41 protein-coding genes and 1 pseudogene (1 of these 42 cut by a window edge) are annotated in these 45,761 nt (G+C 34.9%); 14 read left to right on the plus strand and 28 right to left on the minus strand.

From position 1 onward, the window contains the following. Both BKP37_RS12325 and BKP37_RS12330 read right to left on the minus strand, forming a co-directional pair. A protein-coding gene (locus BKP37_RS12325; RefSeq protein WP_071309885.1) for an alanyl-tRNA editing protein crosses the window boundary here: on the minus strand, positions 1-917 show its 5' portion. The gene continues 253 nt to the left of window position 1, outside the view; only the first 917 of its 1,170 coding nucleotides appear in the window; its start codon is at positions 915-917; the stop codon falls past the left edge of the window. Positions 918-1,335: 418 nt separating this feature from the next. Beyond that, positions 1,336-1,680, minus strand: coding sequence for an Asp23/Gls24 family envelope stress response protein (locus BKP37_RS12330; protein WP_071309886.1), 345 nt, complete (start codon positions 1,678-1,680; stop codon positions 1,336-1,338). A 141-nt stretch (positions 1,681-1,821) separates the two neighbouring features. On the opposite strand from BKP37_RS12330, the gene ytvI reads away from it, so the two are divergent. Further along, positions 1,822-2,880, plus strand: a complete 1,059-nt coding sequence (gene ytvI, locus BKP37_RS12335; protein ID WP_071309887.1) for a sporulation integral membrane protein YtvI — start codon at positions 1,822-1,824, stop codon at positions 2,878-2,880. Positions 2,881-3,144: 264 nt separating this feature from the next. On the opposite strand, the gene BKP37_RS12340 is transcribed toward ytvI, so the two are convergent. The 3 genes from BKP37_RS12340 to pyc all read right to left on the minus strand — a co-directional run bounded on the left by BKP37_RS12340 (position 3,145) and on the right by pyc (position 9,131). Beyond that, complete coding sequence (locus BKP37_RS12340) at positions 3,145-3,597, minus strand: DUF420 domain-containing protein (protein ID WP_071309888.1); 453 nt, start codon at positions 3,595-3,597, stop codon at positions 3,145-3,147. A gap of 501 nt (positions 3,598-4,098) precedes the next feature. Then, positions 4,099-5,031 carry a heme o synthase gene (gene cyoE, locus BKP37_RS12345; protein WP_071309889.1) on the minus strand — a complete coding sequence of 311 codons (933 nt, stop codon included), beginning with the start codon at positions 5,029-5,031 and terminating at the stop codon, positions 4,099-4,101. Positions 5,032-5,678: 647 nt separating this feature from the next. Then, positions 5,679-9,131, minus strand: coding sequence for a pyruvate carboxylase (gene pyc, locus BKP37_RS12350; protein ID WP_071309890.1), 3,453 nt, complete (start codon positions 9,129-9,131; stop codon positions 5,679-5,681). Positions 9,132-9,481: 350 nt separating this feature from the next. Here pyc and BKP37_RS19700 point away from each other — a divergent pair, with 350 nt between their 5' ends. Beyond that, positions 9,482-9,661, plus strand: a complete 180-nt coding sequence (locus tag BKP37_RS19700; protein ID WP_139193117.1) for a hypothetical protein — start codon at positions 9,482-9,484, stop codon at positions 9,659-9,661. 88 nt (positions 9,662-9,749) lie between these two features. Here BKP37_RS19700 and BKP37_RS12360 read toward each other — a convergent pair whose 3' ends face one another. The 3 genes from BKP37_RS12360 to BKP37_RS12370 form a co-directional block, all read right to left on the minus strand. Next, entirely contained in the window at positions 9,750-10,034 is a 285-nt protein-coding gene (locus tag BKP37_RS12360) for an Fpa/YlaN family protein (protein ID WP_071309892.1), read from the minus strand. 393 nt (positions 10,035-10,427) lie between these two features. Then, the gene (gene glsA, locus BKP37_RS12365; protein WP_071309893.1) at positions 10,428-11,360 is read right to left on the minus strand and encodes a glutaminase A; all 933 of its coding nucleotides are present in this window, start codon (positions 11,358-11,360) and stop codon (positions 10,428-10,430) included. A 163-nt stretch (positions 11,361-11,523) separates the two neighbouring features. Continuing rightward, positions 11,524-12,852, minus strand: coding sequence for a PhoH family protein (locus BKP37_RS12370; protein ID WP_071309894.1), 1,329 nt, complete (start codon positions 12,850-12,852; stop codon positions 11,524-11,526). Between the two features lie 384 nt (positions 12,853-13,236). On the opposite strand from BKP37_RS12370, the gene BKP37_RS12375 reads away from it, so the two are divergent. Continuing rightward, positions 13,237-13,884: a YhcN/YlaJ family sporulation lipoprotein gene (locus BKP37_RS12375; protein ID WP_071309895.1), complete on the plus strand. Its 648-nt coding sequence runs from the start codon at positions 13,237-13,239 to the stop codon at positions 13,882-13,884. Positions 13,885-13,954: 70 nt separating this feature from the next. Here BKP37_RS12375 and BKP37_RS12380 read toward each other — a convergent pair whose 3' ends face one another. After that, the gene (locus tag BKP37_RS12380) at positions 13,955-14,410 is read right to left on the minus strand and encodes a pyridoxamine 5'-phosphate oxidase family protein (protein WP_071309896.1); all 456 of its coding nucleotides are present in this window, start codon (positions 14,408-14,410) and stop codon (positions 13,955-13,957) included. A gap of 305 nt (positions 14,411-14,715) precedes the next feature. Between BKP37_RS12380 and BKP37_RS12385 the strand changes: the two genes are divergently transcribed. Further along, the gene (locus tag BKP37_RS12385) at positions 14,716-14,916 is read left to right on the plus strand and encodes a YlaI family protein (RefSeq protein ID WP_071309897.1); all 201 of its coding nucleotides are present in this window, start codon (positions 14,716-14,718) and stop codon (positions 14,914-14,916) included. A gap of 130 nt (positions 14,917-15,046) precedes the next feature. On the opposite strand, the gene typA is transcribed toward BKP37_RS12385, so the two are convergent. Continuing rightward, a complete protein-coding gene (gene typA / locus BKP37_RS12390; protein ID WP_071309898.1) occupies positions 15,047-16,891 on the minus strand; it encodes a translational GTPase TypA in 1,845 nt (614 codons plus the stop codon). 470 nt (positions 16,892-17,361) lie between these two features. On the opposite strand from typA, the gene BKP37_RS12395 reads away from it, so the two are divergent. After that, complete coding sequence (locus BKP37_RS12395; RefSeq protein WP_071309899.1) at positions 17,362-17,547, plus strand: DUF5325 family protein; 186 nt, start codon at positions 17,362-17,364, stop codon at positions 17,545-17,547. 505 nt (positions 17,548-18,052) lie between these two features. On the opposite strand, the gene BKP37_RS12400 is transcribed toward BKP37_RS12395, so the two are convergent. Both BKP37_RS12400 and BKP37_RS12405 read right to left on the minus strand, forming a co-directional pair. Further along, complete coding sequence (locus BKP37_RS12400) at positions 18,053-18,847, minus strand: inositol monophosphatase family protein (protein WP_071309900.1); 795 nt, start codon at positions 18,845-18,847, stop codon at positions 18,053-18,055. A gap of 252 nt (positions 18,848-19,099) precedes the next feature. Then, a complete protein-coding gene (locus tag BKP37_RS12405) occupies positions 19,100-19,288 on the minus strand; it encodes a hypothetical protein (protein ID WP_071309901.1) in 189 nt (62 codons plus the stop codon). Between the two features lie 482 nt (positions 19,289-19,770). On the opposite strand from BKP37_RS12405, the gene BKP37_RS12410 reads away from it, so the two are divergent. Next, a complete protein-coding gene (locus tag BKP37_RS12410; RefSeq protein ID WP_071309902.1) occupies positions 19,771-20,403 on the plus strand; it encodes a YktB family protein in 633 nt (210 codons plus the stop codon). Positions 20,404-20,575: 172 nt separating this feature from the next. Here BKP37_RS12410 and BKP37_RS12415 read toward each other — a convergent pair whose 3' ends face one another. Beyond that, positions 20,576-20,863 (minus strand): UPF0223 family protein, encoded by a 288-nt coding sequence (locus BKP37_RS12415; protein ID WP_342707792.1) that lies wholly within the window; start codon positions 20,861-20,863, stop codon positions 20,576-20,578. A 277-nt stretch (positions 20,864-21,140) separates the two neighbouring features. Between BKP37_RS12415 and BKP37_RS12420 the strand changes: the two genes are divergently transcribed. Next, entirely contained in the window at positions 21,141-22,619 is a 1,479-nt protein-coding gene (locus BKP37_RS12420; RefSeq protein WP_071309904.1) for an aminotransferase class I/II-fold pyridoxal phosphate-dependent enzyme, read from the plus strand. A 269-nt stretch (positions 22,620-22,888) separates the two neighbouring features. On the opposite strand, the gene BKP37_RS12425 is transcribed toward BKP37_RS12420, so the two are convergent. The 4 genes from BKP37_RS12425 to BKP37_RS12440 all read right to left on the minus strand — a co-directional run bounded on the left by BKP37_RS12425 (position 22,889) and on the right by BKP37_RS12440 (position 26,209). Further along, on the minus strand, positions 22,889-23,185 hold the full coding sequence (locus BKP37_RS12425; RefSeq protein WP_071309905.1) for a DUF3055 domain-containing protein: 297 nt from the start codon (positions 23,183-23,185) through the stop codon (positions 22,889-22,891). A gap of 199 nt (positions 23,186-23,384) precedes the next feature. Then, positions 23,385-23,849, minus strand: a complete 465-nt coding sequence (locus BKP37_RS12430; protein ID WP_071309906.1) for a hypothetical protein — start codon at positions 23,847-23,849, stop codon at positions 23,385-23,387. A gap of 291 nt (positions 23,850-24,140) precedes the next feature. Beyond that, complete coding sequence (locus tag BKP37_RS12435) at positions 24,141-25,217, minus strand: M23 family metallopeptidase (RefSeq protein ID WP_071309907.1); 1,077 nt, start codon at positions 25,215-25,217, stop codon at positions 24,141-24,143. Between the two features lie 143 nt (positions 25,218-25,360). Then, positions 25,361-26,209, minus strand: coding sequence for a polysaccharide deacetylase family protein (locus tag BKP37_RS12440; protein ID WP_071309908.1), 849 nt, complete (start codon positions 26,207-26,209; stop codon positions 25,361-25,363). A 174-nt stretch (positions 26,210-26,383) separates the two neighbouring features. Here BKP37_RS12440 and BKP37_RS12445 point away from each other — a divergent pair, with 174 nt between their 5' ends. From BKP37_RS12445 to BKP37_RS12455, 3 genes are all read left to right on the plus strand, one after another. Further along, positions 26,384-27,442 (plus strand): FUSC family protein, encoded by a 1,059-nt coding sequence (locus tag BKP37_RS12445; RefSeq protein ID WP_071309909.1) that lies wholly within the window; start codon positions 26,384-26,386, stop codon positions 27,440-27,442. A gap of 46 nt (positions 27,443-27,488) precedes the next feature. After that, complete coding sequence (locus BKP37_RS12450) at positions 27,489-28,991, plus strand: glycine betaine uptake BCCT transporter (RefSeq protein WP_071309950.1); 1,503 nt, start codon at positions 27,489-27,491, stop codon at positions 28,989-28,991. A gap of 269 nt (positions 28,992-29,260) precedes the next feature. Next, entirely contained in the window at positions 29,261-29,659 is a 399-nt protein-coding gene (locus tag BKP37_RS12455) for a thioredoxin domain-containing protein (protein ID WP_139193118.1), read from the plus strand. Positions 29,660-29,710: 51 nt separating this feature from the next. On the opposite strand, the gene lpdA is transcribed toward BKP37_RS12455, so the two are convergent. The 5 genes from lpdA to BKP37_RS12480 all read right to left on the minus strand — a co-directional run bounded on the left by lpdA (position 29,711) and on the right by BKP37_RS12480 (position 35,798). After that, entirely contained in the window at positions 29,711-31,120 is a 1,410-nt protein-coding gene (gene lpdA, locus BKP37_RS12460) for a dihydrolipoyl dehydrogenase (protein ID WP_071309911.1), read from the minus strand. Positions 31,121-31,123: 3 nt separating this feature from the next. After that, entirely contained in the window at positions 31,124-32,425 is a 1,302-nt protein-coding gene (locus BKP37_RS12465; RefSeq protein WP_071309912.1) for a dihydrolipoamide acetyltransferase family protein, read from the minus strand. Between the two features lie 147 nt (positions 32,426-32,572). Beyond that, positions 32,573-33,550, minus strand: coding sequence for an alpha-ketoacid dehydrogenase subunit beta (locus tag BKP37_RS12470; protein ID WP_071309913.1), 978 nt, complete (start codon positions 33,548-33,550; stop codon positions 32,573-32,575). A 2-nt stretch (positions 33,551-33,552) separates the two neighbouring features. Further along, positions 33,553-34,638, minus strand: a complete 1,086-nt coding sequence (pdhA, locus tag BKP37_RS12475; RefSeq protein ID WP_071309914.1) for a pyruvate dehydrogenase (acetyl-transferring) E1 component subunit alpha — start codon at positions 34,636-34,638, stop codon at positions 33,553-33,555. Between the two features lie 506 nt (positions 34,639-35,144). Then, complete coding sequence (locus BKP37_RS12480) at positions 35,145-35,798, minus strand: YkyA family protein (protein WP_071309915.1); 654 nt, start codon at positions 35,796-35,798, stop codon at positions 35,145-35,147. Positions 35,799-36,054: 256 nt separating this feature from the next. On the opposite strand from BKP37_RS12480, the gene def reads away from it, so the two are divergent. The 3 genes from def (at position 36,055) to rnjA (ending at position 39,109) form a co-directional block, all read left to right on the plus strand. Then, on the plus strand, positions 36,055-36,606 hold the full coding sequence (gene def, locus BKP37_RS12485; protein ID WP_211271451.1) for a peptide deformylase: 552 nt from the start codon (positions 36,055-36,057) through the stop codon (positions 36,604-36,606). Between the two features lie 622 nt (positions 36,607-37,228). Continuing rightward, positions 37,229-37,438: a DNA-dependent RNA polymerase subunit epsilon gene (locus tag BKP37_RS12490; protein ID WP_071309916.1), complete on the plus strand. Its 210-nt coding sequence runs from the start codon at positions 37,229-37,231 to the stop codon at positions 37,436-37,438. Between the two features lie 3 nt (positions 37,439-37,441). Continuing rightward, complete coding sequence (gene rnjA / locus BKP37_RS12495) at positions 37,442-39,109, plus strand: ribonuclease J1 (protein WP_071309917.1); 1,668 nt, start codon at positions 37,442-37,444, stop codon at positions 39,107-39,109. A gap of 91 nt (positions 39,110-39,200) precedes the next feature. Here rnjA and BKP37_RS12500 read toward each other — a convergent pair. The 3 genes and pseudogenes from BKP37_RS12500 to BKP37_RS12510 form a co-directional block, all read right to left on the minus strand. Further along, positions 39,201-39,836: pseudogene (locus tag BKP37_RS12500) on the minus strand (potassium channel family protein). A 579-nt stretch (positions 39,837-40,415) separates the two neighbouring features. Further along, positions 40,416-40,865: a redoxin domain-containing protein gene (locus BKP37_RS12505; RefSeq protein ID WP_071309918.1), complete on the minus strand. Its 450-nt coding sequence runs from the start codon at positions 40,863-40,865 to the stop codon at positions 40,416-40,418. Positions 40,866-40,969: 104 nt separating this feature from the next. Next, on the minus strand, positions 40,970-41,515 hold the full coding sequence (locus BKP37_RS12510; RefSeq protein WP_071309919.1) for a peroxiredoxin: 546 nt from the start codon (positions 41,513-41,515) through the stop codon (positions 40,970-40,972). 318 nt (positions 41,516-41,833) lie between these two features. Here BKP37_RS12510 and BKP37_RS12515 point away from each other — a divergent pair, with 318 nt between their 5' ends. After that, positions 41,834-42,670 (plus strand): mechanosensitive ion channel family protein, encoded by an 837-nt coding sequence (locus tag BKP37_RS12515; protein WP_071309920.1) that lies wholly within the window; start codon positions 41,834-41,836, stop codon positions 42,668-42,670. Between the two features lie 161 nt (positions 42,671-42,831). On the opposite strand, the gene BKP37_RS12520 is transcribed toward BKP37_RS12515, so the two are convergent. The 3 genes from BKP37_RS12520 to dapD form a co-directional block, all read right to left on the minus strand. Continuing rightward, positions 42,832-43,074 carry a YkuS family protein gene (locus BKP37_RS12520; protein ID WP_071309921.1) on the minus strand — a complete coding sequence of 81 codons (243 nt, stop codon included), beginning with the start codon at positions 43,072-43,074 and terminating at the stop codon, positions 42,832-42,834. A 91-nt stretch (positions 43,075-43,165) separates the two neighbouring features. Continuing rightward, entirely contained in the window at positions 43,166-44,284 is a 1,119-nt protein-coding gene (locus BKP37_RS12525) for an N-acetyldiaminopimelate deacetylase (protein WP_071309922.1), read from the minus strand. 122 nt (positions 44,285-44,406) lie between these two features. Continuing rightward, entirely contained in the window at positions 44,407-45,129 is a 723-nt protein-coding gene (gene dapD / locus BKP37_RS12530) for a 2,3,4,5-tetrahydropyridine-2,6-dicarboxylate N-acetyltransferase (RefSeq protein WP_071309923.1), read from the minus strand. Positions 45,130-45,761: the final 632 nt, after the last annotated feature.

Raw genomic sequence — 45,761 nt, forward strand, 5'->3', positions numbered from 1 at the left:
TGAATTGGTTTTTCTTCCCACGATACTTCAATAACGTTTGCCTTTGCCTTGTCCATCAATATCTTCGCCTCTTGATGCAAGTCTCTTTCATATAGCTTTTGATAATTTTTCTTTAGCAATTGGTGCTTTTGATAAAATTCAAGAAACCTATCTTTTACTGTTAAAGGAGACACATTTAACTTTTTACTAACTTCATAAACTGATTTTGTCACTTCTTGAAAATATTTAGTAGCCCTTAAGCCACAAATAAAAGTTACACGGATACGTTGTTTGTATTTTTCCCAACCAAGGATTTTTATCATATTAATTTCACCTAACATACTCACATGAGTACCGCAGCATGTTGACGAATCTATTCCTTCGATTTCAATAAAACGGACGAACTCGGGTCTTTCTTTAAGTTTGATTAGACGATCATCATCGACTTCATCATACGGCAGTATATAATTTTCAACGGAACGGTTTTCACTTATGTAATGAGCTATCTTATTTTCAACCGTATCAATTTGTTCATTACTCAATTCTGTTGTTGCTAAATCAATCGTACAAACATCTTTCCCTAAATGAAAGGATACCGTTTTAATTTGATATAGCTCAAGCCATACTGCCGATAAAAGGTGTTGACCAGTATGTTGCTGCATATGATCAAACCTTCGCTTATAATCAATCGTTAATTTCACCCTTGTTTTCTCAAAGTACTCATTTACCTTATGATATAATCCATTATCAAAGTATTGGACTTCTAATACAGGAATACTATTAATAAAACCTACATCATAAGGTTGTCCACCACTTTCAGGGTAAAAAATCGTTTGATCAAGCTTCACCCAGTACTCACCATTGATAATTTTAGTATTTTGAACTAAAGCCGTACTTTCCTTCAAATAAGGATCAACTTCATAAATTCTTTTTGTCATCAAATTCATCCTCTTATAAAATTTCATCGTAACGTTAAAAATAAAATACATTGAAATTAAGCTTATCAATTTCATACTATCACATTTATTGGAAATTAGCTTGTTTATATTCAAAGTTAACTGAACGAATTTCATTAATACCAAAAATGAGCCACATAAAGCAGTTTTCCTTCATCGCCCCCTAAACTTTTTAATTTTCGCGTTTTGAGGCGGTGGACTTACTTCCCCCTAAGCGTGGGATAAATATGCTATCTTACTGGCGGAAATGTAGAATTATGAAATTCAAACTAAATAAATTGTTTCGTGTATGTTTATCGACATATACTAAAGACCTTCCTTTTGTTTGGATTAGACTAGCTTCCATAAACCAAAGCATTTATAAAAAAAAATAAAGCGAATGAGTAAATGTCCAAACGCTTCATTCATCTATAATGATCCCATCAACAAGTACATTTACTTCTGATACTGTAAACCCAGTAAATAACTCGACATGATTTTTTACCACGCTTTGCAGTTCATAAATTGTATCCGGTATATTTTTTCCTAACCTAATACTTACCTTTAATTGCACAGAAACCTCTTCTTTGGTCGTTTTAATATTAATATTACTCGGGTTTCCTATAATTGTATCAAGCACCTTACTTTTAATCGTAGTTGAACTACACTCAACTCCATCAATTTCCGAAAAAGCAATACTAGTTATATATTTAATTACATCATCAAAAATATACAAGTCTCCTTTATCGAGATGTTTTTGTAACATCATAATTCACTCCTTTTCGTTTTGGAGTCAAAAATAATACATTTCAATTACATTCTTGTTCATTGATACATATTTCATTGTAATTCTAACCAAATACATACTATAATAGTTATATGTTGTCCACAATGAGAGGAGTTTGAAATGTCTGCAATATTTTCCAAAAAGAACCTTATAATCATTACTACAATAATAATAATTATCATATTAGGGTATTTTATATTACCTGTATCAATGCCTATAATAGCTGCACTAATTACTGCGATGCTTCTCACTCCTATTGTTCGTGTAATACAAAAAGGAACGAAAGTGAAAAGAAACTTAGCAGTTTTTATAGTCTTTATGATATTTCTATGCTTTATAGGCTTGATTGGTTACTTTATAACTACAAAAGCCATAACACAAGCGGATTATTTTGTCAAAAATTTACCTTCATATATTACGGAAATTAATTATGCTTGGATGGATATGCAAAGCAATTTAAATGATAAGTTTGAAGACCTACCTACTGAACTTGTTCGCGAAATTGATAGCTATGTTCAAGATACTCTAAGTGGTTTAAGAAGCACTGTAAGTAGCCGAAACTTCTTTAGCGATATAACATCAATTCTAACGAAGATACCTAGTTACTTAGTAACCTTTCTTGTTTATCTAATAGCTCTCTATCTATTTTTATTAGAACTTCCAAAGATAAAGGAGAAAATATTCACACATTTATCTGAAAAAACAAAAGATAAAGTTCAGTTTATGTCATCTAGACTTTCCTTTGTTATTTTCGGCTTTATCAAAGCCCAATTTTTGGTTAGTATTATTATTTTTATCGTTTCTCTAATTGGACTTTTATTAATTGTTCCTGAAGTAGCCTTATTAATGGCTTTTATCATATGGATCATTGATTTCATTCCAATTATTGGTTCTATAGCAATTTTAGCACCATGGGCAATTTACCATTTAATTGCAGGTAATATGGCAATAGCAACGAAGTTACTTGTATTAGCTGCGATTTTATTAATTATTAGAAGAACGGTAGAACCTAAAGTTATGGGACAACAAATTGGTCTATCTCCATTAGCAACATTAATTGCTATGTATATTGGATTAATGCTTTTAGGAGTAATTGGTTTTATCGTCGGTCCTCTAGTGGTAATCCTCTTTACTTCAGCGAAAGAAGCCGGAATAATAAAAGCTAACTTTAAAATTTAATTTTAATTTTAGAAAGAGCGCAAGGCTCCTGGAGCTAGACACCGTTCCAACTTTAAATTTCTATACTTCCTTATCTTTAAAAGATAAACTGGTGGCCTTATTAGGCCACCAGTTTTACATTACATATGATATTAAGAGAACTCGTTCTAGCTTCGCTAGAACATCGGAAATTCAGATGGAGTCTCAACTCCACCTAAATGGAAGTTCCCTCCTACGCTACCCTTAGAGGTCGGTGCTATGACCCTTTAGTACAAATCAGTTTGATTAAAAACCCCAAATAGCTCGAAATACATTTGTTACTTCTCCTGGTGGATAAATAACGTAAAGCAGTAAATAAACGATAATTCCTGTTGATGCACCACAAAACCAAATGATGGATGTAATCGGCCCTAATTTTCGGTGTATCTTCATATTGTTTTTGTACCCTGATACTAGAGTAATAATTCCTAACACTGCAGCTGACGTTGCCAAAATAATATGGAAAATTAAGAAAAGAGTATAGTAGACCTTTACCTCCTCTGGTCCACCAAAAGCTGTACTTCCAACAAATATCGTTTTTGATACATAAGTAACAAAAAATATCGTTGCGAATAATGCACCAAGAAACATCATTTTCTTATGTAATTCTTTGTTTCCATTTGCCACCACAAACCATCCAACTGCTACAAAAATTGCACTAATTGCAATAAAAATTGCATTTATTAAAGCTATATTCATGCATAGCTCTCCTTTCTGATATTATTCCTCAAAAAAGCGCAAGCGCCTTGGTCAAGAGCGAAAGGCACTGGAAGGCCTCTGACAGAAGCCGCTCTTTGGCTTCTTACATTTACGTGCTTCTGCGTCTTCTAGCATAGCTTCGTAGCCAGCTTCCTCGAAGCAAAGCTGCATGAAGCTAATCGACGAAGGATCTCAAGCAGTAATTGAAGTCAGTTGCTTGACTGAAGTGACCGAGCTCGTAGGCTGCTTGCGCTAGACAGTTTTCTAGATCCAAAATTTTATGCTTTCCTATTTTAAAAATCCCACTAACAAATAAAGCTGAACTTCAATCAACAGGAGGCCTTCAGCCCCTACTGTTTGTGCGTTTTAGCTTTATCCGAATTTTTAAAGATTGCAGATTATCTTCTACCTAAAACAGTTCGATTTAAGAGGTTTACTAACCATTACACTCCAAATTGGGAAATAACCCCTAAGAGTATTTAGCAATTATTATTATAGAATTTAAACAATGTGAAGAACAACCATTAATACAAAAATAATTGTTAAGTAATTCAATGAATATACAAACATTAATTTAGCCCATTTCATATCATCTTTCATAAAAAAGCCTCTTATACCAAGTACAAGCCACCCAGCCCCTAAAATGCCTGTAATAACAGTATAAACTGGTCCAAACATAGGTGAAACCATTAATGAAACTGGAATAAGAATAGCAACATATAAAACCATCTGCCGTTTAGTGACTTGAAATCCCGATACAACAGGAAGCATAGGAATACCAGCTTTTCTGTACTCCTCACACCGTTTCATTGCTAACGCTAAAAAATGAGGTGGTTGCCAAATAAACATAATTAAAAACAATATCCAAGCAATCGGATGTAAACTTGGATCAATAACTGCCCATCCTATTAGTGGCGGTACTGCTCCTGAAATACTACCAACAATAGTATTTAGTGATGTTGTTCTTTTTGTCCACATTGTGTAAATGACAACGTAAAAAACTAGACCAACTAAACCAAAAACCGCAGCCACTGATGTTGTTAATAATAATAAAACCATACCTAATGCCGATAATGCAAGGCCAAAGATCAATACTTGATTATCTGAAATTTTCCCTGTGACTGTCGGCCGCCCGCTCGTTCGTTCCATTAAATGGTCTATATCTCTATCAATATAGTTATTTAAACTACATCCGCCCGCCATCACTAAGGCAGACCCTAATAACCCCAAAATGACAAGATGTATATTTGAAATTAAAGAAATATCGTTATAATATGCAGCTAAATACAGTCCGGCAAAAGCTGTTATCATATTTGACATGACGATACCCATTTTTGTTAAAGCAAGAAAATCTCTCCATGTGCCATTGCCACTGCTGTTAGTTGTCGTTGAATGTTTTAGTACATTATTGCTTTCAAGAATAGTTTTGTTCAAATTATTCACCCCACATCTATTAATCTAGTTAATTTATATACATTAAGTTTTTCAGCATATTATTTATTATGCAAGAAGTAACTAACATATCATATCATTAGTGTAAATAAATTTATCAAACATATTATATACAAATATGCAGTGATTTTCATCACTTTTGTTTTTAACCACATTAAGATTATAACATTAGTATAGTGTTAATGAAATTATATTCTCTTGTGATTTTTTGGTAGCTTTATTTATCTGAGTAATTTCATAATTACCAATAGTGAGAATAATAAATTATAAAATTCTTCAATCTAACTATTAATAGCCTATTACGAAACAAACAAGAAAAGCGCAAGGCGCCTTGGTCACGAGCGAAAGGCACTGGAAGGCCTTTTCGGAAGCCGCTTTTTGGCTTCCGAAAAGAACTGAAGTGACCGAGCTCGTAGGCTGCTTGCGCTAGACAGTTTCCAAGTTAGAAACTTATAAATTCTGACCAGAGGTTTGCCTCGAGCTTCCTTCAGATTCCACGTCACCATGGACACCTTTGCTTTTGGCTATGCGCTTACCACTACAAGGTCGCACTCGGAACTTTCACCCGTTAGAGTTCGCCCATGCTGGGCGAACAAAAAATGCAAAGGCAATTGCCCTTGCATTCTTTATTAATTATTACTTAGGTCGATCAATAAATCTCCGGTTTGAATTGCTTCACCGTTATGAACATAGACGCGTTTCACAAAGCCATCGAACGGTGCCTGTACGGTTGTCTCCATCTTCATTGCTTCTGTAATCATTAAATGATCACCTTTTTTTACTTTGTCTCCATTTTCAACTAATGTTTTAACTACTGTACCAGGCATAGTTGCCCCAATATGATTCGGGTTAGTTTTGTCAGCTTTCGTTTTTGCTACTATAGTAGTCTCGACATTTTGATCTTTAATAACTACTTCACGAGGTTGACCATTTAATTCAAAATAAATGACACGCGTACCGTCCTTTTGAGCTTCACCAATTGATACAAGTTTTACGATAAGAGTTTTCCCTTTTTCAATTTCTACCTCAACCTCTTCACCTAAACGAAGCCCATATAAGAACGTTGGTGTATCGAGAACAGAAACATCACCAAATGATTCGCAAAACCTTTGTTGCTCTAGATAAATTTTTGGATAAAGAGCATACGAAATAATATCAAAATCGGTAACTTGACGATTTAATTTTTCAAATAACTCTTTCTTTAGTGCTTCAAAATCAACAGGTGGAAGTAATTCTCCTGGTCTGTCAGTAATGGCTACTTGGCCTTTAAGAATAATTTTTTGTAATTTCTCTGGAAAACCTTTGTAAGGTTGACCTAAATACCCTTGGAAAAATTCAACAACTGAGTCAGGGAAGTCTAAAGATGCACCACGTTCCATTATTTCTTTTTCCGTTAAATTATTTTGAACCATAAACAGTGCCATGTCTCCAACAATTTTGGACGAAGGGGTTACCTTTACAACGTCACCGAACATATCATTTACAGTTCGATACATTTTTTTCACTTCACCCCATCTATCTTTTAAACCAACTGCTTTTGCTTGTTGTTGTAGGTTACTATATTGACCACCTGGCATTTCATGCTCATATACCTCAGAATGAGGGGCCATCATACCACTTTCAAAACCTTGATAGAATTTGCGAGTATCCTCCCAGAATATCCCTAATTTTTCAAGTGACTTAATGTCAATATTTGGTTTTCTTTCACTTCCTTCTAGAGCATAATATAAAGAATTTGCACTTGGTTGAGATGTAAGTCCTGCCATTGAACCAACTGCTACATCAACAATATCAACACCAGCTTCGATCGCTTTAGCATAAGTAAATATACCATTACCGCTCGTATCATGAGTATGTAGGTGTATCGGAATGTCAATGGTTTCTTTTAATGCGGAAACAAGGGTGTATGCCGCTTGAGGCTTTAGTAACCCCGCCATATCTTTAATGCCTAAAATATGAGCACCAGATTGCTCTAACTCTTTTGCTAAGTTTTTATAATAATTCAAATCGTATTTCGATCGATTAGGATCTAAGATGTCTCCTGTATAACACATTGTTGCCTCTGCAATCTTTCCAGATTCACGGACAGCATTAATCGTTAACGTCATACCTTTCACCCAGTTTAAACTATCGAAAATACGGAAAACGTCAATACCAGCAACTGCAGACTTTTCAACAAACTCTTTAATTAAATTATCTGGATAGTTTGTATAACCCACAGCATTAGATGAACGTAGTAACATTTGAAGTAGAAGGTTCGGCATTTGTTTCCTTAATGTCAATAACCTTTCCCATGGATCTTCATGTAAAAATCTCATTGCAACATCAAAGGTAGCCCCTCCCCACATTTCCGATGAAAATAGATTAGGAAGCATTCTTGATGTAGGTTCAGCAATTTGCTTTAAATCATGTGTTCTCACACGAGTCGCCAATAGGGATTGATGAGCATCACGAAATGTTGTATCTGTTAAAAGAACTTCCTTTTGTTCTTTTACCCACTTTGCAACACCTTCTGCCCCTCTTTCCTCTAATATTTGTTTTGTACCATTCGGAATAGAATCTAACAGCCTTAATTTAGGAATTTGTGGATAATCAAATACTGGCTTCTTCTTCTTTTCTAACCCTGGATACCCATTTATTGTTGTTTCACCAATAAAGCTTAACATCTTCGTACCACGATCTTTTCTCTTCGGAAAAACGAACAATTCAGGAGTAGTATCAATAAAAGATGTATTGTAATGACCCTTTAAAAACTTCTCATGCTGCACAACATTTTCTAAAAATGCAATATTTGTTTTGATCCCTCGAATACGAAATTCACGTAAATTTCTTAACATTTTCGATGCAGCATCTTCAAAGTTTAAAGCCCAAGTTGATAATTTAACTAAAAGCGAATCATAGTAAGGAGATATTACAGAACCTTGAAATCCATTACCTGCATCTAAACGAACACCAAAGCCCCCCCCCGAGCGATAAACTGTGATTTTTCCAGTATCAGGCATAAAGTTATTACTTGGATCTTCAGTCGTTACCCGTGATTGAATGGCATATCCATGACACGTTATTTTTCCCTGGATAGGTATATTCATTTTATTACCATGAAGTTCTTCTCCATCAGCAATAAAAATTTGCGATTGAACAATATCAATACCAGTAACCATTTCTGTAATTGTATGTTCTACTTGAACCCTAGGGTTTACTTCTATAAAATAAAATTCACCTGTATCGGTTACTAAAAACTCAACAGTTCCTGCGTTTATGTAATTAACCTTTTCCATTAATTTTACTGCAGCTTTACAAATTTTAAGACGGACTTCTTCCGTTAACGAAACACTTGGTGCAATTTCAACAACCTTTTGGTGTCTTCGTTGTACGGAACAATCACGATCATAAAGGTGGATAATATTACCTTTTTCATCACCTAATATTTGAATTTCAATATGCTTTGGATTCTCCACAAACTTTTCAACATATACTTCATCATTACCAAAAGCAGATTTGGCCTCTGATTTTGCACGATCATACGCCTCTTTTAATTCGTCCTTATTTCGAACAATTCTCATTCCTCGGCCACCACCGCCTAAGGAAGCTTTTATAATAAACGGAAATCCGTGTTCATTGGCAAATAATTCAACATCGTTAACAGATTGAACCGGACCATCACTACCTGGAATAACTGGTAGACCTGCATTAATAGCTTGCTTTCTTGCTTGTACTTTATCACCAAACATATTTAAATGTTTAGATGTTGGACCGATGAATAGTAACCCTTCTTCCTCACAGCGTTTTGCAAATTGAATATTTTCCGAAAGAAAACCATAACCTGGATGAATGGCATCAACGTCGTTTCGTTTAGCAATCTCAATAATACCCTCAATGTCTAAGTATGCATCGATTGGTTTTTTACCTTCTCCAACTAAGTATGCTTCATCAGCTTTGTACCTGTGGTATGCACCAGTATCTTCTTTTGAATAGATAGCCACAGTACGTATATGTAGTTCTGTACATGCCCGGAAAATACGAATCGCTATTTCACCACGATTTGCTACCAATACTTTTTTGATTTTAGTCAACCTATTCATAAAACTCCTCCTTATTTAATAACTATCATATCATTATTTTTCTTTATAATAAAAGTAGTTTCATTTAGTTAAGATCGAATTTTTGAAAATCTTAGAATATTAATACCGTTAACTTTTTCCATTTATTAGGTGGGCTTCCCCTCTTTTCGAAGAGGACGTGCTAAAAAAAGCTGAAACTAGACATCACACAAACTTTTCAAATTTCGTTACAAGAAAAGCGCAAGCGCCTTGGTCACGAGCGATAGGCACTGGAAGGCCTTTGAGAGAAGCCGCTCTTTGGCTTCCGAAAAGGTCTGAAGTGACCGAGCTCGTAGGCGCTGGAGCTAGACAGCTTCCAAGTTAGAAATTTTATGCTTTCTTACCTTACAAGAAAAGCGCAAGGCGCCCGCCTATCGGCAACAAACACTGGAAGACCTGCTCGTAGCGGTCGGGTTTTTGAACGAAAGAGAAGGTCTGAAGTGATCGAGCCGATGGCACCTGGAGCTAGACAGTTTCCAAGTAAGGAATATTATATTTACCTTTATAAATAAAAAAACGACCCATAGGAAGTATGTATCTCCTTAAAAAGTAAGTTTTTGCTTTTCTTTTTAAGGAGAAAAGTTCCCCTAGAGTCGTCTTCTATAAACTTTTTGTTGATGCTTCATGAAGAGTTGCAAGCTCTCGTTCGAGTTGAGCTATCAATTGCTTACCCACTTCTTCATCAATTAACTCTAGTCGAATGGCAAAGTCAATCTCCCTAGACAAACCAAACATTTGTGTATCTAACACCTCTTCATACAGAGGGCATTGAGGCATTGTTAAATTCGCCATTTGAACTTCAATGAGCTTTAATATCTTATTTGCATCCGCTTTTAGAAGGGCGTACGCTTTTTCATGATGTCCTTTTACCGCTTCATTAGACATTTCTTTCCCTCCCATACGAGTCACTGTCCCTTATTACCCTATGATAGCCTTAATAGTAAGAAAATGCAATATTTAAAAGTATTTATAGGAATCAAGAAAAGCGCAAGCGCCTTGGTCACGAGCAGCTGCTCCTGTGCCACTCGGTTTGCTCAAGAGCAAAGCCGCTCTTTGGCTTCCTACGTGCTTCTGCGTCTTCTAGTATTGCTTCGTAGTAAAGCTTCCTCGAAGCAGTGTTTTGTGCGACGAGTAATCGCAGGAGCAAAGCTGCATGAAGCTATTCAGTGACGTAGTTCAAGTAGTTATTGAAGTCAGTAGCTTGTTTGAAGTGACCGAGTTCGTAGGCTGCTTGCGCTAGAAAGTTTTCAAGTTAGAAATTTATAAATTCTGATTATATTAAAATATACTTAAATCATACTTTATTGATAAACTTTCTAGTAATTTCATTCCAGCATAACTATTCCCACGCTCATCTAAAGCAGGTCCGTAAATTCCTATTCCCATTCCACGAGGAACAGATCCCATAATTCCCCCTGACACCCCACTTTTCGCAGGGATACCAACTCGAATCGCGAACTCACCTGAAGAATTGTACATTCCACAAGTTACCATAAATGTATTCACAATTCTAACGATATGCTGTGGAATAACCTGTTTTCCCGTTTGGGGAATTCGACCTTCATTAGCAATGACATAACCTATCTTTGATAAATCATGGCAATTCACCAAAATAGCACATTGCTTTGTATATAAATCTAATAGCTCTTCAATATCGCCTTCAATAACTTTATGTTGTTTCATAAAGTAACATAAAGAACGGTTAAGAAAAGCTGTCTCAAATTCTGAATGGGCAACTCGGTTACAATAACCGATATCCGTATTACTTGTCATTTCATGAATAAGTGCTAGAATTCGCTCAAGCTTTTCATTTGTATTTCTCCCAATAATCATATTGGTTACAGCTAAAGCACCTGCATTAATCATCGGGTTCAATGGTTTAGAGGGACTATTCGACTCTAACTTTGCGATTGAATTAAACGGATCACCTGTTGGTTCCATTCCAACTCTTGAAAAAACATATTCCTCTCCTCGATCCATAATGGCTAAAGCTAATGTTAATACTTTCGAAATACTTTGTAATGTGAATTTTTCCTCGATACAACCTGCCGCAATACATGAACCATTACCTTTATAAATGGCTACAGAAAGGGCATCAGGGTCTGCTTCACCTAGCGCAGGAATATAATCCGCCACACGACCAAATTTCGTATACTTCTTTACATCATCGACTAGTTGAGATAATGTCTTCTGGTATGTACATTCTGCCATTTTTTCAACACTCCCTTTACCATCCTATCATTAGAATGACCATCTCCTTTTAAAACATGAGAGCAAGTCAGATAAAAAGAGATAGAAACAAACACCGTCTAGATGTTTACCTCTATCCCTCTCATTTTTTTAAGTAGTACTACTTTATCTTCACTCTTCTATACTAGAGTAAATCTGCTGCTAGCTGCGCAAGCCCCGACCGCTCTCCTTTTTCTAGTTTTACATGGCCACTTATTTTCTGACCCTTAAACTTCTCTACTACATAAGTTAGACCGTTATTATATTCATCTAAATACGGGTGATCAATTTGTTGAGGATCTCCCATTAAGACAATCTTACTCCCTTCACCAACTCTTGTTATAATTGTTTTAACTTCATGTTTGGTCAAATTTTGCGCTTCATCAATAATGATAAACTGCTCCGGAATACTTCGTCCACGAATATACGTTAACGCTTCGACCTGAATCGAACCCATTCCAGCTAAAATTTGATCTATTTCCCCTGGTTTTTTTGTATTAAATAAAAACTCTAAATTATCATAAATTGGTTGCATCCATGGTCTAAGCTTCTCCTCTTTTTCTCCTGGTAAAAATCCAATATCCTTTCCTACTGGCACCACTGGCCGCGCTACTAACAATTTCAAATATTTATGAAGATCTTCAGTTTGCAAAAGTCCCGCTGCTAATGAAAGTAACGTTTTTCCAGTACCCGCTTTACCTATTAACGTTACTAATTGAACATCATCTCGTAAAAGTAGTTCAAAGGCCATTTTTTGTTGAACATTACGCGGTTTAATCCCCCATACGTGATCAGGTTCTACCTGAAACGGAAGAACCATTCGACAATCTTTATCTATTTTTCCTATAGCTGAACTCGAACTCCCTAACTCATCCTTTAGTATAACAAACTGGTTTGGATAAACAGTTTGATAATTTAGTTCATCTACATGGATTTTTTGTGAAGAATAGAATTTATTTAATACATCTAAACTAACGTAAGCTTCAATGTAACCTGAGTAAATATGATCGGAAGTTATCACTCTATCGCTCAGGAAGTCTTCCGCTTGAATACCAATTGCATCTGCTTTCACTCGCATTAGTGTATCCTTAGATACTAAAATAACAGGCTTAGATTTTTGCTTTTGTTTTTCTTCTATTGACAAATTTAAAGCAACTGCCAAAATTCGATTATCATTAGTTTTTTCATCAAAAGTTCCTTTCAGTTTTTCAAAAGAACGATGATTTAGTTCAACTCTTAACTCTCCACCGTTTTCCAACTTCACTTTTTCATGAAGTTTTCCTTTATCCCGAAATTGATCCATGATTTTTGCTACTTGCCTAGCATTCCTTCCAATTTCATCCATATAGCGTTTTTTTGAGTCAACCTCTTCCAATACAATTGCTGGAATTACAACTTCATTATCCTCAAATGCAAATATTGCGAAAGGATCTTGTAGTAATACGTTCGTATCTAAGACGTAGATTTTATTCAACGTCACGCCTCCTTGACTTAAGTAATGGGATAGGTATCTTATTATTAAGTTATGCATTGAAATTATTTTTTGAGATAACAAAATTAAATTTGAATAAATTTCTTAATACAGATATCCCCCGACCAAGATACTATATCTTGTTGATTTAGCGAGTTTTCAACCAGATATATTTTGACGATCTTCGATTACTTGAGAAATTCATTTAAATTAGTAAAAGAAAACTTTTATTTCAGAAAAGAAGTTAAATAAGATAAAGAGGTACTATTCAGAATCAATTTTAAGGTGAGAAAAGGATTTAATATAAATGTATGTACAACAGAATAAAGTTAGACGAAGAAACGAACAATAATTATAAATATTTACAAAGAAAGGGATGAATAAAAAATGAAACTATTTCACTTTTGTATATATGCCTTACTGGTTTCCTCACTAATAGCATGTCAAACAAATACGACAAGAGAAAACGAAGGTAAGCAAAAACCTTTTGAAGTAGCAGAGCAAGCAACAGACCCTAGGGAAAATCAAATAAAAACTGGGCAAGAAGTAGCTGAACATTTAGTGCATCTCGCACAAAGAGTACCAGAAGTAAATAATGCAACTGCCTTAATTTTAGGGGATTTAGCTGTGGTTGGCATTGATGTAAATGCTGAACTAGATCGTTCTGATGTAGGAGTCGTTAAATATGAAGTAGCTGAAGCGCTAAAGGATGACCCACATGGAGCATACGCCTTTATCAGTGCTGATCCAGATATTAACGAACGATTACATCAAATGAGGCAGGAAATTGAAGCTGGTCACCCAATCGCTGGTGTAATGAATGAATTAGCGGCAATTGTAGGTCGACTAATACCAGTTGTCCCAGGTCCTGAACACCGTAAAGCAGAACCGGAACCGACCGATGCAAATGAAGAACGGTTAGATGATGGTCAAGACGAAAACCTCGAAAACATTCAAGAAAAATATGGTAAGAGAAATATGGATGACGAACAAACAGAGCAAAAACCAAAACATACGAATGGACAAAGAGAATAGAAGGGAATGCACGAAGGAAAATAACAAAAAGAATTAACTAACATGAATATGCGAAAAGCCTAGTCATCGACTAGGCTTTTTTCATTGCAGTCATTACTTGTAAGTCAAGTCTATCTGCAGCATCTTTATCATACGTTTTTTCATAAGCTGGTTCTACAGAAATTCTTGATCCATAAAACATTACATCCCGCACTTCTTTAATATGAATTTCTACAAGGGCTAACTTTAATGGTACTTCATCCATTTTCTCTACCTTTAATACGGCTGAGCCACTAATTGAATAAGTAGATTCATTTGCAATTACGTTAAGGACTACTTGTGAATTCGCTTTAATATTTTCAATAATACGTGAACGATTATCGACTGCAAAACGAACTGTTTCTTTCTTTGGAGCATAAACCCACGATATAGCACTTACATTTGGTCCAGTCGTCTCGTGATCAACTGTTGCAATCGTGACAAAACGTTCTTTTTGTAAAAATTGAAATAATTCTTCTGTTAAAATTGGTTCTACTTGATTTGCCAAAGCGGAAACCTCCTTTAGGAAATTTAAGAAAAGAAATAATAATATTGTTTTCTGTCGTTATCTTTTCCAATTACATCGTTATCAACGCAAAAACAAAGAAAAAAATAACTGCTACCAATATACTATACCTTTTTTTACCTAATATTAAAACAGATATGCTTAATGAATGAAATAATTGTAAATAAGTAGATGTTGTCATTTTGCCAAACCGTACAACCTTCACATTAATAATAATTTCATCTATAATGCTTGTATAAACCAAATTAGAAAGTTAGCTAATAGGGTAATGTAGAGAGGTGAAAAAAGTGAGAGTTAAATGTGTAATTTGCGACCAAATCGAAACGATAGACAATGATTCTTTTGTTGCTAAGCGCTTAAGAAATAGACCAATACATACATATACTTGTAAAAGCTGTTATGACCGTATCACTGAACGTACAAAAGTACGTTTAGCTACAGGAAAATTTAGAATAAACAAGCCTGTACTGAATGAAGATGACTGGTAGGAATTAAGGTTTAGATTATTCACTAAATGAATTTCAACAATTTATTTTTCCGTCAGCTGTATTATAAGATTCATTAACCTATATAAAAAACTGACTGAGATTTTCTCAGTCAGTTTTTTTGTCGTTTAAATTATACTTTTGTCGCTAATTTCTTTTTCTTCTCAATACGTTCACGTTCATTCTTATCCAACACTTTCTTTCTTAAACGAATTGAAGTAGGGGTAATTTCACACAATTCATCATCATTTAGATACTCTAAAGATTCTTCTAGTGTCATAATTTTCGGTTTTTTCATAGTAACAGTTTGATCTTTATTTGCTGAACGCATATTTGTCATTTGTTTCACTTTTGTAAGATTAACTGTGATATCGTTTTCTCTTGTATATTCTCCTACAATCATACCTTCGTATACTTCAGTTCCTGGATCAACAAAGATTATTCCTCGATCTTCAACTTGCATAATTCCATACTGGCTTGCTTTTCCATTTTCCATCGAAACAAGTACTCCTTGACGTCTACCACCAACTCTGCCTTCTAGCATTGGCTGATAACTATCAAAAGTATGGTTGATAATTCCGTAACCTCTTGTTTGAGTCATAAACTCTGTTGAATAACCAATTAATCCACGAGCTGGAACAAGGAATTCTAGTCGTACTTGTCCGGTTCCGTTGTTAACCATATTTAACATTTCACCTTTACGTTCCCCAACAGATTCCATAATTGTACCCGTATATTCTTCTGGAACATCAATTATTACACGTTCTACCGGTTCAGAACGTACACCATCAATTTCCTTTACGATTACTTCTGGTTTAGAAACCTGTAACTCATAACCTTCTCTTCTCATATTTTCTATTAAAATTGATAAGTGAAGCTCTCCACGACCAGAAACGATCCATGCTTCAGGAGAATCTGTATTATCAACTCGTAAGCTAACGTCTGTTTCAAGTTGTGCTTTAAGTCGTTCTTCAATTTTTCTACTTGTTACGAATTTTCCTTCACGGCCTGCAAAAGGACTGTTATTTACAGAGAATGTCATTTGTAGAGTAGGCTCATCAATACGCAAAATTGGTAGTGGTTCTTGCTGATCTAATGGACATACCGTTTCTCCAACATTAATCTCTTCCATACCAGAAACAGCGATGATGTCTCCAGAAATTGCTTCTTCTATTTCAACACGCTTTAAACCTAAGAAACCAAATAGCTTCGTTACGCGAAATTGCTTAACTGAACCATCAAGCTTCATCAATGCAACTGGTTGACCTACTTTAATGCTCCCACGAAAAACTCGCCCTACTCCAACGCGACCTAAGTAATCATTATAGTCTAACATTGTTACTTGAAATTGAAGGCCTTCTTCACTATTATCAATAGGCGCTGGGATATGCTCAATAATTGCGTTGAACAGGTCATCCATGTTTTCATTTTGTTTTTGCGGGTCGGCATCAGTACTTGCAGTTCCGTTAATAGCCGAAGCGTAAATTACTGGAAATTCTAATTGGTCCTCATCAGCACCTAAATCGATTAATAAATCAACAACTTCATCAACAACTTCAAGTGGTCTAGCAGCAGGCTTATCAATTTTGTTTACTACAACAATTGGGGTAAGTTTTTGCTCAAGAGCTTTTTTTAATACAAAACGAGTTTGCGGCATGCAGCCTTCGTATGAATCAACAACTAGTAAAACACCATCAACCATTTTCATAATACGTTCAACTTCTCCTCCGAAGTCAGCGTGGCCAGGTGTATCTAAAATATTAATTCTTTTATCACCATACTGAATGGCTGTGTTTTTGGCTAAAATTGTTATTCCTCTTTCTTTTTCAAGTGCATTTGAATCCATGGCTCTTTCTTCTACTTGTTCATTTGATCGAAACGTACCAGACTGGTGTAACAGCTGATCAACTAATGTCGTCTTCCCATGGTCCACGTGAGCGATAATTGCTATATTACGAATATCCATTCGATGTTTCATCTATAGAGTCTCTCCTTAAATTTAGTAAATAATTTTCTGTTTGGTATACAACTGCTCCATTATAGCACAATTTTATTAAAGTAATACTATTTTTAATTTTCAATTGAAAAAACAAACTGTTTATCTGAATTTTTTGGGGGGTAAAAGACCCCCACCTCTAAGCGTAGCGTAGGTGGGATTTTCCAATCAGCTGGAGTAGACTCTCCACCTGATTTTCCGATGTTTCAGCTTGCTGAAACGAGTTCACTTACCTTGTAGTTATTTGAATTTCATTCAGTGAGGTTGTCCTTTTCCAAACTATTTTTTTCTTTAACTCCACGATCTTTATTTTAGGGCAGTTAATCCCCAACTCCATTTTCCATTTTCTTCAATTGACGCGAGATCTTACTGTTGCTTAAGATCGGGATAAAGTTAGATTAGTTTTCATTTTCACACAAAAAATGTACACTTGTTTTTAGGGGGGATTAATAATGAAAAAGGAACAGGTAATCTTTTTACTTTGTGCTATATTCACAACTATTGCAATTGTCGGAATCGGTATTTCAATCTCATTAGGAAGTATTCTTGTCTTTAGTTTATCCATAATTACTGCAACCATATGTTGTGGAGTTGGTTTTTCATTAAGAAAAAAGTTGGCTCAAGAATCCTCGAATTAAGAAAAGCGCAAGGCGCCCGACTACCGGCGACAAACACTGGAAGGTGGCAAGTAGCGGTCTGCTCTTTGACCACAATCTATGTGCTTCTGTGTCTTCTAGCACTGCTTCGTAGCAAGCTTCCTCGAAGCAGTGTTTTGTGCGACGAGTAATCGCAGGAGCAATTGTTTTTCGTGCGACGAGTAATCGCAGGAGCAAAGCTGCATGAAGCTAATCGACGAAGGATCTCAAGCAGTAATTGAAGTCCGTTGCTTAACTGAAGTGACCGAGCCGACGGCGCCTGGAGCCAGAAAGTTTCTAAGTTAGAAATTTTATGCTTTCTTACCCTTGTTACATAAGATCAAGCGTCCCTCTCATCTCGATACATTTTTTAAGCTAACCATCGAGAATTTATTTACTCTCTTTGGTGAGCTTAAGAGCCAATCCTTATTATCAGATATACATCGTGCTTGAAACTTTCAGACATATCAATAAGCCGTCACGTTTAAATTTCCTAGCGTGTAGAAACTTATTTTTTATTTGAATTGTTTAAATATTTCTCTTGAATTTCTTCAAATAATCTGTTTTTTGCGACAAAAATAGAACTTCCTTCTAATAAATTCAACTTTTTACCTTCAAGAGTAGTTACTTTCGCACCCACTTCTTCAAGTATAATTAAACCACCAGCAAAATCCCACGGAGAAAGTCTAAGACTAATGTATGCGTCCATACGATTAGCAGCAACTGCGGTTAGCTCAATTGCAGCCGCCCCAATACTACGGGCTCCACGGCAATCCTTCACTAACTTCATTAGGGCCTCTTCCTTCAAAAGCCAACCTGGATTAACAGCTATTAAAGATTTTTGCACACTTGTTTCCTGTAATTCAGGTAACTTAACACCATTTAAATATGCACCTTGTCCTTGTTTGGCATAAAAAAATTCATCCGCCATAACATCGTAAATAATTCCAACCTTGCCAATGCCATTCTCATAAATTCCTACTGATATAGCAAAGTGACGCTGTTGGTGTACGAAATTTGTCGTCCCATCGATAGGGTCAATAATCCAGACAATTCCATCAAGAGTTTTAATTTCTTTACCTGTCCCTTCTTCACCTAAAACTAAGTGATCTGGAAAAGCTTTTTTTATTGCTTCCTCAAAAAAACCTTCAACTTTCCTATCCATTTCTGTCACTAAATCATTAGGATTCGATTTAAATTCCACAATGAGCTCTTTTTCAAGAGAATTTTTAATTATTTTAGCAGCATCTCTAACTAGATGCTTCGCGATTTTAGAAACCCTATCCCAATATGTATCAGACATAATTAATACCCACTCTCTTTCATTACTATTATTCTCTATTATGACATATTGTAAATCGTTTTATAAAGCTTAACTTCATTCATAGTTGAGTTTTTAAAAGCCTCGCCAAACACCCAAGGTCGTTTTTCAGATATAGAGTAATAAGGCTTATTAGGATAATTTTGATTCTGACTATTTTTATAAAAAAATAATAGGATGATACCTTTGGATTAAAAACCCTATTGTATCATCCTTAATATAATACTACCCCTGTTAAACTTCTAAGCGAACAAGCTCTTGGCGAAATTTCTCAAGATTTTTTTTACAATTATTCATCTTATTAATATCTTTTGCAACCATTGCTTCGTGTAGAGTCGCCAGCTCATAATCGATTTCCAACCTTAGAACAGCGATTCTTTTTTCACCATCAGTTCTATTAAATGTTTGAATAACTTGTTCCATGGTAACCTACACTCCTTTTTATTTAGTTTCTTTTCAGTTTACATAGTACTTTCGAAAGATAACAATGAAGGAGAATTAATTTACGGAATTTTCTGATTTCAAAGTGTTTATTATAACATATGATTGTGTCTATAAGATGTTTCTAAGAATATGTTTAATACTCATGAAAACTTTTCTGAATGCATTTTCTACAGGGCCTTTTTTGAAAATACAATTTAAATTTAACCAAACTAAAATACAGTCGATACGTATTCAACTTTATATATTTTGATGTTACTTAAATAATAGAAGTATGAAATCATTAAAGATACTAAACTATACTTTTTTTCTGGTATTATCTTCATTTTACCACCTTTGAATATTAGTTTAACTAGTTATACACCCTTTTTTTACTAGTACAAGCTTTATTTTTTATAACTTCACTTTAACTTATGATAAACTAGTCCTAAAATGGGTATAGAAACAGAAAGGAATTGATTTACATGTTTTCAGGCTTTACAAATAATGACTTCAATACGTTTCATATTGAAGGATTAGAGGAACGTATGGAAGCTATTCAAACTAGAATACAACCAAAATTTAAAGAAATTGGAGAGACATTATGTGGAGACCTCGCGGCAGTTAGTGGGAATGAAATGTTTCTACATATTGCAAAGCATGCTCGAAGAACCGTTAACCCTCCTAAAGATACGTGGCTTGCGATATGTCATGATAAACGGGGATATAAAAAACATCCTCACTTTCAAGTTGGGCTATTTGATGATCATGTTTTTATTTGGTACGCACTTATATATGAAGTTCCTAATAAACAACAAATTGCATCAAACTTATTAAATGAACTTAATACTATTTCTCAAATAATCCCGAAGGATTACGTGATTTCCTTAGATCATATGAAAAAGCAAGCGACAAATGTCTCTGATATAGATTCAAGTGAATTAAAGAATATGCTTGTTCGTTTTAGAGATGTTAAAAAAGCTGAGTTTCTCGTCGGCCGTCACATTTATAAAAATGATCCTATTTTAAATAATGGTGAATTATTTCTTCAAACAGCTAAGAACACGATGGAAACACTTATGCCACTTTACAAATTAGCTTTTAGAAATGTAGAATAATCCATAACGGCTATATAATAAACCTATAATTAAAAGTGAACTCGTTTCAGCAAGCTGAAACATCGGACAATCAGGTGGAGAGTCTACTCCATCCGATTGAAAAATCCCACCTACACTACGCTTAGAGACGGGGGTCTTTTACTCCCAAAAAATTCAGATAAAGCTTGGCACATTACTTTGTACCAAGCTTTATTTTTTGTTTTCCATTTACATCTTTGCTAGTTGCTTCTTTGACTACTTGATAACAAGAATAATTAGATTCTTGGTCAAATTGTCTAAAAAGCTGTTTCTCTTCACTTTTACTCGGAACAATTTCTTTAAAGCGTCTGTACGATTTTAGAAACTCTTGCCTATCAACCCCAGTTTCATAAGCCTTTTCAATACAATAAAAAAATTGAACAACATCAATCACTTCATCTTTAGTCCAATCTAGAGAAATTGGAATATTTATATTCATCATTAAGCCCCCTTTTTAAAAGATTTAAAATTAGCTTCACCAGTTTATTACATATTTAAATGCTATGGAAGCAAATGTTTAATCCATCCTAACCAATTATTCATATTTTCATGATAAATGTAGAAACTCCTTTTAAACGGTTTTAAATATTTTGCTTTGATTTTATTACCTTATTTGATATACTCAATTTTGTTTTATATTTCTAAATAATTTGTCGAAACAACAACCTATTAAATTAGGTTATTTGATATATCTATTATTTCGAGGTGAATTCATTATTATGTCCCAACAACAAACCCCGCTATTTAGCGGACTACTTGAACACGCAAAAAAAAACCCAGTACAATTTCACATTCCTGGCCACAAAAAAGGTACAGGTATGGATCCTGAATTTAGAAACTTTATAGGGGATAACGCCTTATCAATTGATTTAATTAATATCGGGCCCTTAGATGATTTACATCATCCACACGGGATGATAAGAGAAGCGCAACAGTTAGCTGCTGAGGCTTTTGGAGCTGACCATACATTTTTCTCAGTACAAGGAACAAGCGGCGCAATTATGACAATGATTATGAGCGTATGTAGTCCTGGTGACAAAATTATTGTTCCAAGAAATGTACATAAATCAATCATGTCAGCAATAATTTTCTCAGGGGCAACTCCTATTTTTATTCATCCGATAATCGATCCTAACCTAGGTATTTCTCACGGAATTACTATAGATGCCGTTGAAAAAGCTTTGAAAGCACACCCTGATGCAAAAGGGGTTTTGGTTATTAACCCTACTTATTTTGGAATTTCTGCGAACTTAGAAAAAATAGTTGAAATTGCACATAGCTACAATGTACCGGTATTAGTTGATGAAGCTCATGGTGTGCATATACACTTCCATGATGAGCTACCCCTATCAGCAATGCAAGCAGGTGCTGATATGGCTGCAACAAGTGTGCATAAACTAGGTGGTTCAATGACACAAAGCTCAGTTTTAAATATAAGAGGAAATTTAGTATCACCTAAAAGGGTTAAATCCATTATTAGCATGTTAACAACAACGTCCACATCTTATTTACTTTTAGCATCTCTTGATGTGGCTAGAAAACAGTTAGCCACAAAAGGGCGCGAGCTAATTGATAAAACAATCGGGTTAGCAAATTCAACAAGAAGTGAAATTAACACTATACCTGGCCTCTACTGTGTAGGTCCTGAAATTCTTGGAACGAAAGCAACATATGATTTCGATCCAACAAAAATGATAATCTCTGTAAGAAACTTAGGTATTACTGGGTATGAAGTTGAAGTTTGGTTACGAAAAAATTATAATATCGAAGTTGAACTTTCTGACCTTTATAATATCCTTTGTATCATATCCATTGGTGACACAAAAGAAACGACTGGAATACTAGTTAATGCATTAAGAGAATTAACTGAAAAATTTCTGGATACATCTCATATCGTTGAAAAAAAGGTTATTTCCGTACATGTACCTGACATTCCAACCTTAGCACTTTCTCCAAGAGATGCATTTTACTCAGAAACTGAAGTAATTCCTTTTAAAGAATCAGCTGGACGCGTGATCGCAGAATTCATTATGGTATACCCACCAGGAATACCAATTTTTATTCCTGGTGAAATTATAACCCAAGAAAATATCGATTATATCCAAGAGAATATTGATGTTGGGTTACCAGTACAAGGACCAGAGGATGCCACTTTTAAAACAATACGTGTAATCAAAGAGCACAAGCCTTTCATATAAGAAAACCGCAGGAGCAATTGTTTTTCGTGCGACGAGTAACCGCAGGAGCAAAGCTGCATGAAGCTAATCGACAAAGGATCTCAAGCAGTAATTGAAGTCCGTTGCTTGACTGAAGTGACCGAGATCGTAGGATGCTTGCGCTAGACAGTTTCCAAGTTAGAATTTAATAAATTCTGATTATATAAGAAAAGGTAGACAAAATACATTGTCTACCTTTTCTATAAGATAATTAGTTGTAATTTTAGTACGAACATTTTTGAGTATATGTGTTAATATTGAGCTTCAAAGCTCATTGTCGGCAATTTTTCCGAAAAAAACAATGAGAGATCTTTTGCTTCATCTTCACAATGAATTTGGAAAATCTTCATGATATCCTCTACATTTTCTGCCTCTTCAGCACACATCAACGTCGAGCGTCCTGTCTGCATGCATACTACTAGAGGCTTTCCAAAGAACATATTTGTATAAACAATCCCAAAATCATATCGAGCTTTTTCAGTCGTAAATCCGATAAACTGCACTTTAACATCTTCCTGCTCATCATAGAGTCTTTCAAATAAGTTCACCCGAAACGCCTCCTTTTATAGTATTCTGAATTTTATTATATCTAAACTAATTCTAATCGTCAAATGAACAAAGTATGACCCTCACCTAAACAAAACGATAAAATTGACAAAGTTATGAATAGACAAACTTTAGTTTTTCTTTCAACTTTCTAAATTCATTTGAACAGGAACTGCTCCTAAACCTAACAATCATTATCAATTAGACGTCATTATTATCAACTATAGAATTCTCATATTGTTTTCCTCTCACTTCTATATACCTAGTAACTTCTTGGAGAAAAATTCGATCTTCATCTGTCACTTGATATTTAGCATTATGAACTTCAACATACAACACACCAATTACGTGCTGCTCATTATAAAAAGGAGCATATGCTTTCGTTGCGTAAAGTTCATTATGTATAGTAACTTTACCCCGAATACTACAAATACTAAACATCCCATCTCCAAATTTCACGTTTAAATTCTCAGAAATATTCCCATAGCTAGCAAAAATCGAATAACAATTATCTATACATTGGTATATCGCAACCCCAAAATACTCCGGTACGTGCCTAGCAATGGTTGTAATTATACCTAAATAAAATTCATGACGTGAATTGACTTTATCAGCAATCATCCCGATTTCAAGTCTTAGTTCATCTAATTTATCTGACTTATTCACCAAACCCCTCCTTCAAAAACAGACCCAGTACAAATAATGATTTAATTATAGATATGGCTATTAGCTCATTATCTAATTAGTTTTAAATGTACCTATTAGTATAACACCAGGGAATCGCAAATACTGTCAACTTCTGTCCTTCATTAACGAATTTTTTATGTAGATCAGAGTAAATTATATATTGCCATTAAACAGCAACAGCAAACTAAATCTAATTGAAAACACACCCATTCAACTAGTTCAATTTGCTGTCGCGTAATATCAATATTGAAATTCAGGAAACTATATTCATTAATCCTTAAACACTCGTACTAAAATTTCTTTTATTTCATCAAGGGTAAATGGTTTCCAAAACAATTCACCATAAATTAAAAGATCTTGGTGCAAATGAAGTTCTGATCCATCACCATTCACAGCTCCACTTGTACCAGAATTACCTACATATCCAATAATGGTTTCACTATTAACTTCATCTCCAACATGCAAGGTATCGGGAATGGCATCGAGATGCGCAAAACGATTCATAACCCCTTTTTCATATTGAACCCATACTTGTCTTCCACGTAAACGATCAAAAATATATTGCGGGGTTTCACCTAGTTCCGCCGTAAGAGATAAATCTTTATTTCTTATTTGTACTGTTGAATACTCTTCATAGTCATGATCGACTCGTACAACAACCCCTTCAGCCATAGCCAACACCGGTGTATTAAAAGAAATATGCTGCCCTGTAGCATAACCATACCAATCTATACCTTCATGGTAGCCGTTACGATAAGCTCTTTTTGCACCAGGTAGATGATTGGGAATCGTACTCACTTCGGCTTTTTGTATCGGTTTTTTTAGGAATGATAAATAATCAACCATTTTATCAACATCCCACTCTTCATCGATCAAGCTAGTTGTTTGAATAGAGCTAGTAGGTAACGTTTCTCCAGACCATTGAAAAACAACCTTATCATCGTTAACATCAACCTCTAAATCTAACACAATATCCAAGAATGCTACCGGTAAATAAACTTCTTCGTTATCCATAACTATAAAGATTTCATCAGTAGGTAAATAGATTCCATTTTGTTCAACAACCGGGATCCCGTATACAAGCTTATATGTTTGATCATTAAGTTTCATTGTTAATGACCGATGCAGTTCATCGAAGTTATATTCTCCTTCAACCACTTCGAATAAATCATAAACATGAAACACGTTGCTTTCTTCAATACTCTTGAGCTTGAGTTCTTTTAAAGTTTCATTTGTTATCTGATCTAAACTTCCTTCAAAAGAACCAGGTTCTTCATCCTGATTTGAATTACAAGATATTATTAATAAAAGCATAAAAAAGCTAACTAATATAAACGGACGTTTCATGAGATCACCTGCAACTTCTAGTTAATATAAAATTTCTCAATTAACTTTCAGTTTGACCAGGAATAACCTTTATTAAACTAATTTTAGGTATAATATATATATATTCATTTCTTACGTTCATTTATTATTGACAACATTAACGCCTACTTAATTGTGTGAGGATTAACAAATCCATAACCCCTTTCCTCTAATCCCTCGATAATTCCAGGTAAAGCTTCTAAAGTCCATTTACGGTCATGCATGAGTAGGTTGGCACCAGGTCTAAGTAGTTCTGTATTAACCATTATGTCTACTAACGGATCCTTTTCCATGTACTCTTTAAAATAATCGTAACCATAGGTCCAGTTCATCCATTGCATATTCTCCTCTTCTACTACTTTTCGGGAGATTTCTGTATTAACACCAAAAGGGGCTCGAAAAAATCGTGGTCTTACCCCAATTATTTCTTCGATCATATCATTCAACTGAACAATCTGTTCCCTTTGCTTTTCTTCTGGTAAATCTTTCAAGTTCGGGTGAGTCAACGTATGATTTCCAATAGTAAAACCAAGTTCATAAATTTCTAATAGTTTTTCCCTACCTTTTTCATTATTAATGAAATGACCATTCACAAAAAAGATAGCATTTATTTCTTTCTCCTTTAACAAACGAGCCATTTCCAAGGAATAGTGTTCTGGTGCATCATCAATGGTTAATAGAACTACGCGTTCATCAATATTTTCATTCATAGGGGAAACCGTATGATCATCATTCAAAATATAAAGTGGCTCATCTTTCTTCTCACTATGTTGTTCTTCAATTTCATTAATCTCAGAACCTATTTCCTCTTCAAATTGTTTTTCATCAACTTCTACGCTCTCGCTTCCGTAATCTTCCATAATTTCAACTTCTCGATCATCGATAACTTTTTGTTTCTCTTGAACTTCAGTCCTGCAACCAGTAAACACCAAAAGAAGGATCGAAACAACTATCATTATTGGATATTTTTTCATACTTTTACCACCTTTTGTTATTTATTTGACTAAAGAAATTGTAAAACAACTCTAGCTACCGTGGATAATTACTATACTATATCCTTCAACCTTATATTTATGAACCAAAAGTTTATGCATATTCTTTCCAATACGTTCAAATACTACCCTTATGTTTTTAAAGGGTGAAATCAAATGAAAGCTTTTAAATTAGTAGGACGAAGAGTGCTCAAAACAGGAATTGCTGTATTCATTACCGCAACCATCTGTATTAAGTTAGATTTACCTGTTATTTTTGCAGTAATTACTGCTATTGTAACGATTGAACCAACAGCAGTAGATTCATTAAAAAAGGGATTAGTCCGTCTACCAGCTGCAGCTATTGGAGCAAGCTTTGCGTTATTGTTTAACTTATTGTTAGGAAATAGCGCTATTACATTTGCATTGGTAACAATGTTTACAATCATTATCTGCCATCACATGAAACTTGACACCGGAACATTGGTAGCAACCTTAACGGCAGTAGCTATGATTCCCGGAACTAACGATAGCTTTATTTATGATTTTATAGTAAGAATTTCCGGGACATCGTTAGGAATTATTATTTCAACACTTGTAAACTTTGCATTACTCCCACCAAAGTTCGGTCCTTTATTAGTTCACAAAGTAGATCGTTTATACAGGGACGTCGGGTTTCATTTAGAGGATGTAATCTCGGCTAATCTTTTTCAAAATAAAACATACAATGAAACACAATTTCGTTCACTTAACCAAGATTTTGAAAAAGCAATTAAACTTAGTCAACACCAGATGGCCGAATGGTGTTATCGTAGAAAAAATGAATATGAAGAAAGATCTTTTTCTTTTCTCCTAAAAAAATTAACTTTTTTACAAAAATTGATTTCTCATATTGGAAATATAAATTACATTCAACTAAAATCGAACGAGCTTACAAAAAAAGAAGCGGAAATAATAATGACTATTACAAAAAAAGTAAAAGTTATATGCTCGAATACTCTTCATGAAAGTGAAAAAGATCATGAATTTCCAAAAGATTATTTTTATGCGTTGTTTAAAAAAGAGATCCAAGAACGGAAGCATTATGGACAGAAAGGGGCTTTATTTTATGAATTGTTATCAGTAATGGATTGTATTACAGTTCTACAATCAGAAACAAAAAAAGAACATCTATTTTCGACTGAAAATAAAGAGTATCCCACTTATATTTTCCCAAAGAAAGTTCAATATGACTGAAAATACAAACTTTACTACAAGATATATTTTGAAAGTAGGTGCAAAATTGAAAAAATTAACTACTGTTTTTGTCATATCAGCCGCTATCGCATTTGCATTTATTTTGTGGGGTGTTATTAGCCCGAAAAATTTAGCTGAAAGCACAGCCGAGATCCAGGGTTTTATTACCGAACAATTTGGCTGGTTCTACTTGTTAGCAGCCTCTGGTTTTTTGTTGTTTTGTATTTATTTAATTTTCAGCCGTTATGGCAAAATAAAATTAGGTAAAGACGAAGATGAACCAGAATATAACTATATAACATGGTTTGCTTTTTTATTCACTGCTGGCATGGGAATCGGTCTCGTTTTTTGGGGTGTTGCAGAGCCTATGTACCATTTTTACACACCGCCAACTGGTGATCCACAAACACCATCAGCTGCCGGTGTAGCACTTCGTTATTCTTTTTTTCATTGGGGATTCCACCCTTGGGCTATATATACAATTGTCGGTTTGACATTAGCTTATTTCAAATTTCGCATCGGAGCTCCTGGTGTTATTAGCGCAACACTCGAGCCATTGTTCGGCGAGAAAGTACATGGACCACTAGGCAAAACCACTGATGTAATTGCGGTTTTTGCCACAATTTTCGGCGTAGCCACTTCATTAGGGTTCGGTACTGTACAAATTGCTGGTGGGATTTCTCATTTAACAACAATCGAAAATACATTTGGGACGCAAATAATTATCATTATTGTAATAACATTTTTATATATGCTATCATCGCAAACTGGATTAGACCGCGGAATAAAAATTTTAAGCAAAACAAATGTTTATTTAGCTATTGCCTTAATGCTATTTATGCTTTTTTCGGGACCAACTAATTTCATTATGGACGCTTTCACACAGACCGTCGGTACATATATTCAAAACTTAGTAGGAATGAGCTTTCGCCTTGATCCATTTAATACAGAAACAAATTGGGTCCAATCTTGGACAGTTTTCTATTGGGCTTGGTGGATTGCTTGGGCCCCTTTTGTGGGATCTTTTATTGCTCGAGTATCAAAAGGACGCACGATTAGAGAATTTGTCATCGGTGTACTAGCTGTACCGACTTTATTCGGAGCTCTTTGGTTTACCATTTTCGGCGGAACGGCTATCTCTCTAGATTTATTCCACAACATGGGAATTATGGATATTATGAATGAACAAGGAATGGAAATAGCACTTTTTGCAGTCTTACAAACCTTTAATTTCGGTACGATTATGTCTGTGATTGCAATTCTTTTAATTGGATCATTTTTCATCACGTCTGCAGACTCTGCAACTTATGTACTTGCAATGCAAACAACAAACGGTAGTCTAAATCCACCAAATTCTGTTAAATTTGTTTGGGGGATTATTCAATCAGCTGCCGCGGCCGTATTATTATGGTCTGGTGGATTAGCCGCTTTACAGACAGCCTCAATTATCGCAGCATTCCCATTTGCGATAATCATGATCGTGATGATTTTCTCATTAGTTAAAGCCTTAAATAAAGAAAAGAAAATAAAAAGGGTGAAAGTTTCTTAAAGGTAAATGATAAGAAGGTCCTAACAGTCATTATCTTTCCGAACTAAAAAGATGAAAATAAATTTTCTAACATGTCAGAAACGTAAAGATATCTTTATCTTTGCGTTTTTTCATTTATAGCTTTAATCATCTTAAACAAATTATTTTTATTGACTATGTGAGTTTAGATGCAGCTTTATATCATTTATGTAACAGTTTTATTACGAATGATAAATCATAGCTTTTACATGGTAAACTTATTTTAGTTACAAACGAAACATAAAAAGGAAGTGAATGCTATCGTTATGAAAAAAAGGTTAACTATATCTTTCATACCTATCTTCCTACTATTATTAACTAACTGTTCTAGTAATAAAGAAGTGTCCATTGACTATCCATTTTTGCAAAAAAAAGATGAAAATATAACAATACTTTTTTCAGATGAACTTTTTATCAATGAAGAAGGAAAATATTATGATGCTCTATTAGATATTAACAGGCGTTATCCTGATAAATTACGATCATTTAATATTATCGATTCTTCTGAAAGAGTCTTAGTTACCCATTACGAAATAACTGAATTTCCAACCTTAATAATCTTACATAACGATGATATAAAGATTCGAGTTGCGGGCGCTTTAAAAAAACATGAAATATTACAAGCGCTCGAAAAAGAGTTATTAAATTAAAAAAACAAGAGAGTTACCATAATTAAAATGGTACTCTCTTGTTTTTTTAATTTATTTAACAATATGAATTGGCATACCAATTGCAACTTCAGCTGTTTCCATTGTAATTTCCCCTAGAGAAGGATGAGCATGGATAGTCATTGCAATATCTTCAGCAGTCATTCCTGCTTCAATAGCTACACAAGCTTCTGAAATCATATCTGAAGCATTTGTACCAGCAATTTGGACACCAAGTACTAAGCCGTCATCTTTACGCGTAACCATTTTCATAAACCCATCAGTTTCATTCAGTGATAGCGCACGGCCATTGGCAGCAAATGGAAATTTAGATACAACAACATCATATCCAGCATCTTTTGCTTCAGCTTCTGTTAAACCAACAGACGCTAATTCTGGACCAGAGAACACTACTGCCGGGATTGCTAAGTAATCTACTTCTGCCGGATGCCCTGAAATAACTTCAGCAGCTACTTTACCTTCATAAGAAGCTTTATGCGCAAGTGCCGGCCCATCAATAATATCTCCAATAGCGTAAATTCCGCTAATGTTTGTTTTACATTGCTTATCAACTTTTACTAATCCACGATCTGTCATCTCTATCCCAACTTGTTCAAGACCAAGCTCTTCTGTATTGGGACGACGACCAACCGTTACTAACACATAATCAGCATCGAATGTTTGTACTTCACCTTTAATTTCTGCAGTTACTTTCACACCATTAGCCGTTTCTTCCACCTCTTTTGCTAAAGCTTCAGTGAAAATATTAGCTCCGTTCTTTTTCAAACGGTTAGATACTAATTGACTCATTTGTATTTCAAAACCTGGTAAAATTTGTTTACCACCTTCTAAAACTGTGATCTCAGTTCCTAGGTTGGCATAAGCAGCACCCAATTCAATCCCTATATAACCGCCACCAATAACAACCATCTTTTTAGGTACTTCCTCTAAAGCTAAAGCTCCAGTAGAAGAAATCACACGCTTACTCCATTTGAACGCTGGAAGTTCGATTGGGCGAGAACCAGTAGCGATAATACAATTATTGAACTTATACGTTTGGGATGATTTTTCATCCATAATACGTACTGTAGTCTCATCAACAAAGTAAGCCTCACCTTTAACGATATTAACTTTATTTCCTTTTAATAGCGCTTCTACTCCACCTGTAAGCTTATTAACAACCGAAGATTTCCATTTTTGAACCTTAGAAAAATCTAATTTAACATCCCCAACAGAAATTCCAATATCTTCAGAATGTAGTGCATCGTGATATTTATGACCTGCAGCAATTAATGCTTTAGACGGGATACAACCTACATTTAAACAAACCCCACCTAAATTACCTTTTTCAACAATCGTTACCTTTTGCCCAAGCTGCGCTGCTCGAATAGCAGCAACATAGCCACCAGGTCCAGCTCCAATGACAAGAGTATCTACTTCTACCGCAAAATCTCCTACTACCATCTATTACGCCTCCATTACTAATAATTGTGGATCATTCAGTAAGCGTTTAATATGATTTAACGCATTTTGTGCTGTTGCACCATCGATTAAACGGTGATCAAAACTTAATGATAACGCAAGAACTGGAGCAACAACAATTTCTCCATTTTTGACAACAGGCTTTTCAGCAATACGACCAATACCTAAAATCGCTACTTCTGGATGATTAATAACAGGTGTAAACCATTGTCCACCGGCAGAACCAATATTGGTAATTGTACAAGATCCGCCTTTCATAGCATCCGGAGCCAACTTACCTTCACGTGCTTTTATAGCTAATTCATTAATTTCTGATGAAATTTTAAAAATTGACTTACGATCTGCATCTTTCACTACCGGGACTAATAACCCTTTATCAGTATCTGCTGCAATTCCAATATTGTAATAGTGCTTATAAACAACTTCTTCATTAACATCATCAATAGAAGCGTTTAATGCTGGATACTCACGCAACGCAGATGTTAAGGCTTTTACAACATAAGGTAAGTACGTAAGCTTAATCCCTTTATCTGCAGCGACAGCTTTAAACTTGCTACGATGTGCTACTAAATCCGTTACATCTACCTCATCCATTAATGTTACATGTGGCGCAGTATGCTTTGAGTTAACCATTGCATTAGATATTGCTTTACGTATCCCACTCATTTTCTCTCTAGTTTCTAATTCACCATGTACAGGAACATAAGGTTTTACTTCCTTCTTCACTTCTGCATTTCGTGCTTGTGCCTCTACATTTGTTTCAGTTTCTGTTGGCGCTTGTGCCGCTGTCGGAGCTCCATTTCCAAAATTATCAATATCCGCTTTTAAAATACGTCCATTATTACCCGAGCCCTGAACTTTACGAATATCAATACCTTTTTCACGAGCATATTTGCGTACAGAAGGCATAGAAATAATGCGTCTCGTTTCATCTACTTCAACTTCTACAGCTGGTTGTGAAGATTCAGTACTTGTTGCCTCTTGTACCGGCTCAGATACTTCCGCTTCTTCCTCATCATGATGTCCATGAGCTGATGCTGGAATTTCCCCGTCATAATCAATTGTTACAAGTACATCTCCTACTACAGCCACTGTACCTTCCGTTACTTTTAATTCTAATATCTTTCCTTCAACAGGAGAAGGAATTTCCACTACCGCTTTATCATTTTGAACCTCAAGTAAAATATCATCTTCTTTAACCTCGTCACCAGGCTTTACAAACCATTTAACGATTTCACCTTCATGAATACCTTCACCGATATCAGGAAGTTTAAATTCGAACGCCACAAAAAACGCCTCCCTTTTCCAATTCCACACGTAGTTTTTGATTATTTATAATCTGCTATCTCGCAACCATTAAGATATATATCTAGTTAAGTAAAAAACTCAACTAGATATATCTTAATGAACAAATCAATAAATGAATTCACTAAATTAGAAGTTAATAACTTTTTTCGCTGTATCTACAATCTCTTTATATCCTGGTAACCAAACATCTTCAGCTGAAGCAAACGGGAATACAGTGTCTGGTGCAGTCACTCGTAATACCGGTGCTTCTAAACTTAATATTGCTCTGTCATTAATTTCAGCTACTACATTCGCTGCAATACCAGCTTGCTTTTGTGCTTCTTGCACGACAATAGCGCGATTTGTCTTCTCAACCGAAGTGATGATTGTTTCAATATCTAATGGACTAATTGTACGAAGGTCAATAACCTCTGCTTCAATTCCTTCTTTGGTAAGTTCTTCAGCGGCCTTTAATGATGAATGAACCATCGCTCCATAAGTAATAATAGAGATATCTTTTCCTTCTCGCTTCACATCCGCTTTACCTAAATCAATTGTATATTCCCCTTCAGGGACTTCCCCACGAAATGAACGGTAAAGTTTCATATGCTCTAAAAATACAACTGGGTCATTATCGCGAATAGCTGAAATTAATAATCCTTTAGCATCATACGGTGTTGATGGAATAACAACTTTTACACCAGGTGTTTGTGCCATTAACCCCTCTAAGCTATCAGCATGTAATTCAGGGGTCTTAACTCCACCACCAAAAGGTGAACGGATCGTCACTGGAGAATGATAAACTCCACCAGAACGGTAGCGCATTCTTGCCATTTGTGCCGCTATCGAATCAAAAACTTCAAATACAAAGCCAAAGAATTGAATTTCCATAATCGGGCGAAACCCTGTTAAACCGAGACCAATAGCCAATCCGCCAATTCCAGATTCAGCTAATGGCGTATCAAAAACTCGATCTTCTCCAAACTCAGCTTGAAGGCCCTCAGTCGCACGGAAAACTCCACCGTTTTTCCCTACGTCTTCACCGAATAAGAGAACGTTTTCGTCACGTTTTAACTCTACACGCATGGCATCTGTTATCGCTTGAATCATTGTCATTTGTGCCATAATTATTTCGTCTCCTTTGCTTTATATTGTTCCATTTGTTCTTTCAAGTTATAAGGTAGTTCCTCATTCATAAACCCAATTAAATCAGTTACCTTTTGTTTAGGAGCACCGTCAGCTTTTTTAATAGCTACTTTAATATCTTCTTTCGCCTGCTCTACAACTTCATTTTCCTGCGCTTCTGACCATAAATTTTTCTTTTCTAAAAACTTACGGAACCGGACAAGAGGATCTTTCTTTTCCCACTCATCATCTAGATCAGTTGTACGATAACGTGTTGGGTCATCTCCAGCCATCGTATGAGGTCCATATCTATATGTTAATGTTTCAATTAATGTCGGTCCGCCACCATTTAATCCGCGCTCACGTGCTTCTAATGTTGCTGCATAAACAGCCAACACGTCCATTCCATCTACTTGTACACCGTGGATACCTGCCGCAACCGCTTTCTGTGCAATTGTTTTTGCAGCAGATTGTTTTTCAACAGGTGTAGAAATTGCAAAACGGTTATTTTGAACTACGAAAATCGCTGGTGCATTGTACGCTCCTGCAAAGTTTAGACCTTCGTAAAAGTCACCTTGTGAAGCACCGCCATCACCTGTATAAGTAATTGCCACAGTGTTTGTATTTTTCCGCTTAAGACCTAAAGCAATACCAGCAGCTTGAATAATCTGTGCACCAATTATAATTTGTGGCATTAATACATTTACACCTTCTGACATTTGACCACCTTTATAGTGACCTCTAGACCACAAAAAGGCTTGCTCTAATGTAACTCCATGAAAAACGATTTGAGGAATATCACGGTATCCCGGTAAAATCCAATCTTCTTTTTCTAACGCAAAGTGAGTTCCTAGCATTGAAGCTTCTTGCCCTGCAACAGGAGCATAAAATCCTAGTCTTCCTTGGCGATTTAAAGAAATCGCACGTTGGTCCCAAATTCTTGTATATACCATTCTTTTCATTAATTCTTGTAATTGTTCATCGCTTAGGTTCGGCATAGCCGCTTCGTTAACAACTTCCCCTTCTTCATTTATAATTTGGAAGGTTTCAAATTGACTTTCAACTTTTTCTAAAGTTTTCGTTTTCATCGTACTCTTCACCTCTTCCTTTCCTATCCAAAGAAATAGTAATCATCGCTTTTAAACTCTAGTTTATGGTGCCCATTTATTTATTCATTACAACTGTAATTAAATCAATATGATTTAGTTAAAACGATTGATTTTAATAAAATAGTTGTTTAAAACCAAAATTATCTGTATTAGTTTTTTATAAATAATTATGAAACAACTCTCTTATTTGATACTAATTCTACAATATGTGAACATTTTTTGTCAACGGTTTAAGGCTTATAAATCAATACTTTTTTGAAGATATTCTGGGACGTAGGTAAAAAACGAACAAAAACTGTTATATTAACAACGACACCCCTGTTACAACACCGCACAAAAAACCTTAATTTAACAACATTACAACAGTGTTAATACACACAAAACTGTTATATTTTCCAACAAAAAAAGAAACCCATTCAGGTAAAGAATTTGGTATTTTACATCACACCTAATTCATTACTTTTTTGGATTTCTTTTCTAATTATTCAATTATAAGTAACTTCTAAATTGACTAATTCATAAAATTTCTTTTTTAATTCATTATATTCATTTGTATATTGATTAAAGAGATCTTTATATTCATTAACTTTCTGATAAGATCCATTCACTTTCTCATGTTGTACCTCAAGCTCGTCAATTGTTAAGTCTTCCTTTATAATGAGTTCATAAAGTTCTAAATCATAAGCAATGGCACGGTTATATTCTCCATACAGTTTCATGTATGTATTATATCTACTATCCATGACATTAACTAAACCATTTGCCGAGTTAACCTGTTCTTCATCCTCAATAGTTTCAATTATTGGCTTTATCAAAGAAAATTCTTCATATGCTTCTTCAATGCTCGCTTTTTCAATATCAACCATTTCCTTTCTTGAATCAGCGAACTCTTTAGCTTTCTTTGCCAATGGTTCAATTTCCTCTATATTAGCAAGATTTAAAATTTCGTTGTAAAGTTCATATTCTTCGTTTTCAACCTTAGATAATGGTACTTGTTGCTCTTCAAATACCAACTCTAAACTAACCGCTCTTTCTAAATGATCGTAAATTTCTTCACCTGGATTTGACTTGGCGCACCCTGAAACAAACAATAACAATAGACCGAATATAAATACATTCTTCAATTTTTTCTTAACCAAAATATTTCCCCCTTTTACTAAACTTCCATATAGGAGTTTATAAAAATACTATAACAAAAATTGACTTTTTACAAAACGAAAAAGAGACACTAAGATATATAATTATTATATTTACCAACTACTTATTTAGTACAGGTAATATTAGTACTAGCACGTAAATTGAACTATATCTTTCTTTTTTTGGACCATTAGTATACTATAGCAGTATATGTAATTCATTAGAAACACTACACATCGGTAAGGGAGATGAAAATACGTGATAACAATGAAAGACGTTATAAAGGAAGGACACCCAACATTACGTAGTGTCGCTAAAGAAGTTGAAATACCAGCTTCAAAAGAAGATAAAGAAACACTAAGGAAAATGATGGAATTCTTACATAATAGTCAGAACCCTGAAACAGCAGAAAAATATGGATTAAGACCAGGTATTGGTCTTGCAGCACCACAAATTAATGTTAACAAACGAATGATTGCTGTTCTTGTAAACGACGAAAACGGCAACTTACACGAATATGCTTTATACAATCCAAAGATTGTAAGTCATTCCGTTGAATTGACGCAATTAGAAAATGGTGAAGGGTGCCTATCTGTTGATCGAGACGTCCCTGGACTTGTTCCAAGGTATGCAAGAATTACTGTCCAAGCTACAACCATAGATGAGGAACGAATATCAATTAGATTAAAAGGACTAACCGCAATTGTTTTCCAACACGAAATTGATCATTTAAACGGAATTATGTTCTACGACCGCATTGTAGAACATAATGATCCATTTAAAAAATCTATCCCTTCTGCTTTTAAATAGTAAAGCTAAACTTCAATCAGCAGGAGGCTTCATCCCCCACTGATTGTTAGCACAACTTATCGGACCTTTTGGGACAGTTAATCCCCCACCTTACCTTCTCGAATTTCTTAAGTTTTGAGGTGGCGCCTTACTGTCCCTTAAGAGTGGGATAAAAGCACAAGCATACATTTTAAAAAAATGACGTGTAGACTACTTGAGTCTACACGTTTTCACTTTTTATTAGCCGTCACTATAGAAATTTTTCCATTAATGAGATTGCTTATTTAGTACATACTAAAGATAGAAAAAATTTAAGATGAGTAAAGGGTAGGTGAAAAAAATGCTTAAAAAATGGCGTGAAAAATTACTCAAACGTTGTCGTGACCTTCTACCTAAGAAGCGCCTATTAGAAAGCTAAATTCCCTTTCATATTATTGGTTAATTCCCCAACTATTTGTGATCTTTAAATAAATCATGTATGATGCTAATTATGATGCTTTTTTTCAATCTCTAGAAACATGCTTGTTTTAAAAGCATGTTTTCGTTTCATATTTAATTATAAAAAAGAAAAACATGAAAAAATAACCAGTATCATTTATAATAAATGAAAGATAAATTAACGATTTACTAAGGAGAGGTTTATATGATTTACAAAGTATTATTTCAAGAAAATATTACCGAAGTACCAGTTCGAGAAAAAACACAATCCATTTATGTAGAAGCAAGTTCCGAAATGGAAGTTAGGCAAAAGTTAGCTTCAAAAGTATACAATATCGAATTCGTATTACCAGTAACAGGTGAATACCTTGAATATGAAAAACAAAATGAGAATTTCAAAGTGGAGAATATATAAAATATGAAACAAGTGAAAAATAATCAAACAGCTATATTCGCTCTAGGTGGTCTCGGTGAGATCGGAAAAAACACATACGGTGTACAGTTTCAAGATGAAATCATCTTAATAGATGCAGGAATAAAATTTCCAGAAGATGAATTACTAGGAATAGATTACGTCATTCCAGATTACACTTATTTAGTGAAAAACGTAGATAGAATTAAAGGGTTATTCATTACGCACGGTCATGAAGATCACATTGGAGGGATTCCTTACCTATTAAGGGAAATCAACATCCCAGTATATGGCGGGAAACTCGCTTTAGGGTTACTTAAAGGGAAATTAGAAGAGCACGGTTTACTTCGAAAAACGAAAATGATTGAAATCCAAGAAGACGATGTCATTAAGTTCCAAAAGACGTCTGTCACATTCTTTAGAACAACTCACAGTATTCCAGATTCATATGGTATAGTTGTCAAAACACCTCCAGGAAACATCGTTCATACTGGAGACTTTAAATTTGATTTCACCCCAGTCGGTGAACCAGCTAACCTAACAAAAATGGCTCTATTAGGACAAGAAGGAGTACTATGCCTCTTATCCGACAGTACAAATAGCGAAGTGCCTGGCTTTACAATGTCAGAAAGAAAAGTCGGAGAAAGCATTGACTCAATTTTTCGCAAAGTAGAAGGTCGAGTGATTTTCGCAACTTTTGCATCAAATATCCACCGACTTCAACAGGTAGTGGAATCTGCGGTAGCAAACAAACGAAAAATTGCTGTTTTCGGAAGAAGTATGGAAAATGCTATTAACATCGGACAAGATTTAGGTTATATTACTGCTCCAAAAGGTACATTTATCGACCATAGTCAACTCAATAAACTACCAACAAACGAAGTAACAATATTATGTACCGGAAGTCAGGGAGAACCAATGGCTGCATTATCAAGAATTGCTTTTGGAACTCACAGACAAATTCAAATTATACCAGGAGATACTGTAGTCTTTTCTTCTTCACCAATTCCAGGAAATACATTAAGTGTAAGTAAAACAATAAATCAATTATATCGTGCAGGTGCTGAGGTCATTCACGGATCATTAAGCGATATCCATACTTCAGGTCACGGTGGTCAAGAGGAACAAAAACTTATGCTACGCTTAATGAAGCCGAAATACTTTTTCCCAATACACGGCGAGTACCGCATGCTAAAAATGCACGTAAAACTTGCTGTTGATTGTGATATTCCAGAAGAAAATTGTTTTGTGATGGATAACGGCGAAGTCTTGGCTGTAAGTGAAAATGAAGCTGCTATCGCTGGTAAAATACCGTCCGGTTCTGTATATGTTGACGGCAATGGTATTGGCGATATCGGAAACATCGTTTTACGAGACCGAAGAATATTATCTGAAGAAGGTTTAGTTGTCGTTGTTGTTAGTCTTAATATGAAAGAATTTAAAGTAACTGCAGGACCTGACATCATTTCAAGAGGTTTTGTATATATGCGCGAATCAGGTGACTTAATAAATGATGCTCAAACACTCTTAGCTAAACATTTACAAGCCATTATGGACCGCAAAACGACTCAATGGTCTGAAATCAAAAATGAAATCACGGACATTTTAGGACCATTTTTATACGAAAAAACAAAACGTAAACCAATGATCCTACCTATTATCATGGAAGTTTAATAAAATTTTTTTAATACAAAAGGTTGTCTTCATCAATGCGTTTGACGACAACCTTTTATATATCCAAAAATCAGTTTACTAAAATCCCTTCTCATTCGTTATCAAACAAAGCATTTTCCAATTTATTAATGTAAACTACCGCACCAATGACATAAACAATATCACCTGATTGGATTTTATCAGTTCCATGAGGCGATACGTTTGTTACTCCTTCCCTCTTAATAGCCATAATATTAACTCCATACTTAGCGCGGATATTTAACTCAACTAAAGATTTGTTGCTCATCTTCCCTCCAGCAATTAAGTCAACAATACCATAATTTTTAGACAGCTCTAAATAGTACAATACGTTTTTCGAAACAATATTGTAAGCAAGCAATTCATACTCCCATATCCCTTTCCGGGTGAACAACCTTATGTGCCGCTATTTTATTTAACACTTTTTCACGGTAGTCATTCTGGGCTTTTACTGTAATATGTTTAACACCAAATTCGTCTAAGATTAGGATAGTTTAGTTACTAGCTTGAATATTGTCACCGATAGCAACAAATCGGGTACCAAGAGAGCGCAGAGTACTTTCCATCTGTACTAACTATCAGACACTACAGCATGTGTAACGACTGAACAAAATTTAGATATTTTATTTTCGTCTTTATCAATTGCAAGAACTTCCATTCCTTTCCCGCTTAATGATTTACAAATACTACCTAAACCAATACTGTAAATTACTTTTCTACTATTTAAACAATCTTAATCTAATAAAAAAGTGCAAGCGCCTTGGTCACGAGCAGCTGCTCCTGAGTCACTCCGTTTGCTCAAGAGCAATTGTTTTTCGTGCGACGAGTAACCGCAGGAGCAATTGTTTTTCGTGCGACGAGTAACCGCAGGAGCAAAGCTGCATGAAGCTAATCGACGAAGGATTACAAGCAGTAATTGAAGTCTGTTGCTTGACTGAAGTGACCGAGCTTCTAGGCTGCTTGCGCTAGACAGTTTCCAAGTTAGAAATTTATAAATGCTGATACTGTAAAAAAGAGAGGATTAAATTAACTAGACAAAAATGGTTGTCATTCTAGAAAAGCGTAAGTGCCTCGACTATTTACACACCATTAATTAAAGCTAGCTCATTACCTACATTTAATGGAACTAAGTCAGCTCGAGCTAAAATCGTTGGAACTAATCTTACAAAAATAAAATTTTATACTCTGATCTTCTAAACTAGTATTCTAATTTCACCTATACAAAAGGAACACCGTAACAGGATGACGGCGTTCTTCAAAGTAAGTGTGTATATGTTTTATAAGTTAATTATTCTTCTTTGATTCCTAATACACGATTAACACGTTTCGTGAGCATTTTCATGCCCCCACCACCAGCTTGGTAATGTCGTAACTGCCCTTCACTATCAAATACATAATAAGCAGGAACATATTTGTTTTCAAAGGCATCTGTTAACTTATGTGTGTTATCAATATAAATTGGTTGTGTTATTTCATGTTCCTTGGCAACCTGAATAATTTCTTCAATATTAAGGTCCTTCTCACTGCGGGGCATATGTACGGCTATGACATTCAGTTGATCTTTATATTTATCTCGAAATTCATTAACATTCGGCATCGCATCTTTACATAGTTTACAACTAATCGACCAAAAGTGAAATAATGTTGGTTTTTCTCCAACTAGATCTTCTCTTGTTACCTCCCTATTTAGCCACTGAGTTGCACCATTAAGTTCTGGCATCGACGCTCTTAATTTCATTTTTATGTCCTCCTTATGTAACTCGTAGGTTTAAACCGTTTAATAAAAGGCCTAACAAAAATGCTAGACCTTTTTATTATACAATCTCCTATAGTTAACAACAATTATAATGTTTCTTGACCCGGCTTCCAGTTAGCCGGACATAGACCTCCAGTTTGAAGAGCTTGAAGGACACGTAATGTTTCGTCCACATCACGACCAATATTATTATGGTTAACAACTGAATACATTAATTCACCCTCTGGGCTGATAATAAATAAACCACGAAGCGCGATACCAGCATCTTCAATTAATACACCGTAATCTCTAGAAATAGCGTGATTAGTATCAGCTGCTAAGGGGTATTTTAATTTACCTAAGCCATTAGCCGTTCGGTCTGTGTTAATCCAAGCTAAATGTGTATGAATTGTGTCTGTAGAAACTCCAATTACTTCAGCATCTATGTCTTCAAACTCATCATAACGATCACTCAAAGCTGTAATTTCAGTTGGACAAACAAAAGTAAAATCCATTGGATAGAAGAAAAGAACTGTCCATTTGTCATTTTTCATATTTTCTTCTAAGCTTACTTTTCCAAACTCTTTATTAGGCATTACTGCTTCCATTTCAAATCTAGGCGCTTGCTTAGCTACCATTCTTTTATCACTCATATGTAAAACCTCCTAAAATTATTAAGTCCTCGATGGGTTGTTGTATAACTATCATTATATATAAAAGTTATAAATACCCAGTAGTTATTTTATAATATTTTAAATTACTAAATTAATCCTTTACATCATAACACTAAAGATATTATAACCATATTTAGGTTAAATACACCAACCCTATACTTATATCGAAGAGTTAATTTTTCAATTTAAAAATAAGTTTGTTTATTTAAAGTATGTTAATAATTATGTTAGACTCTTCATTATGATTAGTTTTTTCCTGATACAGGAACAATAATTAGAAAAAAGGAGTTAGATAAAATGGATTTTGAATGGATTATGCAATACGATTGGTCTGCTTTTATTTTGAACCTTACCATTATTTTGGTTCAATTAATAGCTATCATCCTTGTATATTGGCTGGCAAAAAAAATAGGATCCGGATTAATAATCAAATCTTTTTCAAAATTACAAGAGCAACAGGGTATGCATCCAGGACGTACAAAAACATTAGAAAAGCTAACTATTAATGTTTTTACATACTTTCTAATTTTTATTTTAATTACTATTGTTATCGGCATTTTTGATTATGAAATTGCTCCTTTAATTGCCGGAGCTGGTATTATCGGGTTAGCAATTGGGTTTGGGGCGCAAGGTTTAGTTAGTGATGTAGTAACTGGTTTTTTCATTCTACTTGAAAAACAAATTGAAGTAGATGAATATGTATCTATGGCTGGGTTAGACGGTGTTGTCGAAGAGGTAGGTTTACGTACAACAAAACTTAGGGGATTTGACGGAACCTTACACTTTATCCCCAATAGACAAATTGCTAATGTAAGTAATCATTCACGTGGCACTATGCGTGCGTTAGTTGATATTAGCATTTCATATGATGAAAATATCGATAAAGCTATGGATGTGCTACAAAAATCCTGCGACGAAATCGCCAAACTAGACGAGACAATTAAAGAAGGTCCTAACGTTGTAGGGGTGCAAAGTTTAGGCGATTCTGATGTCGTGATTAGAATTATCGCAAAAACTGAAAATATGGCACAATGGGCTGTAGAAAGAAGATTGAGAAAAGCATTAAAAGAAACTCTCGATCAACATGGTATAGAAATTCCATTCCCACATCAAGTATATATAGAAAAGAAATAAGGAATGACTTTAGAATGAACTACTGTGCAAGACTACAACAGTAGTTCTTCGTTTGTCATTCCTTTCCTCTTATACTACTGTCACCATAGGTGCTAGTAATAATCAATACGGAGTACAACAATAAGTTTACACCAAATAAATACCTTCGTTTTCTTTACAAATTAATGAAGCTTGCTTTCCACTTGCTGACAAACTTCGTCTGCACTTAACCCGTGGGCATTAATAACAGAACCTTGAGTAATTACATTTTGAATACCCATCATATTTTGATCTTGTCCTGTGATTACGCAGCAATCACAACCTGCTGCATCGTTTTCTTGCTTTAATTGGATTACATCATATCCTTTTGCTTGTAACGCTTCTTGTACAGCTGTTAAAGATTGTTCAACTCCAATTTTCGGCATGAACTATTCCTCCTTCCAATTGTTCCATTAAAATAAGAGATAATTTCTCTACATTGGTAATGTTTCCAAACAAATGGAAGATTATTCTGATTTATACCGATTTTAAATAATCAACTAGTAAATCAATCGTAAATGGTATAGCATCTTCATCTGGATTTAATAAACCTGAATGTAAACCATAATCCGAATTTACACCTAACCAAAACATGAATCCAGGAATTTCTTCAAGAAAATAGCCAAAATCTTCACCTGTCATAGCTTCATTACATTCCACAAATTTCACGTTCGACTTCTTTTTCAAAAACGAAATAAACTTACCTGTAACTGCCTCATCATTGTATACTTGGCAGTAATTCGACCCATAATCAATCGAAGCACTACATTCAAACCCTTGTTCTATCCCTTTTACTAAATTGCCAATTCGATCTTTAATTTTACCCATTGAGTCTAAAGATAATGTCCTTATTGTCCCTTCTACTCTTGCCTTTTCAGCGATAATATTTTGTTTTGTACCTCCTGTAATTTTACCGATAGTAACAACTGCCGAATCAAGAGGGTCTATATTTCTTGAAACAATCGACTGTAATTGTGTTACAAAATAACTTGAGGCTACTACCATATCATTCGCTGTTTGCGGGTAAGCGGCATGTCCACCTTTGCCTACGAAATCAATAAACAGTTCTGAAGTATTAGCAAAAAGTAATCCCTTTCTAGTTGCTATCGTCCCCACCGGATACTCAGGTGCTATGTGTAGTGCAATAATCATATCTGGACGATTGGCTTTTAAATAATCACTATTAAGCATTGGCTGAGCTCCACCTGGCCCTTCTTCAGCAGGTTGAAAAATAAATAATAAAGTTTCCTTTGGCTGATTATTTGCAAAATGTGTTAGCACCCCTAAAGCGATACTCATATGAAAATCATGACCACAACCGTGCATTTTACCTTCGTGCTTGGATTTAAAAGACAGATTCGTTTCCTCTTCCATTGGTAAGCCATCAATATCAGCACGATAAGCGATAACTTTTGTAGGATCCGAACCCTGTACCTTAACAAAAATACCTGTTTTCCAGGTATCAATAGCTATAAATTGCTGCGGTAAACTTTTTATGTATGATAGAAGGTATTCTTGTGTTTTCCACTCTTCAAAACCTAACTCAGGAATTTGGTGTAATTCCCTTCTTATGTCGATAAATTGAGAATAATTCATAATAACTACCTCTTTTTTTAAAGTTTAAAGTGCATTTGTTACAAGCTGTTATTCGTCTACTTCTCCTTAAAAGGTAAAGAAATTGCCTACTGCCTAAAAAGGCTGTAGGCAATGATATCATCTTAATTATCTTCGTTTAAGCGACGAAGCTCTTGCTTAATTTCAGTTTTCCCTTTTGTTTTTTCATCGATTTCTTTAATAACGCGTGCAGGCACGCCAGCTACAACCGTATAAGGAGGAACATCCTCAGTAACGATAGCTCCTGCAGCAACTACCGCTCCCTTACCCACAGTAACTCCTTCAAGAATAACTGCATTAGCACCAACAACTACGTCATCTTCTACAACAACCGGCTTAGCAGAAGGTGGTTCAATTACCCCAGCTAATACAGAACCAGCACCGATGTGACAGTTTTTACCTACTGTCGCTCTTCCACCTAATACTACGTTCATATCTATCATAGTTCCTTCACCAATTACAGAACCAATGTTAATAGAAGCCCCCATCATAATTACTGCATTATCACCAATTTCAACTTGATCACGGATTATAGCACCTGGCTCAATTCTTGCTTTAATATTTTTCATATCTAGTAAAGGAATTGCTGAATTACGACGATCATTTTCTACTACAAAATCCTCAATTTTACCTTCATTTGCCTTTAGAGCAGCATCAATTTCTGCCCACTCACCAAATAAAGTTCCTGTATTACCATTGATAAATGTCTTTGTAGCTACACCAAAGTTAATACCTTCTAAATCACCCTTCACGTATACCTTTACAGGTGTAGACTTCACACTGTTTGAAATGAACGAAATAATTTCGTTTGCATCCATCATTTTCATCTCTTTTTCCTCCTAAATCATATGTACTGTTTTTATTTAAAGATGCAATGAAAACTATGTATACTTTTCATACTAATTAGTACAACTAGCACAACATCAGTTATCTTATATTATCATCTATAAATATTTATACTTTATGTAAGTATAAAATAAATAAATCATATTTACTCTATCAAAAAGTTGATTGAGTGACAAGAAAAATCACTTGCATTATTATAGTTTTTCTTAGGTTTTTAAAAAAAAAACCATGTGTCGAAGAATAATGTGCATAATAACAAGTTATTATCACCTAAAAACGCATGAATTTCAGAAAAAATCGAATCACATGTGTTTTTTTATTTATTAATCATAAAGCTGAACTTCAATCAGTGGGGGGCCTTCATCCCAATGTCATCAGGCTAAGGATACAAATATTGGAATGTTACTTTGAGGCCACTGAAAAAGTGAATGTTTTTGAAAAACGAATGATTATAGGGGGGCAAAAATGTCGCCCTAACCCTCAAACGAGCCTTAGAAGCGATTCTAGAGGCTCGTTTTTTGAATATTATTTTTCAGATAAAAAAATTTGGACTTTTTCAGCAGTCCGTGTTACTTTCTGCTTCTTTTTTTGTAATGAGCTACTATCAAAGTCC

The sequence above is a fragment of the Anaerobacillus alkalilacustris genome, assembly GCF_001866005.1.
GTDB lineage: Bacteria > Bacillota > Bacilli > Bacillales > Anaerobacillaceae > Anaerobacillus > Anaerobacillus alkalilacustris.

Bases quoted from the DNA above. Each gene is read 5' to 3' on its own strand.
- BKP37_RS12440 (WP_071309908.1), bottom strand. From the start codon at position 26,209: ATGAAAAAATATCCAATAATGATAGTTGTTTCGATCCTTCTTTTGGTG.
- BKP37_RS12420 (WP_071309904.1), top strand. From the start codon at position 21,141: ATGTCCCAACAACAAACCCCGCTATTTAGCGGACTACTTGAACACGCA.
- BKP37_RS12330 (WP_071309886.1), bottom strand. From the start codon at position 1,680: ATGTTACAAAAACATCTCGATAAAGGAGACTTGTATATTTTTGATGAT.
- BKP37_RS12515 (WP_071309920.1), top strand. From the start codon at position 41,834: ATGGATTTTGAATGGATTATGCAATACGATTGGTCTGCTTTTATTTTG.
- BKP37_RS12470 (WP_071309913.1), bottom strand. From the start codon at position 33,550: ATGGCACAAATGACAATGATTCAAGCGATAACAGATGCCATGCGTGTA.
- BKP37_RS12525 (WP_071309922.1), bottom strand. From the start codon at position 44,284: ATGAATTATTCTCAATTTATCGACATAAGAAGGGAATTACACCAAATT.
- BKP37_RS12520 (WP_071309921.1), bottom strand. From the start codon at position 43,074: ATGCCGAAAATTGGAGTTGAACAATCTTTAACAGCTGTACAAGAAGCG.
- BKP37_RS19700 (WP_139193117.1), top strand. From the start codon at position 9,482: ATGCTTTCTTACCTTACAAGAAAAGCGCAAGGCGCCCGCCTATCGGCA.
- typA (WP_071309898.1), bottom strand. From the start codon at position 16,891: ATGAAACATCGAATGGATATTCGTAATATAGCAATTATCGCTCACGTG.
- pyc (WP_071309890.1), bottom strand. From the start codon at position 9,131: ATGAATAGGTTGACTAAAATCAAAAAAGTATTGGTAGCAAATCGTGGT.
- BKP37_RS12490 (WP_071309916.1), top strand. From the start codon at position 37,229: ATGATTTACAAAGTATTATTTCAAGAAAATATTACCGAAGTACCAGTT.
- dapD (WP_071309923.1), bottom strand. From the start codon at position 45,129: ATGAAAATGATGGATGCAAACGAAATTATTTCGTTCATTTCAAACAGT.
- BKP37_RS12405 (WP_071309901.1), bottom strand. From the start codon at position 19,288: ATGGAACAAGTTATTCAAACATTTAATAGAACTGATGGTGAAAAAAGA.
- BKP37_RS12410 (WP_071309902.1), top strand. From the start codon at position 19,771: ATGTTTTCAGGCTTTACAAATAATGACTTCAATACGTTTCATATTGAA.
- BKP37_RS12505 (WP_071309918.1), bottom strand. From the start codon at position 40,865: ATGAAATTAAGAGCGTCGATGCCAGAACTTAATGGTGCAACTCAGTGG.
- BKP37_RS12400 (WP_071309900.1), bottom strand. From the start codon at position 18,847: ATGTCTGATACATATTGGGATAGGGTTTCTAAAATCGCGAAGCATCTA.
- ytvI (WP_071309887.1), top strand. From the start codon at position 1,822: ATGTCTGCAATATTTTCCAAAAAGAACCTTATAATCATTACTACAATA.
- BKP37_RS12375 (WP_071309895.1), top strand. From the start codon at position 13,237: ATGAAACTATTTCACTTTTGTATATATGCCTTACTGGTTTCCTCACTA.
- lpdA (WP_071309911.1), bottom strand. From the start codon at position 31,120: ATGGTAGTAGGAGATTTTGCGGTAGAAGTAGATACTCTTGTCATTGGA.
- glsA (WP_071309893.1), bottom strand. From the start codon at position 11,360: ATGGCAGAATGTACATACCAGAAGACATTATCTCAACTAGTCGATGAT.
- BKP37_RS12415 (WP_342707792.1), bottom strand. From the start codon at position 20,863: ATGATGAATATAAATATTCCAATTTCTCTAGATTGGACTAAAGATGAA.
- BKP37_RS12340 (WP_071309888.1), bottom strand. From the start codon at position 3,597: ATGAATATAGCTTTAATAAATGCAATTTTTATTGCAATTAGTGCAATT.
- BKP37_RS12435 (WP_071309907.1), bottom strand. From the start codon at position 25,217: ATGAAACGTCCGTTTATATTAGTTAGCTTTTTTATGCTTTTATTAATA.
- rnjA (WP_071309917.1), top strand. From the start codon at position 37,442: ATGAAACAAGTGAAAAATAATCAAACAGCTATATTCGCTCTAGGTGGT.
- BKP37_RS12445 (WP_071309909.1), top strand. From the start codon at position 26,384: ATGAAAGCTTTTAAATTAGTAGGACGAAGAGTGCTCAAAACAGGAATT.
- BKP37_RS12395 (WP_071309899.1), top strand. From the start codon at position 17,362: ATGAAAAAGGAACAGGTAATCTTTTTACTTTGTGCTATATTCACAACT.
- pdhA (WP_071309914.1), bottom strand. From the start codon at position 34,638: ATGAAAACGAAAACTTTAGAAAAAGTTGAAAGTCAATTTGAAACCTTC.
- BKP37_RS12360 (WP_071309892.1), bottom strand. From the start codon at position 10,034: ATGTCTAATGAAGCGGTAAAAGGACATCATGAAAAAGCGTACGCCCTT.
- BKP37_RS12510 (WP_071309919.1), bottom strand. From the start codon at position 41,515: ATGAGTGATAAAAGAATGGTAGCTAAGCAAGCGCCTAGATTTGAAATG.